Here is a 55,360-nt window from a genome sequence, read left to right on the forward strand (position 1 = left end):
CGCCGACCCCGCTCTGGGGGGGCGGTCAGTAGACGCTGACGCCGTACCTGGCGAGCGCCTCGTTGACCGGCTGGAAGAAGGTCGTGCCACCGCTGGTGCAGTCGCCGCTGCCGCCGGAGGTGATGCCGAGGGCCTTGGCGCCGTCGTACAGCGGGCCGCCGGAGTCGCCGGGTTCGGCGCAGACGTTGGTCTGGATCATGCCGCGGACGGTGCCGCCGTCGGAGTAGCGCACGGTGGCGTTGAGGCCGGTGACCGTACCGCCGTGCGTGCCGCTGGTCGATCCGGTGCGCTTGACCGACTCCCCGACGTACGCGTTCGGGGCGGAGGTGTAGCCGCCGGTGTGGCTCAGCGAGCCGTTGTCGTAGCGGACGAGCGCGTAGTCGTTGCCGGGGAAGCTGGAGTCGACGGTCGCCCCGATCAGCGTGGTGTGATCGGAGTTGGTGTACCAGGTGCTCGCGACGTTGCCGCAGTGCCCCGCGGTGAGGAAGTAGTACGTGCCGCCGCTCACCACGTTGAAGCCGAGTGAGCAGCGGTACTGGTCGCCGTAGACGGCGCTGCCCGCGCCGAGCAGCGGGCGGAAGGTGCCGGGGGAGCGCTCGATCCGCATGGCGGCGTCGGGGCCCGCGGCCTGCCTGAGCCTGGCGATCGCGGCCGGGGAGACGGTGCCGTCGGCGGTGACGACGACCCGGCCGGCCGACTGGTCGACGTACCAGGCGATGCCGTTGACGTCGGCCCGCTGCACGGCGTCGCTCACCGCCGTGAGCCGGGCCGCTCCGGTGGGGGCGGCGGGCGCGGCGACCGCACCCGGCGCGGCGACGGCGACGGCGGACAGCAGTCCGAGGGTGGCGGCGAGCAGTCGGGTGGTCCTCGCGGTGCCGCTGTGGGGGATGGTGCGCGTGGTCCTCACTGATCTCCTCCTGGGTGTGGGGGCCGTGAGGCGCGGTCAGGGAGTGCGCGGACACCCGACGGCGCCCATGGGGGTGCCACCGCGGTGATCTGCCCCTGACAGGCGCTGACGGGAAGTATGAGCAGGCCCGGCGGGTGCCACAAGGCCCCGGACGCGCCCTGCACACCATCTCGACAATCCGCCGGGCCGCAGCCGGGCCGGCGTCGGGCCGGCGTCGGCGGAGAATCGGGCGGCCCGCCCGCGCGACATTCCGCGGTCTCACGTAGTCATCAGGGGTATGCACGAAGATCACAGCATGAGGGAACGGGCGGGAACCGAGTGAAGTCAGCACAGGAGGCCGCGTACGTGGAGTTCGTGGCCGCGAGGGCGAAGGCGCTCTACCGCTCGGCGTACGTCCTCGCGGCCGGGGACACGCACCTCGCCGAGGACCTGGTCCAGGAGACGCTCGGCCGGGTGTATGTGCACTGGAAGCGCGTGTCCGGGGCGGACAGTCCGGAGGCCTACGCCCAGACGGTGCTGGTCCGCACCTTCCTCAGCCTGCGGCGGCGCCGCAGCTCGACGGAGCGCCCGACCGGGGACCTGCCCGACGGCGCGGCGAGCGGCCCGGACACGGCGCTGCGGCTCACCCTGCTCGACGCTCTCGGGCAACTCCCGCCCCGCGACCGGGCGGTGCTGCTGCTGCGCTACTGGGAGGACCGCAGCATCGAGGAGACCGCCGGGATGCTCAGACTGAGCAGCAGCGCGGTCCGCTCCCAGGGCACCCGGGCACTCGCCAAGGTGCGCGCGCTGCTCGGCGACAGCCTGTCCGACCTGGTACCGCGCTGAGCACCGTGCCCGCAGGTCGAGACCACCACGAAACCCCCGTCCGTGACAGCGAAGACAGAGAAGGTGACACCGGCATGCCGTTCGAAACGGACCTCGCACGCGCCTTGGACCGCACCACCGACCCCCTCGAACCCGACCTCACCGCGCTCCTGGCCGGAGCCGTCGACCGCGGGCGCAGCCGCCGGCGCCGGCGCACCGCGGGCCTCGTCGCCGGGGCCGGGGTCGGCGCCTGCGCCGTGCTCACGGCAGCCGGCCTGGTCCTCTCCGGCACGCTCCCCGGGTTCGGCTCCGGCGGATCCGACCTCGAACCGGCGGCGCAGTCGGCGCCCCGTTCCGTGATCACCGGCGCCCAGATGATCCAGACGCTGGAGGCGACGTTCCCCGGGGCCCGGTTCAGCCAGCAGACCGGGCAGGACAACAACCCCTCGGACCCGTCCAGCGGGGCGGTCGCCAACGGCGGACTGGTCGTCGACGACGGACAGGGCGCCGCCACGGTCGGCATCTCGGCCGTACGGCTCAGGCTGCCGCTCCGGGACGGCGACGGGCTGGGCTGCGACCTGAAGCACACGCGCGGCGGTGACACCTGCACGATGAGCGAGCTGCCGAGCAGCGCGGCGATCCCCGGCGGGGCCCTGGTGATGTCGGAGCAGAACGCCTCCCACCAGCCCGCCCAGGCCGACACCCCCCGCCGCTGGACGGTGACGGTGACCCTGAAGTCGACCGGCGCGCAGCTCCAGCTGGTGCAGTGGAACACCGCCCTCGGCACCGGCCCCGGCACGGTGAAGCCGACGCGTGCCGCTCCGCCGCTCTCCGAGCAGCAGGCGGTGGCCGTCCTCACCGGGCCGGTCTGGGCACCGATCCTCGCCGCCGTGGGCTGACCCGGGGACGGCACGGTGGCTCAGCCGGCTTCGGCTCCGGAGGTGTTCCCGGACGCAATTAAGTCATTCGACTGTTTCGGTGCCGCCGTTCCCGTTCGATCCTGGCCGGGTGCCCACACGTCGGTGCTGGGCGGTCATCACACCTGGAGGCCCCGCAGTGCCCGGAACACCCGTCGTGTTCGTCCATGGAGCGTGGTTCCACGCACTGTGCTGGGAGGCGTGGGCCCAGCGCTTCACGGCCCGGGGCTTCACCGTGGTGGCCCCGGGCTGGCCGGGCGAGCTCCCGACGGCCGACGAGGCGCGGCGCCGCCCGGACCGGCTCCCGGACCTCGGACTGGCGGCGCTCACCGAGCACTTCACCGGCGTGGTGGGGGAGTTCGACAACCCGCCGGTGCTCATCGGGCACTCGGTGGGCGGGCTGGTCGTGCAGCGGATGCTGGCGGACGGCCTGGGGCGCGCGGCGGTGGCCATCGCCTCCGCGCCGATCAACGGCGTGCCGCTGCCGAGCCCGCTCGCCGGGCCCGGGGCGCCGCCGGAGGAGAAGGCCGGCCGGGAGGGTGCGCAACTTCCGCTCTCCGCAGGTCAGTTCCGGCACTTCTTCGCGAACACCTCGGACGAGCGCGGCGCCGCCGAGCTCTACCAGCGCTACGCGGTCCCGGCCCCGCGCCGGCTGATCACCGAGGTGGGCGGCGGCCCGTCCGCGCTGACCACCGTGGACGTCGGCCGACGGGCCCGCGGGCCGCTGCTGCTGATCTCCGGCCAGGAGGACCTGCTGGTGCCCGACGCGGTGACCCGCGCCGTCTACAAGCAGTACGGCGACTCCACGGCGGTGACCGAGCTCAAGCAGTTCGCGGACCGCAGCCACTCCCTGGTGGTGGACAGCGGCTGGCGCCCGGTCGCGGACCACGTCCTGGACTGGCTGGCACGGCAGGACATCCGGGCCGTCGACTCCGGGGCGTAGGTCGAGCACACGTGTGCGCCTCACCCCGTGCCGGGGGCCGGGGCGCCGCCGAGCGCGTCGCGCAGGGCGGCCCGGGAGGTGATGCCGAGCTTGGGGAACACCCGGTACAGGTGGGAGCTGACCGTCCGGGGGGACAGGTGCATCCGCTCGCCGATCTCCTTGTTGGTCAGGCCCCCGGCGGCGAGGTCGGCGATCCGGTGCTCCTGCCAGGTGAGGGTGGCCAGGTGGGCCGAGGAGGCCCGGGCGGGCAGTCCGGAGGTGCGCAGTTCACCGCGGGCCCGCTCGGTCCAGGCGGTGGCGCCGAGCCGCTCGAAGGCCTCGGCCGACTGGGTCAGCGGCCGCCGGGCCGCCGCCGGGCCGCGGGCGAGCCGGGCCCGGTAGCCGTGGGCGAGCCGGATGCGGGCCAGCTCGAACGGGAAGCGGTCGGCGTCCGGCAGCGCCTCCACCCGCTCGAAGAGCCGGGCCGCCTCCTCGGCGTCCTCGGTCGTCATCGCCAGCGCGCCGTACGTCACCAGCGCCAGCCGGGGCGAGATGTCGGGCAGCCCGGCGTCGCGCGCGGCCAGCGCGTGCCGCCGGGCCTGCTCGGTGCGCCCGGTGTGCAGGGCCGCCTCGACCAGGTCGAGCAGCGTTCGGGACGCCTGGTGAGCGTACGGCGTGAACGAGCCCGGGGTGGTGATGCCGATCGCGTACAGGTAGGCGGTCTCGAAGTCGCCCTCGCTGAGCGCGGCGATCGTGCCCACCGAGTCCGTGATCTGGGTGAGGAACCCCACCCCGCGCGGCCGCGCCCAGGCGTCCACGGCGGCCTGCAGCTCGCGGGCCCGCTCCAGCCGGCCGCGCATGGCCGCCACGAGCGCGAGGTAGGCGCGGCTGTGGTGGGCGAAGAGGTCGTGGCCGTGGCCCGTCGCCAGCTCCAGGCCGCGCAGCCCGGTCCGCTCGGCCTCGTCCCACTCGCCGAGGGCCAGCTGGTCGAGCATGATCAGGTGCAGCATCGTCATCCCGGCCGACATCACGCCCGTCGCCACCTCGCGGTCGACGACCCGCTGCAGGTACGGCCGGTACGGGCCGAGGACGTCCAGGTGGTAGGCGGCGACACCGAGCCGGGTGACGTCCCAGAGCTCCAGGTCCCGGGGATCGGCGAACGCGGCCTCCAGCCGCTCCCGCACCCCGGCGCCGTGCCGCACCACATCGCCCCAGGCGTCGCGGTAGATCAGCGAGCGGGCCGGCACCAGGTCGCCCAGCCGCTCCAGGAACTCCCGGGTCTCCTGCCACGCGGCGCCGTCGCTGCCGTACTGACAGATCGCCAGCAGCAGGGTGATCAGCCGGGGCGCCGTCTCGTCGCCCTCCCGCGGGCCGTCCGCGTGCAGGGCCTCCAGCGCGGCCATGACCCGGCGGCGCGAGGACCGCACCTCCCCGTCCTGGTACAGCGCCAGGTAGGCGGCGGCGAGCACCGCGGCGGGTGATTCGCCGCCGCCCGGGACGAGGTCGGCGTGCGCCAGCCGCTGCGCCCGGTCGAGCAGCCCGGCCTGCCCGGCGAGGAACGCCGCGTCGCCCAGCCGCCGCGAGCGGTCCGCGTGGTTCTCGCTGAGCTCCGCGGCCCGGGTCAGCCAGGCCACGGCGGCCACCGCGCCGCCGCGCCGGGTCGCGGACTCGGCGGCCGCCTCCAGGTCGGCGGCGACCCGCTCGTCGGGGTCCAGCGTCGCGGCCGCCAGGTGGGTGGCGCGCCGTTCGAGGTCGTCGCGGTGGAAGCGGGCGAGCGTCGCGTGCGCCGCGCGGCGCTCGTTGGGGGTCGCCAGCTGGACGACGGTCGAGCGCACCAGGGGGTGGCGGAAGACGAAGTCGCCGCTGATCGGGTCGATGTCCAGCAGGCCGCGGACGGCCGCCTCGTCGGCGTCGGCCATCCGGTAGCGGGCGCCGCGGGCGTGCCCCGCGGCGGGCCCGGCCGTCACACCGTCCAGCGCCCCGCGCAGCAGTTCCGTGCGCACCGCCCCGTCCAGGGCCTCGATCCGGGTGCCGTAGACGTACTGGAGGCGGCGCGGCAGCGGGACGCCCGGGTAGTCCGGCCCCGCCTCGGCCCCGTGCGCCGGCCGGCCCCTCAGGTACGGCGGCAGCTCCAGCAGTGCCAGCGGGTTGCCCTGCGCCTCGTGCAGGACGACCCGGCGCAGCTGCGGGTCGAGGCCGGGGTGCCGCCGGTCCAGCAGCACACCGGCCTCCTCCTCCGACAGGGGGGCCACGGACAGTTCGGGCAGGGCCGCGGTGTCCAGCCGGGACGGGATGTCGGAGCGCAGCGCGACGAGCAGCTTCACCGAGCCGCCGCTGAGCCGGCGCCCGGCGAACCCGACCACCTCCGCGCTGGCGGTGTCGAACCACTGCCCGTCGTCGAGGACCAGCAACAGGGGCTGCTGCGAGGCGGCCAGGGACAGCAGGTCGAGCACCGCGATGGCGAGGGCCATCACCGACGGCGGCTTCTCCTGACTACGGCCGAACACGACGTCGAACACCCCGCGGTAGCCGTTGTCGAGCCGGCTGAGCTGGGGGAGCAGCGGGTGCAGCAGCTGGTGCAGGCCGGCGAACGGCAGGTCCGACTCGGCCTCGACACCGGTCGCCCGGATCACCCGGTGGCCCCGCTCGGCCGCCAGCCCGACGGTGTGGTCGAGGAGCGCGCTCTTGCCCACACCCGTCTCGCCCTTGAGTACCAGCGCCTGCCCCTGCGGTGATGTCACGAAGGACGACAGCACGTCCCCCTCGTACCGGCGGCCGACCATCGTGCGGACGGTCCTGACCGGCTGGTTCACGGGCTCTCCCTACGACTTCGGTTGCACACGGGAAGCCCAGCGGCTGCCGTGTCCTCCGGTCAGTTTCCCACGGGCGAGCAGGTGTTCCGATCACGTTTTCGGCCGAGGTGTGGGGCGGGATCTCGGTGGAGGTGTCGGTGGGGTGTCGGCGGAGGTGTCGGCCGGCCCGGCTCACACGTGGGTGTGACCGACGCGGGGCGCGGCGGCACACCCGTCATCTGACGGTTGCTCCCGCCGTCCGGGCCCGCCGAACGCCCCGGTCAGGCCGGCGGAGCGGAGGGTGACGTACGGAAACCGTGGGTCAAGTGACGGATGCCCCGGACCGGCCGGTGGCGGAAGAGTCGGGGGACGGCCGGAACGTCGGGGGACGGCCGGGACCAGGAGACCGGAACGAGGAAAGGGGAGCACCGCCATGAGCGGCGAAAGGCTCGGACACGGCGGCTGCCGCGAGGTGCCGAAGGGCGTCCACGCGCTCGCCCTGGACGTCCACCGGGTGCTGGGGCGGACGGCGCGCCAGCCGCTACGGGCGGAGTTCCGCTTCGACCCGGCCACCCCGGACCTCGTCACCCTCACCCTCACCCCGCCCCGCGGCCGCGCCGTCACCTGGCGCATCGGCCGCGGGCTGCTGCACCGCGGCCTCACCGAGCCCAGCGGCGAGGGCGACGTCCGGATCTGGCCGCTGCCCGGCGAGCGCGGCGCCCTGGCCTGGCTGCGCCTGGCCTCCCGGGAGACCGGCGCCGTCCTGGAACTGCCCGTCGGCGAACTGGCCGCGTGGTTCGAGGAGACCGACCGCCTCGTCCCGCCCGAGCGCGCCCGCGAGGCCGCCGAACGCGACTGGCAGGCCTTCCTCACGGAGCTGCGCACCGACCGGTGAGCCCGGCCGTGCGCGGCCCGGGGCGGACCCGGAAGCGGACTGTCGGTGCCGGGGCATAGCGTGTTCCACGTCGGCGGGCCGGAGCAGCCCCCGCGCCTCCATCTCCGTTGTCCGAAAGGGGCTTTCGCCGTGTCCGTCGCCGTGGAAGAGCAGGTCACCTACCTCGAACTGTCCGAGGACGAGGGGAGTGCGCACAAGTTCTACGAGGTGCGGCTCGCCGGGACGGTCGTGACGGTCCGGTACGGGCGGATCGGTGAGCCGGGGCAGAGCAAGGCCACCGGCTACCCGACCGCGGAGAAGGCGGCCTCGGCGGCGGCCAAGAAGGTCGGCGAGAAGGTCCGCAAGGGCTACGCGCCCGCCGTGCGGGGCGTGCGCCAGCGCCGCGCGGTGACCAGGCGCCAGATCGTCAGCAGCCGCTCCACCGCCCGTCAGGCGCCGCTGCTGTGGCGGTTCCGCTCCGGCTCGCCGGCCTTCGGGATCTTCGTCGGCGAGGAGCACGCCTGGGTCGGCAACGAGCGCGGCGACGTCTACACCCTCACCCACGACGGCGAGGTCACCGCCCGCTACGGCCTCCCGGACGGCGTCAAGTGCATCGTCGCCGACGACTGGTGGATCTACGCCGGCTGCGACGACGGCAAGGTGTACGACCTGGGCGGCAAGGTCCCGCGGGTCGCCTACGAGATAGCCCAGGACGTCGACATCTTCTGGCTCGACATCCACGACGGCGTGCTCGGCGTCGCCGACGAGCGCGGCGGACTGACCACGGTGGACCACGAGGACGAGTTCCAGTGGCGCCGCCAGGCCGACGGCCGCGACGGCTGGATGGTGCGCTGCGACGCCGACGGCGTCTACCACGGCCACTCGCGCGGCGTCGCCCGCTACGACAACCGCAGCGGCGACGCGCGCTGGCACACCCCCACCAAGGGCGAGGTGCTGTTCGGCTGGCAGGAGGCCGAGGAGGTGTTCGCCGGCACCGGGCGCGGCTGGGTGCACCGGCTGCGCAAGTCGGACGGCTCCGAGGTGGCCTCCTACCGCTGCGACGCCGCCGTCTTCTCCTGCGCGGCCTCCCCGGACGGCGAGTACGTGTTCGCCGGGGACAACCACTCCTCGGTGTACTGCTTCGCCGCCGACGGCACCCGGCTGTGGAAGCTCGCCACCGGCTGCGGCTCGGCGTACAGCATGCAGTACCGGGACGGCCGGCTCTACGTGGTCACCACCGACGGCTCGCTGGCCTGCCTGGACGCGAGCGAGCAGGCCGTCCGGGCCGCCGAGGACGGCACCCTGCCGAAGACCGCCGAGGTGAAGGGTGCCGGCTGGGAGCCCGTGCTGGCCGGTGCGGCGCTGGAGACGGTCGAGGTCACCGCGGTCGGGGCGGCCGGCGGCGGGATCGAGGTCGAGTGCGTCCAGGACGGCGCCCGGCTGCGGGTGCGGGTGGTCTCCCAGGGCTTCGACCCGACCTGGCGGGTGCAGTTCCCGAAGGACGTCCGGGTCGCCGGGGCGCGCTACCTGGTCGCCGAGGTGCGGGAGTCCGCCTCGGGCGGCTTCTACCGGGCCCACGGCGAGATCAAGCGCCTGCTCTGACCGGGTCCTCGGGCGGCCGCGGCCGGGGGGATCCGGCCGCCCGAGGATTCCTGTCCCGCCGAGGCGGGACCAGGTGAGGCGGGATCAGGCGAGGCGGAGCACCAGCTTGCCGGTGTTCTCGCCGCGGAACAGCATCTGGAAGGTCTCCGGGAAGTCGTCCACGGTGCCCTCCACCACCTGCTCCTTCACGGCGATCCGGCCGTCGCCGATCCAGCCCGCGATCTCGGCGGCGGCCTCCGCGTACCGGCGGGCGTAGTCGAACACCACGAAGCCCTCCATCCGGGCCCGGCGCACCAGCAGCGCCAGGTAGTTGGACGGGCCCTGGACGGCGCTCTCGTTGTTGTACTGGCTGATCGCGCCGCAGACCACCACCCGGGCGTGCAGGGCGAGCGAGGTCAGCGCGGCGTCCAGGACCGGACCGCCGACGTTGTCGAAGTAGACGTCGACGCCGTCGGGGGCGTGGGTGCGCAGCGCCTTGCGGACGTCCTCGGCGCGGTAGTCGATCGCCGCGTCGAAGCCCAGCTCCCCGGTGAGCAGCGCGCACTTCTCGGGGCCGCCGGCGATGCCGATCACCCGGCAGCCCTTCACCTTGGCGATCTGCCCGACCATGCTGCCGACCGCCCCGGCGGCGCCGGAGACGAGGACGGTCTCGCCCTCCTTGAGCGCCCCGACCTCCAGCAGCCCGAAGTACGCCGTCATGCCGGGCATCCCGAGGGCGCCGAGGTAGGTGGACAGCGGCGCGAGCGCGGGATCCACGGTGATCGCGCCCTTGCCGTCGGAGAGCGCGTACTCCTGCACCCCGAAGGCCCCGACCACGTGCTCCCCGACCGCGAACCGCGGGTGGTTCGACGCGACGACCTCGACCACCGAACCGGCCCGCATCACCTCGCCCAGCCCCACCGGCGGCAGGTACGAGGGCCGGTCGTCCAGCCACCCCCGCATCGCCGGGTCGAGCGACACGTACTTCGTCCGCCCCAGGAACTCCCCGTCCCCGGGCACCCCCACCGGCTCGCTCCCGTGCCCCCAGTCCTCCGCCCGGACCTCCCCGACCGGCCGACGGGCAAGGCGGATCTGACGGTTGACTGCGGTCATGACGTCTCCTGGTCACACATCGGGGCTCTGAAACCGAACGAGCCCCGATTCTAAGCAAGCGCTTATTCATCTGACCAGGGGCCTGCGCAGAGGAAAGAGCCGAGCGGAAGACCCGCGTATGCTGCGCTCCGTGGAGACGGAGATCATCGAGGGAGTGCCCACCCCGGTGGCGCACTCCTGGGCCCACCAGACCACGGTCGACCTGGTCCGGTTGCAGATCGGCCCGCGACAGCGCGAACTCGGTTTGCGCGCGGGCTCGGGAGACCTCGCCCTCCCGGGGACGGGGGACCGGTACGTGCCCGACCTGGCCGTCGTGCCGCGCGAACTGGCCAAGGCGAAGGGCGCCTTGCTGCCCGACCAGACGGTCCTCGTCGTCGAGGTCACCTCGCCCTCGAACGGCGACACCGACCGGACCGTGAAGCGCCGCCGGTACGCCCAGTTCGGTGCGCCGCTCTACCTGCTGGTGGACCGGCAGGAGCGGGCCTGCACGCTGTTCTCCCAACCCGGCACACTGGGTTACACCCGGGTCGAGGGGCCGCACCCGTTCGGGATCCCGGTGCGGCTTCCCGAGCCGTTCGAACTGGACCTGGACACCACCGAGTTCTGACGCCCCACGGGCCGTCCGGCTGCCGTGGTCGCGGTCAGCTCCCGTCGATCTCCCGGCTGTCGGACGCCCCGAGGGGGTGGCAGGTCCAGTCGATGCGGAGCGGGGTGTCACCGGCGAGGAGGACGGCGTCGACGGCGGAGTACTCCTCGCCCCACGAGCGCGCGTCGTGGCGCTGCCCGCCACGGGGCTCGGCCCGGACCTCCAGGGGCGGCCGGCTGTCGGCCGGCCGGTACGGGGACGGGTCCCAGCCCGGGGCGGTGAGCAGGCCGGGCCGGTCGGCGGTGGCCTCCAGCCGGGTGTAGAGCAGGCCGCCGACCCGCAGTGCCCCGCTGTGCCAGACCCGGATGCCGTCCTCCCCACCGCCCGGAGGCTCCAGCGGCGCGGGTTCGGCGACCAGCTCGGCCACCGTGGACGGGGTCACCGCGGCGTCGAGGAAGAGCCCCACCGACCGGGGCAGCAGGGAGTGGTGCACCACGAGCACCGGCCCGTTCCGCTGCGCCACCCGCCCGAACTGGCAGACCACGAACTGGACGCCGTACTCCGGGTCGTCGACGAGCCCGGGCAGCGCCAGCGTGCCGTACGGGCGCCCGGGCACGGTGAGGTAGACCAGCCACGGTGACACGGCCCCGCCGGCGGGCGGCACCGGGCGGTGTTCGAGGGCGAGCACGGTGAGCAGGCCGGCCGGGGTGTCCAGGAGGCCGCCGTGGCTGAGCCGGGTGCCGGGGGTGTCGACGAGTGTCTCGGGCGGGCGCAGCAGGGTGGGGCCGTCGGAGTGCATGGCCGCGAGGGTAGGCGACCTGTCGGCGCGGTCCCCGGCCGCCGCACCGACAGGTCAGCCGGTCAGCCCTCGCCGGGGGCCGCGGCGGGGTGGGCGTCGGCCGGCTGCCAGCCGAGCGCCGGTCCGAGGCGGGTGGCGAGGTCGGTGAGGATCTGGACGTAGTCCCGGTGCTCGAAGCTGAACGGCAGCGCGAAGGCGACCTCGTCGACCTCCCGGTACCCGGTGTGGGCGTGCAGCCGTTCGACGAGTTCCGGGGTGGTGCCGACCAGGTCCGGGGCGAACAGCAGCCGGGCCGGGCCCTGCGGCGCGAGGGTGCGCGGGGTGCGGGAGCGGGCGTACGCCTCGTACCTGGCGCGCTGTTCGGGGGTGGCGGTGTCGGTGGGGATGACCACCAGCCCCTGGGAGACCCGGGCCCGCTCGCCGTCGGGGTGGCGTTCGCGGTAGGCGCGGATCTGGGTGGCCTGGATCGCGCCGAAGTCCGGCTGCCCGTCCGGGGCCGAGGCCCCGTTCTCGCTCTCGTCCTTGACGACGCTGCTGGTGAGCAGGTTGAGCCCCTGCTCGCCGGCCCATCGGGCGGAGCGCAGGCTGCCGGCGCCGTACCAGAGCCGGTCGGCGAGGCCGGGGGAGTGCGGCTGGACGCGGCGGGAGTACACCTCGATGCCCTCGGTGCCGGCGAAGTCGGAGGCGTCCTCGCCGCGGACGAGGGCGAGCAGGCGTTCGGCGCGGCGGGGGCTGAAGTCCTCGGCCCCGGCGGTGTCGGGGTAGAGCGCGTCACGGACGTGCTCGTAGTGGGTGGGCGGGCCGACGCTGAAGCCGGGGTTGAGCCGGCCGCCGGACAGGACGTCCACGGTGGCGAGGTCCTCGGCGAGCCGCAGCGGGTTCTCCCAGCCGAGCGGGGTGACGGCGGTGCCGAGCTGGATGCGGCTGGTGCGCTGGGTGGCGGCGGCGAGGACGGCGACGGGGGAGGAGATCCCGTACTGGAGGTGGCGGTGGCGCAGCCAGGCGCTGTCGAAGCCGAGCTGCTCGCCGAGGGTGATGAGGTCGAGGGTGGACTCGTGGCCGCGGCGCGGGTCCGCCTCGTCGAAGAGCCCGATGGTGAGGAAGCCGAGCTTGCGCAGCGGGCGGGGGTGCGGCGACATGGTGGCGGCTCCGCGGGTGAGGCGGCCCCGGGGAGGGCCGGTCGACTGGTGCCCTCCGAACGTACGCACCGGTGCCCGGGGCCGACAAGATCGGCACGCGATCCGGCCACGGCGTCGCAACCGGCCGCAATCAGCCGCAACCGGCCGTAACGGGGCGCAACACGGCGCCACGGGTGCGGGGCCCGCCCACCCGGATGGACGCCCGGATGGACGCCCGGGCGGACGGTGCCCCGCGTCGGTCGGCCGTCAGCAGCTGCGCAGCTCCGGGCTTTGGTTGCGGATCTGGTTGTGCAGCGAGGTGAACTCGCGGTACGCCGCGCTGTCCTCGGCGCCGGGCCGGAAGGCGCCGACACGGTGGCAGTTGACGAAGGCGAGCTTCACGCCGAAGTGGTCCTCCAGGCTCCCCCGGATGGCGTTGCTGGCCAGCGCGCGCAGCAGCTGGGCCCGCTCCTCGTCGCTGGGCGTGGTGTTGTCGGTGGTGAACTCCTGGTCACCGGCGGCGAGTTCGGTGCTGAGCCCGGCGACGACCTGGTAGGCGTACGGGAGCGAGGCGCGGACGGTCTCGAGGAAGTCGGCCTCCTCGACGCGGCCCTCCCGGGCCTGGGCGAGGAGGGCGGGGGAGACGTCGAGCGACATGGGTGTCCTCTTTCGGGAGTGCAAAAGGGGGTACGGGGGTCCGGCTGCCGGTGGGCAGCGGTCAACGGCACGCAACGGCTATCGAAGATGAAAACCATTGCAAGAAAGACTCTCCCGGTCCCCATGACGCCCTGTCAAGCACCGCCCCCCGAAGGGCTGACGGCCGCCGGCTCCGGCAGCCGGCGCACCTTGATGACGAGCGCCGCGATGACGACGGCCAGCGCCGCGAAGACCAGGCCCAGCTGGAAGGCGCTGGAGATGCCGTGCACCAGCACCTGCGAGGAGTACGGCTGCGGGAGCTGTCCGGTCGCCTTGAAGCGCAGGGCCTCCTGCGGGGTGGCCTGCTGGAGGAACTTCCCGGCCTGCTGCCGGGCCTCGTCGCGGCTCGCCGTGCCGTACACCGTGACCAGGATCGACAGGCCCAGCGAACCGCCCACCTGCTGGGTGGTGTTGAGCATGCCGGTGGCGGCGCCCGTCTCGTGCGGGGCGACCTTGGAGACGGCGGTGAGCATCACCGGCACGAAGATCGAGCCCATGCCGAAGCCGAACAGCAGGGTCGGGCCTAGGATGCCGCCGACATAGCTGCTGTTGATGTCGATCCGGCTCGCCCAGGCGACTCCGGTGAGCACCAGGACCGAGCCGGTGACCAGGAACGGCTTGGGGCCCCACCGCAGTTGGTTGCGGGCGGCGAACTGGGCGGCGCCGATGATGGCCGCGCTGATCGGCAGGAAGGCGAACCCGGCCCGCAGTGGGCTGAAGCCGAGGATCTCCTGCACGAACAGGGTGATGAAGAAGAAGATGCTGAACATCGCCGCGGCCACGCAGAGCATCAGCCCGTACGCGCCGGAGCGGTTGCGGTCGCGGAACAGGTGCAGCGGGGTGATCGGCTGCGGCACGCGCCGCTCGTTGAGCAGGAAGGCGGCCAGCAGGACGACGGCGAGGCTGAACGCGGTCAGTGTCACCTGGTCCGTCCAGCCGTGCTCGGAGGCGCGGATGAAGCCGTACACCAGCGAGACCATGCCGGCCGTGGCGGTGAACGCGCCGGTCAGGTCGAAGCGGCCGGGGTGGCGTTCGGACTCGTTGATGTAGAGCGGTGCCAGCAGCGCGATCGCGATGCCGATCGGCACATTGACGAAGAACACCCAGCGCCAGGAGAGCCAGGACGTCAGCATGCCGCCGAGCAGCAGCCCGATCGCGCCGCCCGCGCCCGCGACGGCCGAGAACACGCCGAAGGCCCGGTTGCGGTCCGGTCCTTCCTTGAAGTTGGTGGCGATCAGCGCGAGCGCGGTCGGCGAGGCGATGGCGCCGCCCAGCCCCTGCAGGGCCCGCGCGGCCAGCAGCCAGGCGGAGGAGGTCGCGAACCCGCCGAGCAGCGAGGCCAGGCTGAAGACCAGGACGCCGACGACGAACACCCGCCGCCGGCCGAGGATGTCGCCGGCCCGGCCGCCGAGCAGCAGCAGCCCGCCGAAGGTCAGGGTGTAGGCGTTGATGACCCAGGACAGGTCGGTGGTGTTGAACTTCAGCGCCTGCTGGATGTGCGGCAGCGCGATGTTCACGATCGTGATGTCCAGGACGACCATCAGCTGGGTGGCCGCGATGACGGTGAGGGCTATCCCTGGGTGCTGGCCCCGACGTGCGGTCGCGGGCGGAGCCGTGGCCAGGGCACGCGAGGTGGCCATGGCAGGTTCCCCAATGGCTCGGGAGCGAACGACGGGAGGGGGACGGATTCGTTCACCTCCACCGACAGTAGCCCTGGGAGATAGGGAACACAACCGTTCATTACGGAAATGCCCGTGCTTTCCGGTCCCGGTGTTCCCGGGGTCAGCCGGATGCGGGCCGCAGGTTGTTGATGAGCTGGCCGAGGGCGAACTCGAAGCGGTCGGGTCCGGTGCCGGAGATCAGCTCGGCGGCGTGGCGTCGCGTCTGCGGGAATTCCTCGGCGGGCAGCGCGGTGAAGCGGTCCAGCAACTCCTCGTGGCTGAGCACCCATTCCTGGTCCTGGTGCCGGCGCCGTTGCCGGACCAGTGACTGCTCCAGTGCGTAGGCGCTGACGTAGAGGGACAGCGCGTCGCGGGCCCATCCGGCCGTCCTCGGTTCGACGCCGCCCGCGAGCAGGATCGCCAGGATCCCTTCGCCGACCCGCAGCGTTTCCAGGTGGGTCGGCACCATGGCCAGCGCGGCGCGTGAGACTCCGGGGTATTCCAGGTACAGGTCGCGGATCTGGGTGTACACCCCGACCAGCTGCTCGCGCCAGGCGGCCGGGTCCGGTGCGGGGAGGACGACCTCGGAGTAGAGCCTGCCGATCAGCAGGTCGTCGAGGTCGTCCTTGTTGACGATGTGCGCGTACAGCGACGACGGTCCGGTGCCGAGCACGGCGGCGACCCGGCGGATGGTCAGCGCGTCATAGCCCTCGGTGGCGACGACTTCCAGGGCGGCGTCGGTGATCCGTTCGACGGTGATCGGCTTCTTGCGCGGTGCCGGCGCGGCGACCTCCGCTGCGGGTCGGGCGTGGCGGGCTGCGCGGCGCTGGCGGGGATCGGCGGACATGCCGACCACCCTACCTTGACACGATCTAAGTTCGTTCCGTAGAACTTAGATCGTCAGAACGAACTAAGTTCGTATCGATCTCGCGGAGGTGTGTGATGCGGGTTTCCGTCGTCGGAGCCGGTCTGGGAGGTCTGGCTCTCGCGCAGGGTCTGCGTGGTGCCGGGATCGAGGCCGACGTGTTCGAGCGCGACCCGGGGATCGCCGCACGGTTCCAGGGCTACCGGCTCGTGCTGAACCGGACCGGCTTCCAGGCGGTGCGCGACTGCCTGCCGACGCGCTGGCACCCGCTGCTGGACGAGATCGTCATGGAGGCCTCCGCCGAGCAGCTGATCCTGGACCCGAGGCTGAACGAGATCGGCAGGCTCGGCGCGGGCCGGACCGGCCTCGTGGTCGACCGGCAGGTGCTGCGACACCTGTTGCTGACCGGCCTGACCGTGCACACCGACGCCGCGTTGACCGGCTACGAGGTGACGGCCGACGGCACGGTCCGAGCCCGGTTCGACCGCCGCGACCCGGCCACCGCCGACCTGCTCGTCGGCGCGGACGGCGTCACCTCCGCCGTCCGCGCGGTCCTCTCGCCGCAGACCACCCCGACCGACACCGGCGTCCGGTTCGTCATCGGCCGCACCCCGCTGACCGAGGAGTTCGCCGGCCTGTCCAAGGCCTACGGCTCGAAGATCACCGGCGACGGCGTCAGCCTGCTGCTCGGCGCGATGCGCTTCCGCACCCCGCCGAAGCAGGCCGCCGAACAGCTGGCCCCCGACGTCACGCTGCCCGACATCGGCGACTACGTACGCTGGGCCATGATCCTCCCGCCCAACGGCTCACCGGAGAACCTGACCGCGCAGGACGCCGTGCTGTCCAGGACGGAAGGCTGGCACCCGCAACTGCGCGCGCTGATCGAGCAGGCCGACCCGGACAACAGCACACTGCTGTCCATCCGGGTGGTCAAGCCCGGCCGGCGCTGGGCGCCCGGCCCGGTCACGCTCCTCGGCGACGCGATCCACGCCACCTCCCCGACCGGCGGCAACGGCGCCAACACCGCGCTGCGCGACGCCGACCTGCTGCGCCGCCGCCTGATCGAGGCCGACGAAGGCCGCCGGGATCTGCCCGGCGCGGTCGACGACTACGAGCGGCAGATGTTCGAGTACGGCGCCGAGGCCGTGCGCAGCAGCCTTGAGAAGCTGCCCGCCTTCGCCCCCGAAGCGAAGCTGTCCTGAGGCCGACACTCCGCGTGGGCGGCGGTGCGTCCACCAACCGGGGCCGTGGCCTCAGAGTTCGCGGATCTCACGCCTGGTCAGCGCGTACCCGAACGCGCCCAGCAGGCAGAGTCCGGTCGTCGCGAACACCCCCCGGCTCCCGAACGCGTCCACCGCCGCGCCGGCCGCGATCACCGAGAGCGGGAAGACACCCAGGCCGCAGAAGGTGATGGCCGCCATGACCCGGGCCAGCAGCGCGGGCGGGGTGCTCTTCTGCACGCCGGTGACGACCAGGACGTTGGTCACCGTGCTGGCGCCGCCGGCCACGGCGAGCAGCAGCACGGCGCCGACGAGACCGGTGAACGGCACCAGGCCGATCGCCGCCCCCATGACCAGGCCGGAGCGCATCGCCGTACGGCCCCGTGAGCGGACCTCGGTGAGACCGGCCGCGAACAGGCCGCCGACCAGCGCGCCGCCGGTGAACGCGGCCAGCAGCACGCCCAGGCCGACGGCGCCGGCGGCGAATCCCTGGGTGGCCAGGGTCGGCAGGGCGACCCGGGTGGCGCCGCCGACCGTCAGGTTCGCGATCACCGTCACCGTGAGTACCGCGCGCAGCAGCGGCGACTCCCGCAGCAGGCCGCGGAAGTTCCTGGGTACGGAGGCACGTTCGGAGACCGGGTTGGGCGGTGCGACGGGGCTGCCGCGCCCGATCAACAACAGCGTCGCCGTCGACACGGCGAAGGTCGCCGCGTCCAGGCCCAGTGCGGCGGCGGGGTCCAGCCAGGCGACCAGCGGGCCGGCCGCCGCCGGACCGAGCAAGCCCGCTCCGAAGGTGACCGTGCTGTTCAGCGCGTTGCCCGCGTGCAGGTCCTCGGCGGGCAGCAGGGTCGGGGTGATCGCCCAGGCGGCCGGCAGGAACACCCCCGCGCCGAGGCCGACCAGCAGGGCGAGCCCGCCGATCAGCCAGAAGTCGGCCGTCCCGCCGGCGGCGACCGCGCAGAGCCCGGCGGTGGCGAGCAGCCGGCCGAGGTCGGCGGCGAGCATCACCCGCCGGGCGCCGTACCGGTCGGCGAGGATCCCGCCGAGCGGGGTGGCGGCCAGCCGGCCCGCGCCGTAGGCGGCGATCACCAGGCTCAGCTGGCGGGCGCCTCCGCCGAGGGAGTAGACCAGCAGCGGCAGGGCGACCACCTGGAACGCGTTGCCGAACTCCGAGGTGGCCTGCCCGATCACCAGCAGCCGGTAGCCGCGCGAACGCAGCGGGGCGACGCCGATCCGGGGGCGGAACCGCAACAGCCCCGCCGCGCGGCCCGCCCGGGGGCTGTCCGTCCTCGCGTCGCCCGCGTCGCCCACCCCCGCGCCGCCCGATCCCGCGCCGCCCACCCCCGTGCTGCTAGCCATGGAGCGAGACCGGCAGCGACTCCAGGCCGCGCAGCATGATCGTGTTGCGCCAGGGCAGGGTCTCCTCGGCGGCGGCCAGTTCGATCCGCGAGAAGCGTTCCAGCAGGCCGGTCAGCGCGACCTCGCTCTCCAGCTTGCCGAGGAAGGAGCCGAGGCACCGGTGCAGGCCCTGCCCGAAGGCCAGGTGGCCCGGATCGCCGCGGTCCAGGATCAGGCGGTCGGGTTCGGTGAAGCGTGCCGGGTCCCGGTTGGCCGCGCCGAGCGAGAGCAGCACCAGTTCGTCCGCCGGGATCTCGACGTCGTCGACCATCACGTCGGCGTTGGTGAACCGCAGCGTGGCCATGCTCACCGGGGACTCGTAGCGCAGGAACTCGTCGATCGCGACCGGCATCGCCGCCGGGTTGGCGCGCAGCCAGGTGAGCTGGTCGGGGTGGTGGAGCAGGGCCAGGGTGGCGGTGCCGAGCAGGTTGACGGTGGTCTCGTGGCCGCCGATCAGCAGCAGGAAGACCATCGAGAACACCTCCTGCTCGGTGAGTTCACCGGCGTCGCAGGCCTGGACCAGGTCGGTGAGGATGTCCGTGCTCGGCGTCGCCCGCCGGGCCGTCATCAACTCCCTGAGGTAGTCGTTGAGTTCGGCGGTGGCCTGGCCGAAGGTCATCTCGCCGCCCTGGGTGAGGATCGCCGTCGACCAGGTGCGGAAGGCCCGCATGTCCTCCGGGGGGAAGCCCAGCAGCTCGCAGATGATCATGATCGGCAGCGGGAAGGCGAAGTCCGTCACCAGGTCGGCGCTCTCCCGTCCTCGCAGCCCGTCCAGCAGGCCGTCGGCGATGCGCTCGACCAGCGGCCGCATCAGGTCGACCCGTCGGCGGGTGAAGACGCCCTGGATCAGGCGGCGCAGCCGGGTGTGGTCCGGCGGGTCGCTGTTGAGCATGTGGACGACCTCCGAGCCGAGCGTCAGGCCGGCGCCCCGTCCGCTCGCGATGGCCTGGCTGCGGCGGACGTCCTGCCCGAAGCGCGGGTCCATCAGCGCGGCCCGGACGTCCTCGTAGCGCGTCACCAGGTAGACCGGCAGGCCCTCGCCGAACTCCACGGTGGAGACCGCGCCGGCCTCCCGGATCCGGGCGAGCGTGGGGTAGGGGTCGCGGATGAAGGCGGACATCCGCGCGGCGGCGTCGTCGACCGCGGTGCTCATGGTTCCCTCCTCGGGCTCGAAACTCTCACGGCTGCACGGCCACCCGACCGGGCGGCTACGCGGCCACGCGGCTACACCGTCAGCGACGGGAAGGGCCAGCGGCGCACCCGCATGGGCAGGAACCACGCGCGGCCGGCCTGTTCGGCGATCAGGCCGGCCTCGGCGAGGTCCCGGTGGACGGCGTCCGGCAGCAGGCCGACCTCGACGCCCTCGGCCAGCGCGTCCAGCTGCGCCAGGTGGCCCGGCTCGTCGACGGTGAACAGTTCCAGCGTCCCGAACCGGCGGTCGCGCACCTCGACGAAGTTGGGGCCGCGCCGGAAGACGCACTTGCTCGGGAAGTACGTGGCGCGCCAGTCGGCGAGGACGTCCTCCGTGCCGCCGCCGGTCAACCGCTCCGGCGGGTACAGGTGGTGGAACCGGCGCCGGGCCGCGCAGCCGTCCGTGCAGACCGCTCGCCAGAGCACGGCCAGCCCCTGCCCGGTCGCCTCGCGCAGCAGCATCAGCGCCCGCGCGGACGCCGCCGGCGCGTCCGCGCAGAGCCGCACCGGCTCGGTCAGCCGCAGGCAGCGGACCCCGGCGCGGTGCAGCTCGGTGACCTCCGTCTGCGCCGGGCCGGGCAGGGTGCGGCGACCGAGCGCGTAGTCCGGCAACTCCCGTGCCGCGGGGTCGTAGTCGAGCCAGAGCTCGACCTCGGGGCCGGCCGCGCGCCAGGCGGCGGCACCGGTCCGTTCAGCCGATCGGGACGGCATCGGGCACCTCCTCGGTGCGGGGACGGGCGGCGGCCGGGCCGTGCCGGTGCTGCATCCGCATCAGCACCTGGTTGTCGGACTCGACGGCGACCTGCAGGTAGCTGTCCCCGTCGTGGAACAGCAGGCCCAGCGCGGTGAAACGCTCCAGCACCGGCTCGACCGCCGCCGCGCCGCCGGGGACCTTGGCGGCCAGCGCGGCGGTCGAGCGGGGCTGGGCCAGCAGCCGGAAGGCGGCGAGCTCCGCCGGACCGGTCAGCTCGACCACCCGCCAGTCGTACCCGGGGCGGGTGTTGACGAGTACGATCCGTCCGCCCGCGTCCCGGTAGCTGAGCCGGCTGTCGGGGAACCGCGCGAGCCAGGTGTCCACGGCGGTGCTCAGCCGCTCCGCGAGGTCGCCGCCGATCCCGCGCGGTGGCGCGGTGAACACGTAGGCCAGTTCGTTCAGTTCGCTCTCCGGCAGGCGGTAGGTCGCGCGGTACTGGAAGGCAGGCCGGGTGATCGCGAAGCCCAGCTCGGGGCGGTCGAAGTACGGGCTGAACCGCTCGATCGCGATCCGGCCCGCTCCGGTCGGCGGGTCCAGGTGGTGCAGCACGGGCAGTTGGCGGATCACCGACTCGTAGTCGGCGGGCTGCTCGCCCGGGAAGCCGTAGAGGTAGTTCCACGTCACCGAGACCCCGGCGCTCTGGGCGTCCCGCAGCGCGCGGACGTTCTGGCAGCCGGTGACCCCCTTGTCCATGATCCGCAGCACCCGGGTGCTCAGACTCTCGATGCCGGGCTGCACCTGGGCCGCGCCCGAGTCGCCGAGGAGCTGGAACTGGTGGCGGCGCAGGTTGGCCTTGATCTCGAAGTGCAGCCGCAGATCGACCGGGAGCTCGGCCAGCGACTTCAGGACGGTGTCGAAGTAGCCCATGTCCAGGATGTTGTCGACCACGTAGACGTCCAGCAGCTGGTGGCGTTCGACGAGCGTGAGCACCTCGGCGAGGAAGTCCGCGGGCGGCTTGGAGCGGAACTCCATCGAGGAGCCGTTGAGCCCGCAGAAGGTGCAGTGGTGCTTCTCGCCCCACCAGCAGCCGCGGGAGCCTTCGAGGACGAGTTTGGGATCGACCCAGCCGGCCGCGACGGAGGCGTCGAGCCGCTCGAAGAAGCCGTCGTAGCGTGGCGCGAGGATCGCCGCTGGCGGCAGCGGACGTGTCGTCATAACGTTGGCCGTCGACGTGCCGGAGCCGTCGCGCCAGCACAGCCCGGGGACGGCGGAGAGGTCGCCGCCTTCCAGGAGGCCCGCCAGGAGCGCCGGGAAGGCGGCCTCGCCCTCGCCGCGCACCACGAAGTCCAGGAAGGGGAAGTTGCGGTGCAGCGCGGCGCCCTGCGGGCCGTCGCAGTTCGCGCCGCCGAACACCGTGCGCACCTGCGGGCACCGCTGCTTGAGCAGCCTGGCGGCGGCGAGGCTCGCGGTGTTCTGCTGGAAGGTGGTGGTGAAGCCGACCAGGTCCGGCGGGTCGGCGGCGAGCTCCTCGACCAGGCGGGCGATGAACACGGGGGCGAGCGCGCGGGTGGCCCGGGTCAGTGCGATCTCCTGCTCGCTCGCACCGCTGGTGGCCAGGTACGCGAAGTAGCCCGCGAACCCGGCGTCGGTGCCAGCGTCCGCGTCGCCCTCGCCGTCACTGCCGTCGCCGTCACTGCCTCCGTCGTCGCCGTACAGCGCACCGGCGAACGCCCAGTCGCCCGCGCCCTGGAAGTAGGACTTCTCGGAGAAGTACTGGTAGTCGTCCACGCCGAAGCCCGCGGTCTCGGCCGCCCAGTCCACGAAGTCCAGGTTGGCGTACCGCACGTCGACCTGATGGCCGGCGCGTTCGGCGGCGGTGTGCAGGATCCCGAGCGCCAGCGACGGCACGTCGATCGCGCCCCAGGGCATGTGCAGCAGGACGATACGCATGGTGGCCACTTCTGTCGTTCGCCGGCGGTCGGTTGGTGTTCGCGGTTCGGTCGGAGAGGTGTCGCTCCGGGGTGCCGAGGGCGCCCCGGAGCGACGGCGGGTCACTTCTTCGCTTCCGGCTTCGGCTTCGGCTGCCCCTTGAGGGCGGGCGCGACCGGTGCGGCCTTTGTGATGTCGAGCGCGAAGTTCTGGACGATCACGGCGCCCCGGTCACGCTCCGGGGTGCTGATCGGGTCGCTCTGAATGCTGCGTCGCTTCATGGCTGTTCACCTCCTTCCAGCGGATCGGCGGGTGCCTCGGGGCGGTCGCCCCGAGGTGTCCGGGGGAGCGGCGCCGGCCAGGCGTGTCCGGCGAACCGGACCATCGCGGCCAGCACCGATCGGTGGTCGGCGGTACGGCGGCTGTAGTGGCCGCCGTCCACCCAGAGCAGCTCGTGCGGCACCGCCAGCCGGCGCAGGTCGTCGGCGTAGCCGGCCACCTGCTCGGGCGGGCAGCGCTCGTCGGTCCGCGAGGCGACCAGCAGGACGGGCGAGCGGACCTGGCGCACGTACGCTCGCGGGTCGGCGGCGCGGTAGCGCTCGGGGACCTCGTCCGGGGTCCCGCCGAAGAGCTGCCGGTCGAGCTCGCGCAGTGCGGGGGTGGTGGTGCGGTAGACGGCGGGGTAGTCCGCGATCGGCTGGGCGGCCATGCCGAGTGACCACAAGTCCGGCTGTGCGCCCAGCGCCAGCAGGGTCAGGTAGCCGCCCCACGAGAACCCGCAGAGGCCGGTGCGCTCCGCGAGCGCCGTACCGTCGGCGACCAGCTCCGCGCGGACGGCGGCCAGGTCCTCGATCTGGGCCAGCCCGACCCGGTGGCCGTACTCGTGCTGCCAGCGGGCGCCGTAACCGGTGGAGCCGCGGTAGTTGGTGCGCACCACCGCGTAGCCCTGGTCCACCAGGGCGTTCACCCGGGGGTCGTAGGAGTCACGGTCGTGGGTGGCGGGGCCGCCGTGGACCAGGAAGAGGGTCGGCCACGGGCCCTGGCCGGCCGGGGTGCTGACGAAGCTGTGGATCGGCCCGTACGGTCGGGGCGTCCAGCGCCGGCTGCGGGAGATGTCGCCCCGGTCCGCTTCGAGGTCGGGCGCCACCGAGGTGCCGGGGCGCAGGACCAGCAGGCGGGGCGGTGTCGACTCCCGGCTCCAGACGCAGTGCAGGGTGCCGTCCGGGGCGCACGACAGGTCGTGGATCGTGCCACCGGGCGTGCTGATCTCCTGGGCGGGAGGACTCTGCTCCGACGGATCGTGCCCCGCCGGTCGTCGGCCGACCGTTCCCGGCCCCGCGGTCCCTTGCCTTTTCGGAGCCCGCCCCGCCGCCGGGTCGAGGTCGGCGAGGAGCAGCCGGCTCCGACCGGCCCGCTCGTGCTGGATCAGCACCCCGCGCGGCCCCTGGTACCAGCCGGCCGATATCTGCGAGTCGAAGGACAGCCCCGGGTACCCGGTCAGTCCCGCGCCCGCCCGCCAGGTCGCGACGGTGTACCGCTCGTCCTCCTCGACCACCACCAGCAGCTCCGGTTCGAGTGCGGCGAGCGGGTTGAACTCGATCGGCCAGAGCCGCCGTCGGCGGTGCCCGGCGAGCCGCAGTGGGCCCGCCGCCCGGGCGTCCGCGGGTAACAGGACCACCGCGTCGTCCCCGTCGGGCCGCCCGCCGAGGACGAGCAGCCGACCGTCCGGGGACAGGTCGGCCAGGCTCAGGTACCCGGGGGCCGAACCGATCAGCCGCGCCTCGCCCCCGGGCGGGCCGAGGTAGCAGTGCGAGCCGCCGTCGACCCCGACCACCACCGCGGCGAGCGCGCCCGTCCGGTCGAAGGCGACGCCGTACGCCCGCCCGCGCGGCACGCCGTGCAGCGCCTCACCGCCCGAGCCGCCCGAGCCGCCCGCGAACGGCTCGCGCCGCCACCGGCCCTCCCCGGCACCGTCGGCGTCGAACCACCAGATGGCGTCGCCGTCCGGCTCGATCTCGCTGAGGTGGACGCCCTCGGGCCGGTCGGTGACCACCCGGCGCCGCCCGGTCCCCAGGTCCCAGGCCACCGCCTGCCAGCGCTCGTCGACGAGCCGCGTCTCGACCGCGCGGTCGCCCGCCAGCGCGGCGAAACCGGGGGACTGGAACGCCTGCGTCACGGGCCCGGCCCTTCCGGCTCGATGGGGGGAACAGAGCGCGCTGAACGTCCCGAGACCGGCGAACCGGTGTGAAGAACCGGTGAACCGGCGTGAAGAAAAGGCCACTTGTGGAGGAGTGCGGCCACTCTAGGGGGGTGTCGTGGCCACGAACAGACCTTTCGCACGGTTGGCCGAAAAGGCTGCGTCCTACGGCCCGACGTCGGCCCGTGCGGGGAGCCGGGTCCGGAAGGTGGTTGCCCCGGGGGTGTCGAGGACGGTGAGGGTCCCGCCGTGGACGGTGGCGATGTCGCGGGCGATCGGGAGGCCGAGGCCGGTGCCGCCGTCGTCGCGGCTGCGGGCGTCGTCGAGGCGGGCGAAGCGCTCGAAGATCTTCTCCCGGTCGGCGGGGTCGATCGGGGGGCCGTCGTTGGCGACGTCGAGGAGGGCCTGCCCGGTGGCCCGGTCGAGGCGGAGGGTCACGGTGACGCGGTGTCCGGCGTGGCGTTGGGCGTTGTCGAGCAGGTTGGTCAGCAGGCGGCCCAGCCACAGGGGGTTCCCGTGGACGGCGACCGGCGCGGGTGCGTGGACGGTGACCGGGTGGGGCTCGTGGCCGCGGGCCGCGACGGTGGCGCGGACGAGGTCGGTGAGGTCGACGGGTTCGTGGGGCCAGTCGTGGCCCGTGGCGTCGAGGCGGGCGAGCAGCAGGAGGTCGGTGGCGAGGGTCTGGAGCCGTTCGGTGTCCTCCAGGGCGCCGGCCACCAGGCCGCCGCGGACGTCCGGGTCGGGGTGGGTGCGGGCGACTTCGAGCTGGGTGCGCAGGACGGTGAGGGGGCTGCGCAGTTCGTGGGAGGCGTCGGCGATGAAGCGGCGTTGGCGGGCCCCGGCGGCCTCCAGCCGTTCGAGCATGGCGTTCATGGTGCCCGCGAGGCGGGCGATCTCGTCGTCGCTGCGGGGTTCGGGGACGCGGCGGTCCAGGTCGCGGTCGCCGATGGCGGCCACCTCGGCGCGGATGGCTTCCACCGGGCGGAGGGCCCGGCCGGTCGCGCGCCAGGTGAGGGCGCCGACGGTGAGCAGCAGGACGGCGCTCAGGGCGGCGAGCGCGGCGGTGGTGAGGTCCTCGGCGGCGTCGACGGTGCGCAGCGACGCGCCGACGTGGATGGTGACGGGGCCGGTGGGGGTGGCGGCGGTGACCGTGGTGACGCGCTGGTGGTGCTCGTCGCCCAGGGCGCCGAGGTTGAAGGTGGTGTGGCCGTCCCGGCGGTGGGCGGGTGTGAGGGGGGAGTGGCCGGCGAGGTTCTGGCTGGCGGCGACGACCCGGCCGTTCGCGTCCACGACCTGGATGAAGTCGGTGCCGTGGTCGAGCGGGAGCGGGCTGGCGAGGTGTCCGTCGGTGGCGAGCCGGGCGACGGCCAGGGCCTGTTCGCGGGCGCCGGTTTCGACGGTGCGTTCCAGGTTGGCGCGCAGCAGGAGGACGACGGCGGCCGAGGCGACGGCGAGGACCACGGCGACGCTGAGGCAGGCGGCGAGGGTGGTGCGGGCGCGGACCGAGCGCGGGGTCAGCCGGTCGGCGAGGGCCGCGAGACGCGGGTGCCGGTCGAGGCGGCGGTGGGCGGCCGCGCGGACGCGGGCGGCGAGGCGGGCGAGGGGGCGGCCGGGGACGCTGGCGAGCGGGCGGCCGAGGGTACGGCCGGGGGTGCGGTCAGCCACCGTCGGCCGCCAGCCGGTAGCCGGCGCCGCGCACGGTCTGCACCGCCGCCCGCCCGTAGGGGGTGTCGATCTTGCGGCGCAGGGCGCTGACGTGGACCTCGACGGTGTTGGGGTCGCTGTCGAGGGCGCTGTCCCAGACCGCGTCGAGGATCTCGCGCTTGGAGACGGCTTCGCCGGCCCGGCGGGCGAGGTGGTCGAGGATGGCGAACTCGCGGGGTGTGAGGGCGATGGCGGTGCCCCCCCGGGTGCAGGTGCGGGCGGCGGAGTCGACGACGAGGTCGCCCAGGACGGTGCGCCTGGGCGCGCGGCTGCCGATGCGGCGGGCGAGCGCCTTGAGGCGGGCGACGAGGACGACGAAGGAGAACGGCTTGGACAGGTAGTCGTCGGCGCCGGTGTCCAGTGCCTCGGCCTCGTCCCATTCGCCGTCCTTGGCGGTGAGCATCAGGATGCCGACGTCGCTGCCCGAGGCCCGCAGGCGTGAGCACACCCGGTAGCCGTTCAGGCCGGGCAGCATGATGTCGAGGACGACCACGTCGTAGGCGTGGTCCGTGGCCTTCGCCAGGCCGGTCAGCCCGTCGTGGGCCAGGTCGACGGTGAAGCCCTCCGCGGCCAGCCCGAGCTGAAGGGCTTGGGCCAGCCGACGTTCGTCCTCCACCACCAGTACGCGCATACCCACCAGGGTGGCAGGTCCCGGCGGCGGGGAGCTGAAGACCCCTTCAGGTCTTCAGCCGATCTTCAGCAACGCCCGGACATGCTGAGGCCATCGCCCGGGAACGGTCCCGGGCCGTTCGAGGAGAGGGGTGGGTACCGTGAGCGAGCCCATGGAGGCCGGGGAGCCGCTGGAGCCGCAGAAGGCCTCGGGCCGGACGCGTACGGGGCTGGGGCGGGCCGGGCGCTGGGTGCGCCGGCGCTCCGGGCGCTGGGTCGCGGTCGGCGCGGCGGTGGTCGTGCTCGGGGGCGGCGCCGTGGCGGTGGCGGTTCACCATCACGAGGGCGAGGGCCACGGTGACCGCAAGCTCGCGGGTGAGCGCGAGCGGCCCGACGGCCGGGACGGCAGGGACGGCCATGAGCGTGGTGCACACCACCGAGGCGGCAACGGAGAGCACGGGCAGGGTACGCACGGCGCGCCGGCGCCGCTGCCGGCGACCGGTGCGGGCGACGCGGTGGCCAAGGCCTCCTCGGCGGTGCCCGGCGGCAAGGTGGAGTCGCTGTCCCCGGCCACCGAGCAGGGCGGCGGCCGCGCCTGGCAGGCCGTGGTCGTCGGTCCGGACGGTGTGCGACACCTGGTGACCGTCGACGGCACCGACGGCACGGTCACCGGCAACACCGTCCTGGGCGGTTGACCCACCCGTCCCGTCGGCGCGGCCCCGGGCCGCGCGTCATCGAAAGGAGCGCCGTCGTCTTGGGCGCCACGACAGTCCCCCAGCGGACGCATCCGGGTCAGGGCGCGTCCGCCGGGCCCGCCTGGAGCAAGGTCCCGCAGGTCACGGCGGTGTTCTGGGTGGTCAAGATCCTCACCACCGGGATGGGCGAGACCACCTCCGACTACCTGGCCCGGGTGCTGGGGCCGGTGCCGGCCGTCGGCTCGGCCGCCCTGCTGCTGGCGGCCGTGCTGTTCGTCCAGGCCCGTGCCCGCCGCTACGTCCCGGTCGTGTACTGGGCGGCGGTGGTCATGGTCAGCGTGTTCGGCACCATGGCGGCCGATGTCGCGCACGTCGCGCTCGGCGTGCCGTACGCCGTGTCCGCGGTGGCGTTCGCCGTAGCCCTCGCCCTGGTGTTCGTCCTGTGGCGGCGCACCGAGGGGACCCTCGCGGTGGAGACGGTCGCCGGCGGGCGCCGTGAGGTCTTCTACTGGTGCGCGGTGATGGCCACCTTCGCGCTCGGCACCGCCGTCGGTGACCTGACCGCGGCCACCCTGGGCTGGGGCTACCTGCCCTCCGGGCTGCTGTTCGCCGCGCTGATCGCGCTGCCGGCACTCGCCCACTGGCTGTCCGGCCTCTCGCCCGTCCTCACGTTCTGGTGGGCCTACGTCCTCACCCGGCCGCTGGGCGCCTGCTTCGCCGACTGGGCCGGGGTCAGCCACGAGCGCGGCGGCCTCGACCTCGGCACCGGCCCGGTCAGCCTCACGCTCGCCGTGGTCATCGTGGCGGCCGTGGTGTGGCTGACCACGGCCGAGCGCCGCGAACCCCGAGCATTGGCCTGAGGACCGCCCCTTCACCCGCCCGGCCAAGCCGCCCGGCCAACCGGCCCGGCCAACCCGCCACCCGTCCGACCCGCCACCCGTCCGACCCACCACCCGTCCGACCGATCCGCTCCCGCGAAAGGGCGCCGCACGCGATGAACCTGTCGTCGAGCCTTCTGGCCGTCAACCCGTTGGACGCGGGATCACTCCTCGGCGCGTTCGGCGCCCTCGGGATCGCCGTGGTGCTGTTCGCCGAGACCGGCCTGCTGGTCGGCTTCTTCCTGCCCGGCGACTCGCTGCTGTTCACGGCGGGCCTGCTGTGCACCACCGGCACCCACGGCGGCCCGCACCTGGACCTCGCCCAGGTCCTCGCCGCCTCGGCCGTCGGCGCCCTCGCCGGCGCCCAGGTCGGCTACCTGCTCGGCCGCCGCGGCGGCCGGGCCCTGCTCGCCCGCTCCCGCAACAAGCGCCTCCACGAGGGGGCGGCGCGGGCCGAGGAGATCCTGCACCGCTACGGGCACGCCAAGGCCGTCGTCCTGGCCCGCTTCGTCCCGGTGGTACGCACCGTCCTCAACCCGCTCGCGGGCGCGCTCGGCGTCAGCGCCCGCACCTTCACCCTCTGGCAGGTCGTCGGCGGCCTGGTCTGGACGTTCGGACTGGTCCTCGCCGGGTACGCGCTCGGCTCCTCCGTACCGAACGTCGACCACTACCTGCTGCCCATCGTCGCCGTCGTGGTCGTGGTGTCCCTGCTGCCGCTCGTCCTGGAACTGCTGCGCTCGCGCCGCCGGGACGGCAGGCGCTGACGGCCGGCGCCCTGGCACCCGCCCCCGAATACCCGCGTCGTCCACGCTCCGACCGTTACCAGCGTCCCTCACCTGCCGGTGGCCAGCCCTGCCCGGGGGCCTGCCGGCCGGGTGGAGTCGCCGCGGGCCGCAGGGGGGTGACCCGGGCGGTGTCCGAGGAGGTGCGGAGCGTCTGCGTCGCGGCGGGCAGTCGGGTGGCCGCGGGGGAGGGTACGGGGGCGTGGGCGGGGACCCGATCCAGGCGTAGGACGAAGTTCGGGTAGTCCAGCGGCTTGCCGGGGAAGTCCTGGTCGCTGCTGGTCAGCAACTGGCCGAGGACGCCGTCGCGTTCGAGGAGGGGACCGGGAATCACCCGCACGTTGGGTCGCCATCTGCGGTCCCACGGCAGGTACTCCAGCGACAGCGTCCAGCTCTCCTCGTCCACGGCCAGCGTGGCGCCCGGCCGGCCGGGGAGCACCCGGGTCCCGTAGGGGCCGCGGACGACCGCCCGTTGCTCGAAGTCGGAATTCCGCGTGAGCACGGTGATCCTCCACGGGCCGTGGAATGTGAGCATGGCCGCGTTCCTGACGTCGTCGCGCGCCGCCGACCGGCCCGCACCCGACCTGGTCCACGGCTCAGCACCGCAGGGGCGTTCACCCGGGCGGCGAGGAGGGCGGCGTGGACGGCCCGACGGCGGGCAGAGCCGGAGCCCGGGTGCGGGGGCGGCCCGGGGCGGATGCGAGGGTAGGCCTCGTGAACGAGACGATCATGGCAACCGCCCGCGAACGAGCCGCCCGGCACCGGCGCGCGTTCGACCTCCGCTTCGAGGCCTACTTCGCCGCCCTGCCCGAGCGCCTCGACACACCGCCGCTCAGCCGCTTCACCCCGCGCTGCCTGGAGCTGCTGCGGGACCTCTCGCTGCGCGGCGGCAAGCGGCTGCGGGTCGCCCTGCTGTACGAGGCCGCCCGGCTGGTGACCACCGACCCGGTGCCCGGCCTGGCGGAGGCCGCGCTGAGCATCGAACTGCTCCAGACGCACGGGCTCGTCCACGACGACATCATCGACGACGCGCCCGTACGCCGGGGCGGCCCCTCCACCTACTACGCCTACCGCGAGGAGTTCCCGGAGGCGGACCGCACCGCACTCGGCCTGGCCGTCCTGGCCGGGGACCTCGCCGCCTTCCTCGCGATGCGGGTCCTGCTGGAGGCGGACGTCCCGGCCGAGCTGCGCCAGGCGATGCTGGAGGTGCAGCTGAACGCCGGCGCCCAGACGGTCGCCGGCCAGATCGTCGACCTCGAACGCGACTTCCGTCCGCTCCCGGACGAGGAGTTCCTGCACACCGTCTGCGAGTACAAGTCCACCCGGTACTCCGTGCTCGCCCCGCTGCGGCTGGGGCTGCTGGCGGCCGGCGAGGACCTGGCCCGCCACGACGCACGGCTGCGCCGGTACGCGACGCTGGTCGGCATCGGCGGCCAGCTGCGCGACGACTACCTCGACCTGTTCGGGGACGAAGGCGCCACCGGGAAGTCCACCGGCGCCGACCTGCGTGCGGGGCGTCGCAGCTACGCCGTGACCGCTCTGCTGGCGGGCGCGGACGAGGCGCAGCGGGCCGTGGTGGAGTCCGCGCTCGGGGACCCGCACTGCCCCGCCGAGACGGTCGAGCGCGTCCGCGAGCTGGCCCGGCTGCTGGGCGTGGACGGGAAGCTCCGCTCGGACATGCGCCGCTGTGCCGAGGCGGCCCGTGCCGAAGCCGAGGGCTGGCGCCCGCACTGGCGCGCGGAGGCGGTGGCCTTCTTCGAGGGCCTGCCGCTGTCGAACGTGGTGCCGGGCGGGTGAGCGGGCGGGTGAGTGGGGGCCCGGGTTCCGAAGAGCCCTCGCGTCACCGAGGGGCCTTCGGCTTGCCCGGGCCGGGTCAGAGCTTGAACATCGCCGTGTACGGGTGGGCGATGCGTTCCTGTCGTGCGCCGAAGTCGACGAGTACCGCGATGTCGCCCTGACCCTCGACGCCGATGACCCGGCCGAGGCCGAATCCGTCATGGGTGACCCGGTCGCCGACGGCGAAGTGCTTGCGTGGTGGCTCCGCCGGTCTCTTGAAGGGGCTGGTGGGCAGGGGGCGGCGGCCTGCAGAATAATTTGTCATTCCCACCAGTATGCGCCCGGAAACGTCGGCGTGGGCCGCTCCGGCGCGGTCGAGACCGAGTCGGTACCGCATCACCCTTCCCGGGGATCCCGCGGCCCCCGAGGGTGCGGCGGCAGGCTCAAAGGGGCTGGTCCGCACGCGTGTTGACCGTCCTCCCGGACCGCTGCCGGCCGTCGCGGGGGGAGGCCCCGGAAAATCGGGGGTGAAGCGTCCCACCACGGCGGGCCGCGGCCTGCTACAGTCGACTTAGTTGCAGTAGTGGTTCCCATGAACTTTGTGTGCGCCTGCTGATGTATTGCAGGCGCATTTTTTGTTCCCCGGTTCTTCCGGTGGGCACTCCATGCGGTGACTCGAAGTTCGCACGGTGCGTGCTTCGGACAGCCTTGAAGGAGATATTTAATGGCTAATGGCACTGTGAAGTGGTTCAACTCGGAGAAGGGCTTCGGCTTCATCGAGCAGGAGGGTGGCGGCCCCGACGTCTTCGCCCACTACTCGAACATCAACGCCAACGGCTTCCGTGAGCTGCTCGAGGGCCAGAAGGTCGAGTTCGACGTCACGCAGGGCCAGAAGGGCCCGCAGGCGGAGAACATTCGCCCCCTGTAGTTCTGCTGTGAGGGCATCCGCCTGAGCAGTGAGGGGCCCGCACCGCGCATGCGCGGTGCGGGCCCTTCGGCATTCCCACGGCACCTCGCGATTTCCGCGACACCTCGCGGCCTGCGCCGACGCCCGGGCCGTGGGGCCTTTCTGCTGAACTAGACTCGGCACATGATCTTCATTGTCGTGAAATTCCAGGTCAAGCCCGAATACGCCGAGTCGTGGCCGGCCCTCGTGGAGGACTTCACGCGCGCGACCCGGGACGAGCCCGGCAACCTGTGGTTCGAGTGGTCGCGCAGCGTCGAGGACCCGCACACCTACGTCCTCACCGAGGCGTTCCAGGACGGTGCCGGTGAGGCGCACGTCACCTCGGACCACTTCCGGGCCGCGATGGAGACCATGCGTCCGCTGGTCGAGCGCGCGCCGCAGATCGTGAGCACCGTCATCGAGGGCGCCGACGGGTGGTCCAAGATGGGCGAGCTCGGTCTCGACTGAGCGCCGACGGCGCCGACGAGCGCCGACGAGGACCGGACGAACCGGCGTGACGGGGTTCCCGTCACGCCGGTTCGGCTTCTCCCGGCGCGCGGGCCTCAGCCCGTGATCGGCCTCAGCGCGGCGGTCATCGTCGCCGCCATGCCGGAGGCGCCGTTGTAGGAGCCGACGGTGGCGTCGTGGTAGGCGTTCACGATGTCGTCGCCGGCGACCTGGTTGCGGTCGCCGATGATGACGGTGCCGTAGTTGCCGCCGGTGGCCTGGGCGGCCTCCATGGCGGCACCGGCCACCCCGCTCCCGCCGTTGTGGGAGCCGACGGTGGCGTCGTTGCCGGCGTTGATGATGTCGTAGCCGGCGACCTGGTTGTCGTCGCCGATGATCACCGTCCCGTGGTTGCCGCCGGAGACGACCTCGGCGCTCGCGGCGGTCGGTACGGCGGCGAGGCCGGCGGCGGCGAGCAGGACGAGCGTCCGGGCGATGTGACGGTTCATGGGGGATTCTCCGCTTCTGTCAGTAGGTGTCCCTGGGCGGGCGAGAGGTGACAGTAGGCGGAGCCCTCCGGACGGCGGGTGATGGTCCGCCGCCCGTGGTGTGTCGGGCGGGGCCGCCGGGGGCCGGTCGGCTCAATCGCCCCGGTGCAGCGGCCTTCCGAGGGGAGCGCTCGCGACCCTGACGAGGGTTCACCCGTCCGGCTGGCCGACGGCGCGGCAGACGGGGGAGCCGCGGCGGAGCCGGGCTAGGGTCGGCGGGGCCGGTCCGCCCCACCACCGGGCGCACTCCGCCCACCACGGGAGAACGATGCCGAGGGTCCCCAGTCTCCGCTCGCGGTGGATGAGCGCCGCCGCCGGGCTGGCCGTGGTCGCCTCCGCCCTCGCGGGCTGCGGAAGCGGCGGGCAGGGCGGCCCCGTCACGCTGAACTGGTACAACTTCCCGGACGACTCCGGCGCCCTCCAGCAGGCGGCCGACCGCTGTGGGCAGCGGTCCGGCGGGCGCTACACCATCCGCTACAACAAACTGCCGCGCGGCGCGGACGGCCAGCGCCAGCAACTGGTGCGCCGGATGGCGGCGCACGACACCGGGGTCGACATCCTGGGCCTGGACGTCACCTGGCCCGCCGAGTTCGCCGAGGCCGGCTGGATCCGCGAATGGGCCGGCGAGGCGCGCGAGCGGGGCACCGCCGACACGCTCGACGCGGCGGTGCGCACCGCGACCTGGCGGGGCCGGCTGTACGCGGTCCCGTACAACTCCAACACCCAACTCCTCTGGTACCGCGACGACCTGGTGAAGACCCCGCCCAGGACCTGGGCCGAGATGCTGGCCGCCGCCGAGGACCTGGCCCGCGCGGGCAAGCCGCACCGGGTGGAGATCCAGGGCGCCCAGTACGAGGGGCTGACGGTCTGGTTCAACACGCTGGTCACCAGCGCCGGAGGGTCGATCCTCACCCCCGACGCGCAGGCGCCCTCGCTCGGCGCACCGGCTGTCGCGGCCGCCACGGTGATGCGGGACCTGGCGAGGTCCGTCGCCGCCGACCCCTCGCTGCCCAACCAGATGGAGGACCAGAACCGGCTCGCCATGGAGTCGGGCACGGCCGCCTTCGAACTCAACTACCCGTTCGTCTACCCCTCGATGAAGGCCAACCGGCCCGAGCTGTTCCCGCACTTCCGCTGGGCCCCGTACCCCGCCGTCACCCCCGACCGGCCCGCCAGCGTCACCATCGGCGGCATCGACCTCGCGGTGGGCGCCTACAGCCGGCACGCCGAGCTCGCCTTCGAGGCCACCCTGTGCCTGCGCGACCGGGACAACCAGCTCACCAACGCGCTGGAGGGCGGCCTCCCGCCCTCCCTGCGCAGCCTCTACCAGGCGGCGGAACTCACCCGCAGCTACCCCTTCGCGGCCGAGGTGCTCGCCGCCCTGGACTCCGCCGGCCTCCGCCCGCAGACCCCGGCCTACCAGAACGTCTCCATCGCCGTCTCCCACACCCTCTCCCCGCCCGCCGACATCCGCCCGGAGAACGACGTGGCCGACCTCCGGGGGCAGATCCAGGACGCCCTCGGCTCGAAGGGGCTGATCCCGTGACACCCGTGACACCCGCGACACCGACCGCCGGAGCCCGCGCCGACGCCCCCCGGAGACCGGCCGGTCCGTCCCGCGGCGCCCGCCAGGAACGCCGGCTCGGCCTGCTGCTCTGCGCCCCGGCCGTCCTGGTGATGCTCGCCGTCACCGCCTACCCGATCGGCTACGCCGTCTACCTCTCGCTCCAGCGCTACGACCTGCGCTTCCCCGCGCAGGCGCACTGGGTCGGGCTCGCCAACTACGGCGCCGTGCTGACCTCGACGTACTGGTGGCAGGCGCTCGGCGTCACCGTGCTGATCACCGCGGTGTCGGTCGCCGTCGAACTGGTCCTCGGACTGGCGCTCGCCCTGGTGATGCACCGCGCCGTCTTCGGCCGGGGCACCGTCCGCACCGCCGTCCTGGTCCCGTACGGGATCGTGACCGTCGTCGCCGCCTACTCCTGGCAGTACGCCTGGACACCGGGCACCGGTTACCTGGCCGCCCTGCTGCCGGAGGGCAGCGCCCCGCTGACCGAGCAGTGGCCCGCCGTCGCCCTGATCGTCCTCGCCGAAGTGTGGAAGACCACCCCGTTCATGGCCCTGCTCCTGCTCGCGGGCCTCGCGCTGGTGCCCGAGGAGACCGTCCGGGCGGCGATGGTGGACGGCGCGGGCTTCGGGCAGCGGCTGCGCCTGGTGATCCTGCCGCTGATGAAGCCGGCGATCCTGGTCGCCCTGCTCTTCCGCACCCTGGACGCCTTCCGGATCTTCGACAACATCTACGTGCTGACCGGCGGCTCCAACGACACCGGATCGGTGTCGATCCTCGGCTACGACAACCTCTTCACCGCGCTCAACCTCGGCATCGGCTCGGCCGTCTCGGTCCTGATCTTCGGCTGCGTCGCCCTGATCGCCCTGGTCTTCGTCAAGCTGTTCGGCGCGGCCGCCCCGGGCGCCGGACCGGAGCGCCGATGAGCGCCCGTCCGAGCACCCGCCTGAGCACCCGTCAAGCCCGCAGCCTCACCGGCTGGGGCATCGCCAACCTGGCCGTCGTGCTCTACGCGCTCTTCCCGGTCTGGTGGATCGTCGCGCTCTCCTTCAAGGACCCGGCCACCCTCTCCGACGGCGACTTCGTGCCGCGCACCTGGACCTGGGCCAACTACCGGGGCATCTTCCGGACCTCGGAGTTCACCCGGGCCCTGGTGAACTCGATCGGGATCGCGGTGATCGCCACCACCGTCGCCGTCGTCCTCGGCACCATGGCCGCCTACGCGGTGGCCCGGCTGCGCTTCCCCGGCAAGCGGCTGCTGATCGGGGTCTCCCTGCTGATCGCGATGTTCCCGCCGATCTCGCTGGTCTCGCCGCTGTTCGACATCGAGCGGGTGCTCGGCCTCTTCGACACCTGGGCCGGGCTGATCATCCCGTACATGACCTTCTCGCTGCCGCTGGCGATCTACACGCTCTCGGCGTTCTTCCGGGAGATCCCCTGGGACCTGGAGAAGGCCGCCAAGGTCGACGGCGCCACCCCCTGGCAGGCGTTCCGGCTGGTCATCGCGCCATTGGCGGCGCCTGGCGTGTTCACCACCGGCATCCTGGTCTTCATCTTCTGCTGGAACGACTTCCTGTTCGCGATCTCGCTGACCTCCACCACCTCGGCCCGGACCGTCCCGGCCGCCATCGCCTTCTTCACCGGGAGCTCCCAGTTCGAGCAGCCGACCGGCTCGATCGCGGCCGCCGCCGTGATCATCACGATCCCGATCGTCGTCTTCGTGCTGCTGTTCCAGCGCCGCATCGTCGCCGGGCTGACCGCCGGCGCAGTCAAGGGCTGAGGCCCGCAGGACCCACAGGACTCGCAGGACCCACAGGATGAGACCGCCCCACCCGGCGGACCAGGAAGGCGGACCGTGGCCGAGATCGTCCTCGACGGCATCACCAAGCGCTACCCGGACGGCGCCCTCGCCGTCCGCGGCGTCGACCTCACCATCGCCGACGGCGAGTTCGTGATCCTGGTCGGCCCGTCGGGCTGCGGCAAGTCCACCACGCTCAACATGATCGCCGGGCTGGAGGACATCACCGAGGGCACCCTGCGGATCGCCGGACAGGTCGTCAACGACCGCGCGCCCAAGGACCGGGACATCGCGATGGTCTTCCAGAGCTACGCCCTCTACCCGCACATGAGCGTGCGCGACAACATGGGCTTCGCGCTGCGCCTGGCCAAGGCCGACAAGGCGACCATCGCCGCCAAGGTGGAGGAGGCCGCGCGCATCCTGGACCTCACCCAGCACCTCGACCGAAAGCCCGCCAACCTCTCCGGCGGCCAGCGCCAGCGGGTCGCGATGGGGCGGGCGATCGTCCGCGACCCCAAGGCCTTCCTGATGGACGAGCCGCTCTCCAACCTCGACGCCAAGCTCCGGGTCCAGATGCGCACCCAGATCGCCGCGCTCCAGCGCCGCCTCGGCACCACCACCGTCTACGTCACCCACGACCAGGTGGAGGCGATGACGCTGGGCGACCGGGTGGTCGTCATGCGGGCCGGCGTCGTCCAGCAGGTCGGCTCGCCGCAGGAGCTGTACGACGAGCCGGTGAACCTGTTCGTGGCCGGGTTCATCGGCTCGCCCGGCATGAACTTCCTCGGCGCCGCGCTCGCGGAGAACACCCTGCGCACCTCGCTGGGCGCGCTGCCGCTGGACGACCGCACCCGGCGCGCGCTGGAACGCGCGGACGCGCCGCGCGACCTGATCGTCGGCATCCGCCCCGAGGACTTCGAGGACGCCGCCCTGGGCGAGCACACCGGCGGGGCCGTCTGCACCGTCACCGTCGAGGTCAGGGAGTCCGTGGGCTCGGACGTGTACGTCCACTTCGCGGAGGAGGGCGGGCCGGTGCCGACCGAGGAGCTCGCCGAGCTCGCGGCCGACTCGGGCCGGGCCGACACCGGCCTGCAGGAGCACCGCGTCGTCGCGCGGCTGAGCACCGCGACCCGCGCCGCCGAGGGCGGCCCGCTGGACCTGTGGGTCGACACCGCGCGGATCCACGTCTTCGACCCCCGCACCGGGGCCAACCTGACCCACCCGGAACGCGCGGCGGGGTAGCCGGTCACCCCGGCTCGGGAGCCGGGCCCTCGTCACGGAGGGCACCGCGGTGGTGTCAGGCTGCTCCGCCCTGCTGGCGGCTCATCCAGTCCGCGATGGCCTCCTCGGTGCGGGCGAGCTCGTCGGTGGGGCTGAACTGCAGCAGCTCGGTGCCGGCGTCGACGTACGGGCGGTGGCCCGGCGGCTGGTAGAAGGCGTCACCGGCCTCGTACACCTCCTCCTTGTCCCCGGAGACGAAGCGCAGGCGGCCGGCGATGACGTAGCCCCAGTGCGGGCACTGGCACGACCCGTCGGGCAGGGCCTGCAGCGGGCCGTCCAGGTCGGCGTCGGCGGCGAAGGAGACGAATTCGACGGTGTACCCGTCCATCTCCTCGCGGCGGTCGGTCACCGGCCCGAACTCCTGGACCCGCGTCGCGGATTGCTTGGAAACCTTCGGCATCGGTACGGCTCCTCTCGGTGACGACCCCCGAGACTTCCCGTCATGTCGAGTCGACCACCCCGGACGGCCGGGCGCATCCGGGGTGGGGAGGGCCGGGGGTGTCAGGCGCTTGGCGCCGGGGAAGGCCGGCCTTCCTGAGGTGAGCCGTCCCTTACTCTCTGCGATTCGTTGTTCCACGGTCATCAGCTGGTGCTTTCCCCGGCCGGGCGGACGGCCACGAGCAGGGCCAGGGCCGCTGCCTGGACGAGCGCCACCGTCGCGACCAGGGCCGGCACCGACACCTCGTACAGCGTGCCGGTCAGGGCGCCGCCCGCGAGGGTCGCGACGCCGACGACGGCGGCGAACACGCCGTAGGCGGTGGCGCGGTGACCGGTCGGCACCAGGTCGGCGACGGTGGCGCGCAGCGTCGACTCCTGCACGCCCATCACCGCTCCCCACAGCAGGACGCCGGCGACCACGGCGGCCCGGGTGCCGCTGAAGGCGAGCGCGGTCATCGCGGCGACCAGCACCGGCAGCACCGCGAGGACCCGCGGGCCCACCCGGTCGTACAGCCAGCCGGTGGCGAGCGCGACGACGGCGTCGGCGAGCATCGCCGCCGCGTACAGCACCGGCACCAGCGACGCGGACACCAGGTGACGGTGGACCAGGTGGAAGGAGACCACGCCGAAAGTCGCGAAGCCGGTGGTCGTCGCCGCGGTGAAGGCCGCGTACACCCAGAACGCCCGGGGCAGCCGGGCGCGCCGGCCCGCTTCGCCGTCCGCCGGGCGGGTGGCGGCGGGCTCGTAGCGGGCGGGCTCGGGCACCCGGGCGCGCAGCCACAGCAGCAGGGCGAGCGCCGCGACGCCCGGGACGGCGAGGACGCCCAGCGCGGGCCCGTAGCCTCCGGTCACCGCCAGCACCCCGGCCACGGTCAGCGGGCCGATCACCGCCCCGAACTGGTCGAGCGCCTCGTGCACCGCGAACCCCCGGCCCCGGCCGGTGGCGGCGGTGGCGTGCGAGAGCAGGGTGTCCTTGGCGGGGGACCGTACGGCCTTGCCGACCCGCTCGGCCACCACCAGCACGCACGCCGCGGTGAGCGTCCCGGCCACGCCCAGCAGCGGCACGGCGGCGACGGTCAGCGCGTACCCGGCGACGGTCAGCGCCCAGAACCGGCCGGTACGGTCCGCCAGCGGCCCGGACAGCAGCCGGAGTCCGAGGGCCGCGGCCTCCCCGGCGCCGGTGACCACGCCGACCACCAGCGCCGACGCGCCCAGGGAGGCCAGCAGCGGGCCGGTGACGGACCGGGCGCCCTCGTAGACGAAGTCCGCGAGGAGGCTCACCACACCGAACCAGACGACGAACCGCCACGGCCGCAGGCCCGGCGACCGCTCCGCCGGGGCGGCGGGCCGGTCCGGCCCCGAGGGGTCCGTGCCGGGGTCCCTGCCGGGGTCCGTTCCGGGGTTCGTCCCCACGATGCCTCCGCGATCGCCGAGCCGGTGAACGACGGCTCCCGGCCCGGGCCGTTGCGTGCGGGTGCGGGTGCGAGACCGGCGCGGGATCGGGATCGGCCTCACGATAGCGGAGCCCGCGGGCCGTTCCCGGTACCGGCCGAGGTGCGTACGGGCGGGAGCGGGAGTTGGCTGGAACCACGGGGTTCCGGACCGCGACGCAGCGGCCGGGAGTGAAGGGAGCGGTGTCATGGCTGTGGTGATGTCGATGCGCTGGGCCGGGGTCACCCCCGGGCAGTACGACACCGTGCGGGACGCGGTGCGGTGGGAGGAACTCGCGCCGGCCGGCGCGCACCTGCACGTCGCCTGGTTCGACGCGCAGAGCCTGCACGTGACCGACGTGTGGGAGTCCCAGCAGGCCTTCGAGGCGTTCTTCGCCGAACGGCTGGCGCCCGCGGTCGAGAAGGCCGGCATCGCCGGCGAGCCCGAGGTGGCGTTCAGCTCGCTCCACCGGCGGTTCATCGTCGAGGGCGTCACCGGCGCCGCGTGAGCGCGGACCGCGGGTGCTCCCCGTGGGCACCCGCGCCGCCGTGACGCGGCACGTCAGCAGCCGCCGGGAGCCCGTCGGGACCACGGGCGGGCCCGTTCCAGCTGCCCGGCGAGGCGCAGCAGGGTGGCCTCCCCACCGGGTCGGCCGAGGACGTGCACACCGATGGGCAGGCCCGTCGCGGAGCGGTACAGCGGGACGGACATCGCGGGCGCCCCGGTGAGGTTGGCGACGACGGCCGGGAAGGCGACGAACGGCGCGGCGGCGCGCGCGGTGCGCCAGGGGTCGTCCTCGGTGGAGGTCATCTCGCCGAGCGGGAGCGGGGGTCGGGCCAGCGTCGGGGTGAGCCAGAGGTCGTACCGGGTGAGGAACCCGGCGACGGTCCGGGCGAAGGACTGCAGGGTGGTGACGGCCAGCAGGTAGTCGCCCGCGGAGACCCGGCGGCCGTGCTCCCAGGAGGCCCGGGTGTACGGCTCCAGCTCCTCGGGCCGTGGCGGGCGGCCGAGTTCGCGGGTCCAGTAGGCGACGATCCAGGCCATGGCGGCGCCGAAGACGGTACCGATGGCGTCGCTCACCTCGTCGGTGAGGCCGGGCAGGTGCGCCTCGGCCGGTTCGTGTCCGAGGCCCGCGCACAGCCGGACTGCGTCGTCGAGCGCGGCGGCGCAGTCCGGGTGGACGGGGTGGCCGCCGGCGGTGCGCAGGCTGTACGCGATCCGCAGCCGTCCGGGCTCCCGGTCCACCTCGGCGCGGAACGGACCGGCCGCCGGGGGAGCGGGGTACGGGTCGCCCGGCTCGGGCCCGGCGACGGCGTCCAGCAGGGCGGCGGAGTCGCGCACGGTGCGGGTGAGGGCGTGCTCGGCCGCCCAGCCGCCGAAGGCGTCGCCGTACGCGGGGCCCAGCGGCACCCGGGCGCGGCCGGGCTTGAGGCCGAACAGGCCGCAGCAGGAGGCGGGGAAGCGCAGCGAGCCGCCCGCGTCGTTGCCGTGGGCGGCCGGGACGAGCCGGGCGGCGACGGCCGCCGCGGATCCCCCGGAGGAGCCGCCGGTGGTGCGGGTCCGGTCCCAGGGGTTGCGGGTGGGGCCGTGCAGCAGCGGCTCGCAGGTCGGGCTCATGCCGAACTCGGGGGTGTTGGTCTTGCCGAGGAGGACCAGCCCGGCGGCGCGCAGCCGCCGGACGAGTTCCTGGTCGCGGCGGGACACGTGGTCGCGAAGGAAGGCCGAGCCCTCGGTGAAGCGCACCCCGGCCTGCTCGGTCGCGAGGTCCTTGAGCAGGTACGGGACACCGCGGAACGGGCCGTCGGGCAGCCCGGCGCGGACCTGGTCCAGGGCGCGGTCGAAGGCGGGCGTGATCACCGCGTTGAGGCCCGGGTCGAGCCGCTCGATCCGGGCGATCGCCGCGGTGACCAGCTCCTCGGCGCTCACCGTCCCCGCGCGCACCAGGGCCGCCTGGTCGGTGGCGTCGAGCGCGGTCAGGGCGTCGGCGTCGGAGGCGGTGAGCGTGGTCACGGCCGGGCCTCCAGGAGGATGTTGAGCGGTGCGCTGTCCTCGGCGACCCGCCGGACCCGGGTGAACCCGCCCGCCGCGAGCACCTCGCGCAGCCGGGCCTCGCCGGCCATCGTGCCGAGCGCCGCGGCGCCGGTCTGGGCGAGCGAGGACGGGGTGCAGACCAGGGTGGAGATCGCGTAGCCGACGCGGGCGTACGGGTTGGCGAAGTCGTCGGCGAAGCGGTCGGCGGCCAGCGGCTCGACGACCAGGACGGCGCCGCCCGGTGCGAGCGCGGCCCGGGCGTGCGCGGCGGCGGCGACCGGGTCGCCCATGTCGTGCAGCGAGTCGGTGAAGGTGACCAGGTCGTAACCGTGGCCGGGGAAGCCGGCGGCGTCGGCGACCTCGAACGCGGCCCGTCCGTCGAGCCCGGCCTCGGCGGCGGCCGCGCGGGCGTGGGCGACGGCGGAGTCGTCGGGGTCGAAGCCGGTGACGGTGGTGCGCGGCCACCGCTGAGCGATCAGGATCGAGGACAGGCCGTGGCCGCAGCCGATGTCGGCGACCTCGGCGCCCGCTTCGAGCCTGGGCACGATGCCCTCGACGGCGGGGATCCAGGCGGCGATCAGACCGTGCACGTAGGCGGGGCGGGTGAAGCGCTCCTGGGCCAGCCCGAGCGCCGGGTGGTGCTCGCCCCAGCCCATGCCGCCGCCGGTGCGGAAGAAGCCCTCGATCCGGTCGAGGTCCGCCCAGAGCGCCGTGAGGCCGGGGAAGACGCCGATCAGCGCGGTCGGGGACTCGTCGTCGGCGAGGACGGCGGCGTACGCGTCGGTGAGGGTGAAGGTGTCCGCCGCGGGGTCGTAGTCCAGGTAGCCGGCGACAGCGACGCCGCGCAGCCACTCCCGGACGTACCGCTCGACCAGGCCGGTGCGGTCGGCGAGCGCGACGGGGGTGAGGGGGCCGGCCCCGGCCAGGGCGCGGAACAGGCCGAGCCGGTCGCCGAGCACGACCAGCGGTGCGGTGCAGTTGACGCCGAGCTCGCCGAAGACGTGGCCCACGGCGGCTTCCAGTCGCTCGGGGTCCACCGTCGTCCCGGACGGGGTCGGGGTTTCGGTCGATGTGGCCATCTCGATCACCTCTTGGGAAGTCCTGGTGACCGGGAGGCGTGAGGAACCGCCTCACACCCCGTGAGGCGGACGGTGGTCGGGAGGGCGGCCGGTCGTCGGGAGGGCGGACGGTCAGAGTCGCCAGCGCACCGGTTGCTCCGGGCGGTAGGCGCAGGACCGTCCGGTGGTCACGGAGGCGGCGAGGTGCCGGCCGAGCTCGGGGTGCTCGCGTTCGATGTGCCGCAGGGCGTCCCGGATCCGGGCGGTGACGGTGGTGCGGGCGCGTTCCCCGGCGTCGCCGAGGCGGCGGGGGCGCCCGCCGAGGCCGTAGGCGCCGCGCAGCTCGGCGACCAGCGCGTCGCGCTCCCGCTCGGCCCGGTCCAGCCCGGGCAGGTCGTCGCGGTCGCGGGCCTCGGCGATCTCCTCGTCGAGGCGCTCCAGCCGGGCCCGGTAGGCGACGCGGGCCCGTTCGTCGGCGCGTTCGTCGCTGCCGGTGGGCGGGAGGTCCTCGCCGCCCAGCAGCCGGGTGGCGGGGAGCTCCCGGCCGGGGGAGGAGAGCAGCAGCGCCAGGTCGTGCAAGCCCTTGGCGTCCTTGAGGACCACCGTGCGGCCGCGGTACCCGAGCGTCCACAGCTGCCCGTCCCGGTGGAAGACGTGGTCGTCGTCCGTCCGGGCCAGCGCGGCGCGGGCCCCCTCGCGCAGCCAGTCCAGGCCCAGCTCGGCGGCGGTGGCCTGAGCCTGGCCGAGCAGCAGCCGGCCGCGTTCGCCCGAGGGCTCGTGGGCGCACAGTGCCCGGCCGAGTTCCAGCCGGGCCCGGACCGCGAACGGCCGGGCGCCGAGCCGGTCGGCGGCGTCCAGGGCGTCCGTCAGGTGCCGGACGGCCTCCGGCCCGTCGGCGGCCAGGCCCAGGTAGAGCGCCACCGGGCCCAGCACGGCGACCCCGCCGCCGACCACGATGGTCTCCTCCGCGTACGGGAGCAGCCGCCGGTAGCGGTCCGCGCGCACCTCCGGCACGTCGGCCGCGACGGCGATCTCCACGTCGAAGGCCAGACCGGCCAGCGCCCGCCAGCGGAAGCGGGACAGGTCCTCGGCCGGGGGCAGGGCCCGCAGGACGGCGGCGGCCGCCTCGGTCTCGCCGGCCGCCAGGTGGTCGAGGCAGCGCCAGTGCGGCAGGAACTCGGGCGGCAGCCCGGCCTCGCCGTACTCGGCCAGGGTCGCCGAGACACCGGTCGGCCCCGCCCGGGCCAGCGCACCGGCGATCCGCTGGGTGGCGGCCACCCCGGCGCCGTCCGGTTCGCCGATCGCCTCGGCGAACTCGGCGGCCTCGTCGGACAGTTGCTCGGCCTCCCGGAAACGGCCGCGGAGCAGGGCCCAGGCGGCCTCGCGCGAGCGGACCAGGTATCGGGCGCGCGGCAGCCGGCACCGCCCGGCCGCGTCCGCCGCCCGGTGCAGCGCCTCCGCCGCACCCGGGTCGGCGAGTTCCAGCAGGGCCACGAAGCGGCACAGGGCGCCCTCGAACTCCAGCGCCGCGTCCCGCGCGTCCACCGCCGCCGCCACCAGGCCGTCCGCGAGGGCCAGCCGGCGGTGTGCGGTGCCCGGCGCCCACTCGACGTCGTGCCGCGCGAACAGCGCGGTGGCCAGCGCGTGCGGATCACCGGCGGCGCGCGCCCGGTCGGCCGCCCGCCGGGCGAGTTCCCGGGCCAGGTCGGGCTCCCGCTCCGGGCCGTCGGCCAGCTCCCTGGCCAGGGCGGCCAGCACCTCGGCGTGCACGGCCGGGTGCGGCCCGCCGGCCAGGGCCGCCTCGGCGCGCTCCAGCCAGCCGACCACCACACGCGGCGAGTCACCGCTGCGCACGCCCGCCTGGTGCAGCCCCAGCGCGGCCGCCGCCAGCAGCTCGGGCCGGTTCCCGGCTCGGGCGGCCGCCTCGGCGAGCCCGGCGAACCGGCGGGCGGCCGAGTCCCGCGCCCCGGCGCGCAGCTCCGCCCCCGCCAGGGCGGCGCGCAGCCGCAGCGCCGCGGGATCGTCCGGGGCGGTGAGCCGGACGGCCTGGTGCCACCAGCGGGCGGCCTCCTCGTACGCCAGCAGGCCCATGGCCTCCTCGGCGGCCAGGACGGCGTGACGGACCGCGGGCTCCACCGGGCCGAACGGCAGCGCCTGCCCGTGGTGCCAGGCCAGCTCGGCCGGTCCGGCGGTGCCGGCCAGGGCCCGCGCGGCGGCCAGGTGGGCCTCGGCGCGGCGGGCCGGATCGAGCCGGGCGACGAGCTCCTCGCGGAAGAGGTCGTGGACGAAGCGGTAGCCGTCGGGGCCGTCCCGGGCGACGATCCGGGCGAGCAGGGCGGGCTCCAGCAGGCCGGGGACCTCGGCGGCGGGCCGCGCGGTGACGGCGGCCAGCCCGGCGACGGTGAAGGTGCGGCCGAGCACCGCGGCGCCGCCCAAGGCGCGGGCCGTGCGGTCCGGCAGCCGGGCCAGGCGCCGGGCCACCGTCTGGCCGACGGCGGTGGGCACGGTCGGGTTGTCGCTGCCCGCCGGGTTGCCGCTGCCGGCGGCGCGCAGCCGGGCGACCTGCTGGACGAAGAAGGGGTTGCCGCCGGTCCGCCGGTGCACCAGGGAGGCGGTCTCGGCCGTCGCAGGTGGTCCGCAGCGGTTCAGCAGCGTTCCGACCCCCGTCGCGTCCAGGCCGCCGAGCAGCACCACCTCGGCGCCGGGCAGCGCTGGCAGCGGGTGCCCGGCGGGCAGTTCGACGTCCCGGTAGGTGCCGATCAGCAGCAGCGGCTCGTGCCGGGCGCGCCGGCCCAGGTGGCCGAGCAGCAGGACCGAGGCGGTGTCCGCCCACTGCAGGTCGTCCAGGACCACGACCAGCGGGCGGCCGTCCCGCAGCAGCAGACCGGCGATCCGGTCGAACAGGGCCAGCCGGGAGTCCTCGGCGGCGGCCGTGGCCGGCTCCCGGGGCGTGGTCGGCTCCGGGACGGTGGTCGGCTCCGGGACTGCGCCCGGCTCCCGGGCCGTGGCCGGATCCCGCACTGTGACCGGCGCCCGGACGAACGGCTCCGCCCGCCCGGTGACGGCGCGCACGACCTGCTGCCAGGGCCAGAGCCCGGGCGCGGCGCCGCCGTCCTCGCAGCCTCCCCACACCGCCGTCAGCCCGGCACCGCGGGCGTAGCGCACGACCTCGGCGGCGAGCGCGGTCTTCCCGATCCCGGGCTCCCCGGCCAGCAGCACCAGGGCGCCGCGGCCGGCGGCGGCGTCGTCCACCGCACGGCACAGGGAGGTCAGCAGCGCCGCCCGGCCGACGAGGTCCGACTCAACCGGCGAGCCCACACCGGCATTCTCCCACCGGGGCGGCCGGGTGCGCCGGGCGCGTCAGGCGCGCCGGGTGGACGGCGGGCGTCGGGCGGGTCGGCGTCGGGTGGGTCGAGGGCGTCGGGCGGGTCGGCTCCGTCACGCGGAGCCGGTCTCCGGGCGGACGATGACCACCGGGCAGGCGGCGTGCTGCGCGCAGCGGGTGCTCACCGAGCCGAGCAGGGCGCGGGTGAAACCGCTGTGGCCGTGGCTGCCGACGACCAGGATCTCCGCGCCCCGCGAGGCGTTCAGCAGGACGTCCGAGGGGTCGCCCAGCACCATCGTCGTGCGGACCTCCACCGGGCGGTCCGCGCCGAGCACCGTCCGGAGCTCGTCGGTGAACCGCCGCTCGGCGAGGTCCCGGTCGAAGGACATGTCGACCACCGGCGCCGACCAGCCGACGCGGCTCGGCGGCTCCCACGCGCCCACCGCGTCCACGACGCCGCCGATCAGCGTGGCGTGCCGGAGCGCCCAGCGCAGCGCGGCGTGCGACGACGGCGAGCCGTCGACGCCGACCACCACGCGGGGAGCGGAGTCGTGCGCGTCCATGTGCCACCGTCCTGTCGGTCGTCGCCCCTGCCACCACGGTGCGGGCCGTCCGGAGCCGCCGCCAGCACGGGTCCGGCACCCGGGTGACGGTCGCGGCGGCCCCGGGTGCGGGCTCAGCCGGCCAGGCCGGATAGCACCTCGGCGCCCGGCAGCCGCGCCAGTGCCCAGCCGGGGAGGATCAGCTTGCCCCGGCGCCGACCGCTGCCGACCAGGACGTACGGGGCCGCGGCCACCGCCTCGTCGATGAGCAGCGGCCAGCCGGCGGGGAGGCCGACGGGGGTGATGCCGCCGTACTCCATGCCGGTCAGCTCGACCGCGGTGTCCATCGGGGCGAAGGAGGCCTTGCGCGCGCCCAGGTGGGTGCGGACCGTCCGGTTGACGTCGACGCGGGTGGTGGCCAGGGCCAGGCACGCGGCGTGGGTGATCTCGCCGGCCCGCTTGGCGGCGACCACCACGCAGTTCGCGGACAGCTCCGGCGGGGTGTCGTAGGCCTCGCAGAACACCGCGGTGTCGGCCTTCCCGGGGTCGGTGTCCACGTAGAGCACGGAGGTGGCGGCCTCCCGGGCGTCCCAGTTCTTCAGGGCGTCGGCCACCGGGCCGGCGAGGTCGTCGCCGACCTCCAGTGCCGCGAAGGCGGCCGGGAAGGATCCGAAGGGCGGGGGTACGGGCTCACTCATGCCCGGACTGTAGCGCGGCCGCCCGGTGGTGCGGGCGGCCACCGGGGTTCCGCCGTCCGGACCACCTACCCCCAGTACCCGGTGTGCGGGGCGGCGGCCTCCTCGTACAGGTGCGGCCCCGACGCCTCCACGGTGTTGCCGCCGGCCGCGAAGACCTGGCGGCACGGCAGGTCGAGCACCGGCTCGTCCGGGTCGACCCCCGCGATGGCGTTCAGCTCGGTGGCGGAGAGCGCGTAGACGACCCGTCGGATGCCGCTCCAGTAGATCGCGCCGGCGCACATCGCGCAGGGCTCGGTGCTGCTGTAGAGGACGGCCCCGGTCAGCTGGGCCGGGGCGAGCGTGCGGGTCGCCGCCCGCACCAGGTTGGTCTCCGCGTGGGCGGTGACGTCGCGGTCGGACAGCACGGAGTTCTCGGCGGTGAGCAGGACCTTCCCGGCGGGGTCGGTGAGCAGCGCGCCGAAGGGGTGGTTGCCGTGCGCCCGCGCGCTGTGCGCGAGCTCGATGGTGGCGAGCAGGTGGGCGCGGGTGAGTTCGTCCATGGCGTGTTCCTCCGGGATGCGCGGGTGGTGGCGTTAAACGTATAACGAAGGGCGTTGCCCGGAAACGGCCCGGCCGTGGCCCCGTACGAGGCAGGATGCCCGGGTGAACGCGATCATGCATGCCGCCGAACGGCTGCTGGCCACCCGGCTCTCCGACCCCGTCGACCTGGGTGGCAGCCGGCGCACCACCGTGCTGCGCTGCCGGACGGCCGACGGACGGAGCGTCGTCCTCAAGGCCTACACCGGCGGGTCCGACGCGCTGCGCGGCTTCACCGCGGAGGCGGCCGGGCTCGCGCTCGGACTGGCCGGCCCGGAGGTGCTCGGGGTGGACCCGGAGGTGCCGCTGCTGGTCCTGGCGGACCTCGGCGACGCGCCGACCCTCGCCGACGTGCTGCTGGGGGACGACCCGAAGGCCGCCGAGGAGGGGCTGCTGGCCTGGGCCCGCGGGCTCGGCCGGCTGGCCGCCCGCTCGGTGGACCGGCGCGCGGAGCTCACCCGGCTGTGGGCGCGCTACGACCGGGGCATGCCGAGCTGGGACGACGAGCCGTGGATCCCGCGGGTCGTCGCCGCCCTCCCCGGCAGGCTCGAAGCGGCCGGGGTCACCGCGCCGCCCGGCCTCGCCGACGAGCTCGCCCGGATCGGGACGGCGGGCGGGGAGGAGTACCCGGCGTTCAGCCCGGGGGACACCTGCCCGGACAACAACCTGCTCACCCCGGACGGCCTGCGGCTGATCGACTTCGAGGCGGCCTCCTTCCAGTCGGTGTTCCTGACCGCGGCGTACTGCCGGATGCCGTTCTCCACCTGCTGGTGCGTCTTCGCCCTCCCGGCCGGGCTCGCCCGGCGGATCGAGGAGGCGTACCGGGCCGAGGTCGTCCCGGTCTACCCGGCGCTGGCCGAGGACGCGGTGTGGGAGGCCGGGATACGCGAGGCCGTCGTGGTGTGGACGGTGAGCGCGACCGCGAGCCTGCTGCCGCGGACGGTCGAGGACGGCCCGATGCACCGCACCCGGCGGCCGGTGGCGACCAGGCGCCAGGTGCTGAGGCACCGCTGGGAGACGGCGGCGGCGCTGGAAGGGTTCGCCGCGTCCCCCGGGTTGCCAGCGTTCGCCGCGTCCCCCGCGTTCACCGAGACGATGCGCCGGCTGCTGCGGGACGTCGCCGGCGGCTGGCGGGTCGACCCGCTGCCGGGCTACCCCTGCTTCGCGCACCGGGAACCGTCGGACACGCCCTGAGCGCCCGGTCAGTCGTACGGGACGACGGCGACCGGGCAGTGGACGTGGTGGATCGCGGCGTGGGCCACCGGGCCGAGGTGGTGACGCCGTGGCATGCGGTGGTGGCGGCGGCCCAGGACGAGCAGCCGGGCCGTCGCCGCCGCGGTCACGAGCTCGACGGCGGGCTTGCCCCGGACGAGGTCGGTCGTCACGGCCACCTCGGGGTGGCGGGCCCGCCAGGACTCCAGGGCCTCGGCGAGATCCGCCCGTTCGCCGGCCGACACCTCGCCCTCCAGCCCGCCGATCGCGCCGTAGGACATGTGCTCGCTGCCGGCCGGCGGCGCCCAGACGTGCACCACGCGCAGCGGCGCCGAACGGAGCGCGGCGGCCTCGAAGGCGAAGGCCAGCACCGGCTCCGCCGGGCGCGCCAGGTCCAGGCCGACCGTCACCGGGCCGCTCGCCTCCTCCTCGCCGGCCCGGACCAGCACCACCGGGCAGTCGGCGCGGCGCAGCACCTCCTGGCTGACCGAGCCGACCAGGAAACCGCGGAGGGTGCCCAGGCCGCGCGAGCCGAGGACCAGCACGGCCGCGCGCCGGGCGGCCTCCTCCAGCGCCTCGGCGGGGTCGGTGGTCACCGACGAGGAGGAGACCGCCACCCCGGGCGCCAGGGCGCCGAGCTCGGCCTCGCGCTCGGCGAGCCGGGCCAGCGCCCGCTGGTAGCTCTGGTCGCTGCCGACCACGTCGTGCTTCGGCCAGGGCCAGGCCTGGAGGAGCTCGACGGGCAGGCCGCGGCGGTGCGCCTCGCGGGCGCCCCACTCGGTGGCGGTCAGGCTCTCGGGCGAGCCGTCGAAGCCGACGACCACGGATCCGGTCATGGCGTCCTCCTCGGTTCCGCCTCGATTCCGCGGCGGTCGCGGGCGGCGCCGCCCGGCGCCACGGGTGCGGCCCCAGTATCGGCAGTGGGCGCGATCGGCGCCTCCCGGGGCGGGCACGGAACGGCGTGACCCCGGGGCGGGTGCGGAACGGCGTGGCCCCGGGGCCGGCGCGGGCCCCGGGGTCACGCCTCTTTCCGGCTCTGCCTCAGGTGCGGATCCGGCGGAAGACGACCACCAGGATGACGGCGGTGAGCGCCAGCAGGATCCCGGCCTCGACGAGCTGGATCGGCACCAGGTGGTCGACCGGGTGGTAGCGGAGCCAGGCGGCGGTGGCGTTGTCGCAGCGGTCCGAGAACAGACAGGTGTCGGAGGAGACCCTGCTGCCGTCGGCCAGCACGGCACCGCGGTCGATCAGCCAGGCGTTGGGGGGCTGCGCGGCGCCCAGCCCCGTCGCCCGGTCGGGCAGTGCGGTCACCTCGTCCACGACGGGCCGGAAGTACGGGCGGCCCCAGCGGATGATCCCGTGCATGGCAGCGACCAGCGCGCCGGTCAGGAACATCGCCGGCAGCGTACGGCGCACCAGCCGGCCGACCAGCACACCCAGCGCCAGCGCGAACAGCGACCAGGCGACCGGTGCCAACCCGAGGGCCGGGTAGGTGAAGAACTGGAACGGCGGGTCGAAGGCGCCCTGACCGTGCACGACGTCCGTCCACCACACCCAGGTCATCAGGGAGGCGACGGTGCCGCTGAAGACCAGGACGGCGAGACCGGGCACCGCGAGGCGGGCGGCCAGCCAGCGCACCGGGCTGACGGACTGCGCGCGGATCAGCCGGATAGTGCCGCGCTCGTACTCCTGGGCCAGCAGCGGCGCGCCGATGAACACGCCGATCAGCAGCGGCACGGCGGTGACCGCGGGCTGGAGGACGGAGACGAACCAGAAGTTCGGCCGGTTGATCGGTGAGAGCAGGGTCCAGCACCGGGCGTCGGACCAGGTCTCGGGCTCGTAGCAGCCGGTGCGCTTCAGGACGCCCACGGTGTGCCGGATGACGACGTGTATCCAGACCAGGTCGGCCGCCACCACGACCAGCAGCGCGGCCAGGGTCCACAGCACCGCCCTGTTCTGACGAAGTGTCAGCCAGAGCAGGCCGCGCAGCCCGGGCGCGGCGGGGCGTCGGGCACCGGAGATGGGTGCGGGGGCGGTGGCGCGGTCGGGCAGGACGTCGGTGTTCATGCGGCGGCCTCGTGGTCGGTGTGGTGGTCGTCGGCCGGGGTGGTGCCCGGTCGCGGGTCGGCCGGTGCGCGGAGGTAGCCCAGCAGCAGCTCCTCCAGGCTGGGCCGCTCGCTCTCCCAACGGCCGTCCGGCTCCCAACGGCCTTCCAGGGGCTCAGCGGTGCGCACCAGCGCGGTGGCCTGACGGCCCCCGACGCGCCGCTCGACCACCAGGTCGGCCGGGAGCTCGGCGTCCTCGGCGGGCCCGGTCAGCAGTCGGTGCCCGTCCAGGACCTCGTCCAGGTCGCCGGCCAGCCGGATCCCCCCGCGCTGGACGAGCAGCACGTGGTCGATGACGCCGTCCAGTTCGGGCAGGATGTGGGAGGAGACCACGATGGTGGTACCGCGCTCGGCGGCGGCCGACATCAGGGTGCCCATCAGCTGGTGCCGGGCGAGCGGGTCCAGGTCGGCCATCGGTTCGTCGAGCAGCAGCAGATCGGGGACCTTGCCGAGCGCGAGCGCCAGCGAGACCCGGGTGCGCTGGCCGCCGGAGAGCGATCCGATCCGCGCCTTGGGCCGCAACTCGCCCTGGTCGACGACGCGCTGGGCCGCCTCCTGGTCCCAGCCCGGGTTGAGCTCGCGCCCCATCCGCAGGGTCTCGGTGACGGTCAGGCCCGGATAGAGCGGCTTGTCCTGTGCCACGTACGCCACCCGGGCGCGTTGCCCCGGGCTGCCGGCAGCTTCGCCGAAGACCCGCAACTCACCCTCGGTCGGAGTCAGTTGGCGGGCAGCGAGGGCGAGCAGGGTGCTCTTGCCGGCGCCGTTGGGGCCCACCACGCCGCAGATCCGCCCGGTCGGGACGGTGAAGTCGCAGCCCCGCAGGGCCCAGCCGCCCCGGTAGCGCCGGCCGAGGCCGACGGCCTCCAACGCGGGCGTCATGGTCGTCGGGTCGTCCACCCGGTCCCCCCACAGTTCTCAGTTCGGTGTTGCCGGGGAGACCCCGGTGTCGAAACGCTGCTCCAGGACGGAGGCCATCAGCGCGGAGATGTCCTCGCGTTCCAGCCCGGCCTCGCGGGCCCGGTCCACCCAGCCGACCAGGTCCGCGCGCAGCGGCCCGTCGGCGGCCGCCTCCGGCCGGGCGAGCGAACGCCGGACGAAGGTGCCGAGCCCCGGGCGGGGCTCGACCAGCCCCTCGCGTTCGAGTTCGCGGTAGGCCTTCAGCACGGTGTTGGGGTTGATCGCGGTCAGCTCGACCACCTCGCGGGCGGTCGGCAGTTTGTCCCCGGGCTGCAGCAGTCCGAGCCGCAGCGCCTGCTTGGTCTGCTGCACGATCTGCTGGTACGTCGAGACGCCGCTGCGCCGCTCGATGCGGTACTCGATCACCGGCGTTCCGACCTTTCACTAGTTCAATAGTGGAATGGTGGACCACCGCGGCGCGGTGGTCAAGCCGAACCCGGGGGAGGGGGCGGCGGATCGGGCTCAGGGAAGCCTGAGCAGCAGCAGGCCGTCCTGGTCGACCAGCCGCCGGTAGCCGTAGCTCTGGTAGAGCGTCAGCATCCGGGCGGTGTCGGCGGTGGCGCACGGGGCCCGGACGCTCGGATCGCGCAGGTCGACGACCACCCAGTCCGGGCCCGGCCAGACCGGCTGCCGGCACACCAGGGAGACCTCCGCCCGGTCGGTCAGCTGGGCGGCCAGCCGGTTGGAGGCGGCCACCGTGGCGTCGTCCGGTATCAGGCGGAGCATCGCCCGGGTCTCGGCGAGCCGGGGCGAGGTGCTCCAGGCCTCGGGCATCACCACCTCGTGCAGCGGGTAGAGCGGCAGCGTCACGGCCGTCACCAGGGCGCTGACGGCGAGCGCGCGCCGGGCCGGACGCGCCAGCGGGGCGCGCGGGGCGCACGGGGCGCCGGTGGGGCTGGGGCCCGGGCGGGCGCCGGAGCGGCGCAGCGCGTCGACCAGGGCGGCGACCGCGATCGGCATCAGCACCGCGCTGTAGTGGTAACTGACGCCCCAGTAGTGCGGGTTGGCCGAGGACAGCCGCCAGGCCAGGGTGGGCACGCAGAGCAGGAGGAGCGGCGAGCGCAGACCGAGGAAGCCGGTCGTGGCGGCCAGCAGGAACAGCAGCAGCCACTTGACGGGCGGCCAGCCGAACCGCAGCGGCAGCGCCCAGAGCGAGGGCCGCCCGCCGCCGTCCAACTGCTGCCAGTAGTCGAAGCCTCCGCTCGGGTTGAAGGCCGGGAGGACGACGAGCACGGTGAGCGCGGTCGCGGCGAGGCCGAGGGCGGCGAGGGCGAGCCCGGGCAGCGGGGCGCGCCGGTCCTGCCGGGCCTGCCAGGCGATCAGCAGGCCGACGGCGGCCACCGTCAGGCCCAGGTCCTCCTTGACCAGCAGCAGCGGCAGCGACCAGAGCGCGGCTGCGAGCGGTCGGCGCCGGCCGAGCGCGGTGGCGGCGAAGGCCAGCAGCGGGACGGCGAAGGCGATCTCGTGGAAGTCGTCGGCCGCCGCCCTGACGATCCCCCAGGAGGCCCCGGTGACACAGCCGACGAGCAGTGCCACCCGGGGCCCGGCCACCTCGTGGGCCCAGCGGGTGAGCGGGACGACCGCCAGCGCCATGAGCAGGGCCTGGGCGACCACGAGCGTGAGCGGCGTGGGGAAGACCCGGTAGGCGGGGGCGAGGGTGGCGATCAGCGGGTGGAAGTGGTCCCCGAGCAGGTGGTACCCGGGCCCCTTGAGCGGCACGACCGGCGCCCGGAGGTGCGCGTACGCCCGGACGGCCTGCTCGAAGATTCCCAGGTCGTAGGCCTTGGTGAGGCCTCGGCGGTGCCGGTTGGCGCCGACGCAGACGTAGAGCGCGGCGAAGACCGCCGCCAGGCCCCAGGCCAGTGCGGCGGGGTGGCGGACGAGCCGGGCGGTGCGTCGGGGTGGGGGTGCGGCCGGCCGGGGGCGGGGCCGGCTGTGCGGGGCGAGGGCCAGGGGCATCGGCAAAGAACCCTTTCACTATTTGATTAGTGGAAGGGTGGTGGAAGTCCCCGGCCGGCGTCAACTCCGGTCCGGCGGGGCCGACTGGACCACCCTTCAAGTGTGCGTCACTGGCTTGACTGGTGATGTGAGCGACTGCCATCATTTCATCACCGCCCCAACCAGTGACGAGAAGCGCGAGAAACGTATCTCGACCTCGGTGGGGCGGACGGAAACCTACGACCCGGATCGGGAGCGCACCATGGCAGTCAGCTACACCGCCGTCGTCAACGTCGACGGAGAGGGCCGCAACGGCGGCCGGGTCCACTCCTCCGACGGCCTGCTGGAGACCGGCCTCGCCATCCCGAAGGAACTGGGCGGCGCCGGCACGGCGACCAACCCGGAGCAGCTGCTGGCGGCCGGCTGGGCCGCCTGCTTCCTCGGGGCGCTGCGCCGCGCCGCCGCTGACCGCAGGATCCGGCTGACCAGCACCACCATCACCGCCGAGATCACGCTGACCCACGGCGACGACAACGAGTTCACGCTCTCCGCGGTCCTCAACCCGGTGCTCGGCGGCGTGGACCGGGCCACCGCCGAGGAGCTCGCCCGGGCCGCCCACGGCATCTGCCCGTACTCCAAGGCCACCCGCGACAACATCCCGGTCACCATCAACGCCGGCGTCGCCGCCTGACCCACCCCCGGACGGCGGGCCCCGTGCCTGTACCCCCGTCCCGCACGGGGCCCGCTCCCACTCCGCACACCCGTGACCGCCGACCCGCACACCTGAACCGCTGCACCCGCACCGCCGCACCCGTACCGCCGACCGGAGAGCGAGGGCCCGCGATGGCCGCCACGACGCACATGTTTCCCCGCGCGGCCGGACGTGCCCGTCACGCCCCGGACCGGTGCTCCACCGGTCCGGCCGAACGGCGGCGCCGTGGCCCGGAGCGTGTCGGGCGCGTCGGGGAGGAGCGGTGGCCGGACGGCGCCCAGGTGTGGAACTGGGCGGAGACCGCGGTGCTGCTGGGCTACGGCCCCGGGGCGTGGTACTTCGTGTGACGCGCCGAGGGTGACGTATCGCCGTGGGCCGTGGGCCCGGTGGGTCAGCCGGCCGGGTCCGTCCCGACGAGGGTGTACAGGACCGAGCGCTCCTGCTTGTGGCGCCGGACGCGCCCCTTGGCGACGAGCGATTCCAGGGTGTTCCGGACGACCTGGGGCGTGGGGTCGCGCTTCGGGTGCTTCGCCATGAGCTCCTCCCGCAGGTCCTTCGCCGGGCAGGGTTCGGCGTGGCGGCCCAGCAGCTCCACCAGCAGGTCACTCAGCAGGGGCCGGCGCGAGTTCTCCTTCGCGCCGGCCTTCGCCGTGCGGGCGACCGGCCGCGCCGTCGCGGGGACGGGCTCCTCCTGCGTCTGCTCGGGCAGGCGCGACGGGTCGGCGAAGCCCTCGTACCGCTCGGCGAGGGAGAGGAGCTCGACCAGCAGGGACTCCTCCTGCTTCAGCACCTTGAGCGCGTTCTCCAGCTCCTGCTGTCGCCGGTGGTTCTCCTCCAGGTCCGACGCGACCTGTTCCACGTACCGGGACCGGAGTGTGGGGGCTGGCTGGCGGGTCACGACCGCTCACTCCCTCGAGATGGATGGTGTTGCATGGTACCCGTGCCGAGGGCCCGGGTGTGGCCCGGGCGGAACATGCCGGTCGTGCGTCAGTGCACACCCATGGCGGGCGAGGTCTTCTTCCGCGCCCGGTAGGCGGCGGCC

General features: G+C 74.4%; 55 protein-coding genes (1 of these 55 cut by a window edge). 21 read left to right on the plus strand and 34 right to left on the minus strand.

Annotated elements, in window-relative coordinates:
- Window positions 1-25: 25 nt before the first annotated feature.
- Window positions 26-907, minus strand: a complete 882-nt coding sequence (locus IE332_RS30030) for a S1 family peptidase (RefSeq protein WP_189922477.1) — start codon at window positions 905-907, stop codon at window positions 26-28.
- Between the two features lie 318 nt (window positions 908-1,225).
- Here IE332_RS30030 and IE332_RS30035 point away from each other — a divergent pair, with 318 nt between their 5' ends.
- The 3 genes from IE332_RS30035 (at window position 1,226) to IE332_RS30045 (ending at window position 3,571) form a co-directional block, all read left to right on the plus strand.
- A complete protein-coding gene (locus tag IE332_RS30035) occupies window positions 1,226-1,732 on the plus strand; it encodes a SigE family RNA polymerase sigma factor (RefSeq protein WP_189922479.1) in 507 nt (168 codons plus the stop codon).
- A 74-nt stretch (window positions 1,733-1,806) separates the two neighbouring features.
- Window positions 1,807-2,610 carry a hypothetical protein gene (locus IE332_RS30040; RefSeq protein WP_189922481.1) on the plus strand — a complete coding sequence of 268 codons (804 nt, stop codon included), beginning with the start codon at window positions 1,807-1,809 and terminating at the stop codon, window positions 2,608-2,610.
- A gap of 157 nt (window positions 2,611-2,767) precedes the next feature.
- Window positions 2,768-3,571 carry an alpha/beta hydrolase gene (locus IE332_RS30045; RefSeq protein WP_189922483.1) on the plus strand — a complete coding sequence of 268 codons (804 nt, stop codon included), beginning with the start codon at window positions 2,768-2,770 and terminating at the stop codon, window positions 3,569-3,571.
- 20 nt (window positions 3,572-3,591) lie between these two features.
- Here the strand turns inward: IE332_RS30045 and IE332_RS30050 are convergent, their stop codons facing one another.
- Window positions 3,592-6,333, minus strand: a complete 2,742-nt coding sequence (locus IE332_RS30050) for a helix-turn-helix transcriptional regulator (protein WP_189922713.1) — start codon at window positions 6,331-6,333, stop codon at window positions 3,592-3,594.
- A 442-nt stretch (window positions 6,334-6,775) separates the two neighbouring features.
- Here IE332_RS30050 and IE332_RS30055 point away from each other — a divergent pair, with 442 nt between their 5' ends.
- Together IE332_RS30055 and IE332_RS30060 are read left to right on the plus strand one after the other, a co-directional pair.
- Window positions 6,776-7,237 (plus strand): SsgA family sporulation/cell division regulator, encoded by a 462-nt coding sequence (locus tag IE332_RS30055; protein ID WP_189922485.1) that lies wholly within the window; start codon window positions 6,776-6,778, stop codon window positions 7,235-7,237.
- A 129-nt stretch (window positions 7,238-7,366) separates the two neighbouring features.
- A complete protein-coding gene (locus IE332_RS30060; protein ID WP_229929035.1) occupies window positions 7,367-8,818 on the plus strand; it encodes a WGR domain-containing protein in 1,452 nt (483 codons plus the stop codon).
- A gap of 84 nt (window positions 8,819-8,902) precedes the next feature.
- Here IE332_RS30060 and IE332_RS30065 read toward each other — a convergent pair whose 3' ends face one another.
- Complete coding sequence (locus tag IE332_RS30065) at window positions 8,903-9,910, minus strand: NADP-dependent oxidoreductase (protein WP_189922487.1); 1,008 nt, start codon at window positions 9,908-9,910, stop codon at window positions 8,903-8,905.
- A gap of 82 nt (window positions 9,911-9,992) precedes the next feature.
- Between IE332_RS30065 and IE332_RS30070 the strand changes: the two genes are divergently transcribed.
- Window positions 9,993-10,517 carry a Uma2 family endonuclease gene (locus IE332_RS30070; RefSeq protein WP_373313884.1) on the plus strand — a complete coding sequence of 175 codons (525 nt, stop codon included), beginning with the start codon at window positions 9,993-9,995 and terminating at the stop codon, window positions 10,515-10,517.
- 34 nt (window positions 10,518-10,551) lie between these two features.
- On the opposite strand, the gene IE332_RS30075 is transcribed toward IE332_RS30070, so the two are convergent.
- From IE332_RS30075 to IE332_RS30095, 5 genes are all read right to left on the minus strand, one after another.
- Window positions 10,552-11,295, minus strand: a complete 744-nt coding sequence (locus IE332_RS30075) for a hypothetical protein (protein ID WP_189922491.1) — start codon at window positions 11,293-11,295, stop codon at window positions 10,552-10,554.
- A gap of 62 nt (window positions 11,296-11,357) precedes the next feature.
- Entirely contained in the window at window positions 11,358-12,434 is a 1,077-nt protein-coding gene (locus tag IE332_RS30080) for an LLM class flavin-dependent oxidoreductase (RefSeq protein ID WP_189922493.1), read from the minus strand.
- Window positions 12,435-12,680: 246 nt separating this feature from the next.
- Entirely contained in the window at window positions 12,681-13,070 is a 390-nt protein-coding gene (locus tag IE332_RS30085) for an SCO5389 family protein (RefSeq protein WP_189922495.1), read from the minus strand.
- Between the two features lie 134 nt (window positions 13,071-13,204).
- On the minus strand, window positions 13,205-14,749 hold the full coding sequence (locus IE332_RS30090; RefSeq protein ID WP_189922497.1) for an MFS transporter: 1,545 nt from the start codon (window positions 14,747-14,749) through the stop codon (window positions 13,205-13,207).
- Between the two features lie 142 nt (window positions 14,750-14,891).
- Entirely contained in the window at window positions 14,892-15,617 is a 726-nt protein-coding gene (locus IE332_RS30095) for a TetR/AcrR family transcriptional regulator (RefSeq protein WP_189922499.1), read from the minus strand.
- Window positions 15,618-15,712: 95 nt separating this feature from the next.
- Here IE332_RS30095 and IE332_RS30100 point away from each other — a divergent pair, with 95 nt between their 5' ends.
- A complete protein-coding gene (locus tag IE332_RS30100; RefSeq protein WP_189922501.1) occupies window positions 15,713-16,837 on the plus strand; it encodes an FAD-dependent oxidoreductase in 1,125 nt (374 codons plus the stop codon).
- Window positions 16,838-16,888: 51 nt separating this feature from the next.
- Here IE332_RS30100 and IE332_RS30105 read toward each other — a convergent pair whose 3' ends face one another.
- From IE332_RS30105 to IE332_RS30140, 8 genes are all read right to left on the minus strand, one after another.
- Complete coding sequence (locus IE332_RS30105) at window positions 16,889-18,214, minus strand: MFS transporter (RefSeq protein WP_189922503.1); 1,326 nt, start codon at window positions 18,212-18,214, stop codon at window positions 16,889-16,891.
- Window positions 18,207-19,406: a cytochrome P450 family protein gene (locus tag IE332_RS30110; RefSeq protein WP_189922505.1), complete on the minus strand. Its 1,200-nt coding sequence runs from the start codon at window positions 19,404-19,406 to the stop codon at window positions 18,207-18,209. Before IE332_RS30110 ends, IE332_RS30105 begins: the two co-directional genes overlap by 8 nt.
- A gap of 71 nt (window positions 19,407-19,477) precedes the next feature.
- Entirely contained in the window at window positions 19,478-20,155 is a 678-nt protein-coding gene (locus IE332_RS30115) for a DUF5825 family protein (RefSeq protein ID WP_189922507.1), read from the minus strand.
- Complete coding sequence (locus tag IE332_RS30120) at window positions 20,136-22,088, minus strand: RiPP maturation radical SAM C-methyltransferase (protein WP_189922509.1); 1,953 nt, start codon at window positions 22,086-22,088, stop codon at window positions 20,136-20,138. The genes IE332_RS30115 and IE332_RS30120 overlap by 20 nt, the downstream gene beginning before the upstream one ends.
- Window positions 22,089-22,189: 101 nt before the next feature.
- Entirely contained in the window at window positions 22,190-22,348 is a 159-nt protein-coding gene (locus tag IE332_RS30125) for a hypothetical protein (protein WP_189922511.1), read from the minus strand.
- Complete coding sequence (locus tag IE332_RS30130; protein ID WP_189922513.1) at window positions 22,345-24,243, minus strand: alpha/beta hydrolase family protein; 1,899 nt, start codon at window positions 24,241-24,243, stop codon at window positions 22,345-22,347. The genes IE332_RS30125 and IE332_RS30130 overlap by 4 nt, the downstream gene beginning before the upstream one ends.
- 186 nt (window positions 24,244-24,429) lie before the next feature.
- Complete coding sequence (locus IE332_RS30135) at window positions 24,430-25,929, minus strand: sensor histidine kinase (protein ID WP_229929037.1); 1,500 nt, start codon at window positions 25,927-25,929, stop codon at window positions 24,430-24,432.
- Window positions 25,922-26,599 (minus strand): response regulator transcription factor, encoded by a 678-nt coding sequence (locus tag IE332_RS30140; RefSeq protein ID WP_189922515.1) that lies wholly within the window; start codon window positions 26,597-26,599, stop codon window positions 25,922-25,924. The genes IE332_RS30135 and IE332_RS30140 overlap by 8 nt, the downstream gene beginning before the upstream one ends.
- 139 nt (window positions 26,600-26,738) lie before the next feature.
- On the opposite strand from IE332_RS30140, the gene IE332_RS30145 reads away from it, so the two are divergent.
- The 3 genes from IE332_RS30145 to IE332_RS30155 all read left to right on the plus strand — a co-directional run bounded on the left by IE332_RS30145 (window position 26,739) and on the right by IE332_RS30155 (window position 28,914).
- Complete coding sequence (locus IE332_RS30145; protein WP_189922517.1) at window positions 26,739-27,272, plus strand: PepSY domain-containing protein; 534 nt, start codon at window positions 26,739-26,741, stop codon at window positions 27,270-27,272.
- 59 nt (window positions 27,273-27,331) lie between these two features.
- Window positions 27,332-28,132, plus strand: a complete 801-nt coding sequence (locus IE332_RS30150) for a COG4705 family protein (protein ID WP_229929038.1) — start codon at window positions 27,332-27,334, stop codon at window positions 28,130-28,132.
- Between the two features lie 134 nt (window positions 28,133-28,266).
- A complete protein-coding gene (locus IE332_RS30155; protein WP_189922520.1) occupies window positions 28,267-28,914 on the plus strand; it encodes a DedA family protein in 648 nt (215 codons plus the stop codon).
- Between the two features lie 55 nt (window positions 28,915-28,969).
- Here the strand turns inward: IE332_RS30155 and IE332_RS30160 are convergent, their stop codons facing one another.
- Window positions 28,970-29,434 carry a hypothetical protein gene (locus IE332_RS30160; RefSeq protein WP_189922522.1) on the minus strand — a complete coding sequence of 155 codons (465 nt, stop codon included), beginning with the start codon at window positions 29,432-29,434 and terminating at the stop codon, window positions 28,970-28,972.
- Between the two features lie 227 nt (window positions 29,435-29,661).
- On the opposite strand from IE332_RS30160, the gene IE332_RS30165 reads away from it, so the two are divergent.
- Entirely contained in the window at window positions 29,662-30,729 is a 1,068-nt protein-coding gene (locus IE332_RS30165) for a polyprenyl synthetase family protein (RefSeq protein WP_189922721.1), read from the plus strand.
- 76 nt (window positions 30,730-30,805) lie between these two features.
- Here the strand turns inward: IE332_RS30165 and IE332_RS30170 are convergent, their stop codons facing one another.
- Complete coding sequence (locus tag IE332_RS30170; RefSeq protein ID WP_189922524.1) at window positions 30,806-31,033, minus strand: hypothetical protein; 228 nt, start codon at window positions 31,031-31,033, stop codon at window positions 30,806-30,808.
- A gap of 399 nt (window positions 31,034-31,432) precedes the next feature.
- Here IE332_RS30170 and IE332_RS30175 point away from each other — a divergent pair, with 399 nt between their 5' ends.
- The gene (locus IE332_RS30175) at window positions 31,433-31,636 is read left to right on the plus strand and encodes a cold-shock protein (protein WP_045694210.1); all 204 of its coding nucleotides are present in this window, start codon (window positions 31,433-31,435) and stop codon (window positions 31,634-31,636) included.
- 162 nt (window positions 31,637-31,798) lie between these two features.
- Window positions 31,799-32,122: a putative quinol monooxygenase gene (locus IE332_RS30180; protein WP_189922526.1), complete on the plus strand. Its 324-nt coding sequence runs from the start codon at window positions 31,799-31,801 to the stop codon at window positions 32,120-32,122.
- Between the two features lie 95 nt (window positions 32,123-32,217).
- Here IE332_RS30180 and IE332_RS30185 read toward each other — a convergent pair whose 3' ends face one another.
- On the minus strand, window positions 32,218-32,610 hold the full coding sequence (locus IE332_RS30185; protein WP_189922527.1) for a hypothetical protein: 393 nt from the start codon (window positions 32,608-32,610) through the stop codon (window positions 32,218-32,220).
- Between the two features lie 340 nt (window positions 32,611-32,950).
- Here IE332_RS30185 and IE332_RS30190 point away from each other — a divergent pair, with 340 nt between their 5' ends.
- The 4 genes from IE332_RS30190 to IE332_RS30205 all read left to right on the plus strand — a co-directional run bounded on the left by IE332_RS30190 (window position 32,951) and on the right by IE332_RS30205 (window position 37,256).
- Window positions 32,951-34,195, plus strand: coding sequence for an ABC transporter substrate-binding protein (locus IE332_RS30190; RefSeq protein ID WP_189922529.1), 1,245 nt, complete (start codon window positions 32,951-32,953; stop codon window positions 34,193-34,195).
- A complete protein-coding gene (locus IE332_RS30195) occupies window positions 34,192-35,142 on the plus strand; it encodes a carbohydrate ABC transporter permease (protein ID WP_444542947.1) in 951 nt (316 codons plus the stop codon). The genes IE332_RS30190 and IE332_RS30195 overlap by 4 nt, the downstream gene beginning before the upstream one ends.
- A complete protein-coding gene (locus IE332_RS30200; RefSeq protein ID WP_189922531.1) occupies window positions 35,139-35,996 on the plus strand; it encodes a carbohydrate ABC transporter permease in 858 nt (285 codons plus the stop codon). The genes IE332_RS30195 and IE332_RS30200 overlap by 4 nt, the downstream gene beginning before the upstream one ends.
- A gap of 75 nt (window positions 35,997-36,071) precedes the next feature.
- Window positions 36,072-37,256 (plus strand): ABC transporter ATP-binding protein, encoded by a 1,185-nt coding sequence (locus IE332_RS30205; RefSeq protein WP_189922533.1) that lies wholly within the window; start codon window positions 36,072-36,074, stop codon window positions 37,254-37,256.
- Window positions 37,257-37,311: 55 nt separating this feature from the next.
- Here the strand turns inward: IE332_RS30205 and IE332_RS30210 are convergent, their stop codons facing one another.
- Window positions 37,312-37,695 (minus strand): cupin domain-containing protein, encoded by a 384-nt coding sequence (locus tag IE332_RS30210; protein ID WP_189922535.1) that lies wholly within the window; start codon window positions 37,693-37,695, stop codon window positions 37,312-37,314.
- Window positions 37,696-37,877: 182 nt separating this feature from the next.
- Window positions 37,878-39,146 (minus strand): MFS transporter, encoded by a 1,269-nt coding sequence (locus IE332_RS30215; RefSeq protein ID WP_229929039.1) that lies wholly within the window; start codon window positions 39,144-39,146, stop codon window positions 37,878-37,880.
- A gap of 226 nt (window positions 39,147-39,372) precedes the next feature.
- On the opposite strand from IE332_RS30215, the gene IE332_RS30220 reads away from it, so the two are divergent.
- Window positions 39,373-39,672, plus strand: a complete 300-nt coding sequence (locus IE332_RS30220) for a hypothetical protein (RefSeq protein WP_189922539.1) — start codon at window positions 39,373-39,375, stop codon at window positions 39,670-39,672.
- A gap of 53 nt (window positions 39,673-39,725) precedes the next feature.
- Here IE332_RS30220 and IE332_RS30225 read toward each other — a convergent pair whose 3' ends face one another.
- The 6 genes from IE332_RS30225 to IE332_RS30250 all read right to left on the minus strand — a co-directional run bounded on the left by IE332_RS30225 (window position 39,726) and on the right by IE332_RS30250 (window position 47,357).
- Window positions 39,726-41,174 carry an amidase gene (locus IE332_RS30225; protein WP_229929040.1) on the minus strand — a complete coding sequence of 483 codons (1,449 nt, stop codon included), beginning with the start codon at window positions 41,172-41,174 and terminating at the stop codon, window positions 39,726-39,728.
- On the minus strand, window positions 41,171-42,274 hold the full coding sequence (locus IE332_RS30230; protein WP_189922541.1) for a methyltransferase domain-containing protein: 1,104 nt from the start codon (window positions 42,272-42,274) through the stop codon (window positions 41,171-41,173). The genes IE332_RS30225 and IE332_RS30230 overlap by 4 nt, the downstream gene beginning before the upstream one ends.
- Window positions 42,275-42,385: 111 nt before the next feature.
- Window positions 42,386-45,571: an ATP-binding protein gene (locus IE332_RS30235; RefSeq protein WP_189922543.1), complete on the minus strand. Its 3,186-nt coding sequence runs from the start codon at window positions 45,569-45,571 to the stop codon at window positions 42,386-42,388.
- Between the two features lie 120 nt (window positions 45,572-45,691).
- Entirely contained in the window at window positions 45,692-46,141 is a 450-nt protein-coding gene (locus IE332_RS30240) for a universal stress protein (protein WP_189922545.1), read from the minus strand.
- A gap of 113 nt (window positions 46,142-46,254) precedes the next feature.
- Entirely contained in the window at window positions 46,255-46,818 is a 564-nt protein-coding gene (locus IE332_RS30245) for a YbaK/EbsC family protein (RefSeq protein WP_189922547.1), read from the minus strand.
- 65 nt (window positions 46,819-46,883) lie between these two features.
- Window positions 46,884-47,357 (minus strand): nucleoside deaminase, encoded by a 474-nt coding sequence (locus tag IE332_RS30250; protein ID WP_189922549.1) that lies wholly within the window; start codon window positions 47,355-47,357, stop codon window positions 46,884-46,886.
- 103 nt (window positions 47,358-47,460) lie between these two features.
- Here IE332_RS30250 and IE332_RS30255 point away from each other — a divergent pair, with 103 nt between their 5' ends.
- A complete protein-coding gene (locus IE332_RS30255; RefSeq protein WP_189922551.1) occupies window positions 47,461-48,588 on the plus strand; it encodes a hypothetical protein in 1,128 nt (375 codons plus the stop codon).
- Between the two features lie 8 nt (window positions 48,589-48,596).
- Here IE332_RS30255 and IE332_RS30260 read toward each other — a convergent pair whose 3' ends face one another.
- The 5 genes from IE332_RS30260 to IE332_RS30280 all read right to left on the minus strand — a co-directional run bounded on the left by IE332_RS30260 (window position 48,597) and on the right by IE332_RS30280 (window position 53,627).
- The gene (locus IE332_RS30260) at window positions 48,597-49,442 is read right to left on the minus strand and encodes a universal stress protein (protein WP_189922553.1); all 846 of its coding nucleotides are present in this window, start codon (window positions 49,440-49,442) and stop codon (window positions 48,597-48,599) included.
- Between the two features lie 205 nt (window positions 49,443-49,647).
- The gene (locus IE332_RS30265) at window positions 49,648-50,673 is read right to left on the minus strand and encodes an ABC-2 membrane transporter-related protein (protein ID WP_189922555.1); all 1,026 of its coding nucleotides are present in this window, start codon (window positions 50,671-50,673) and stop codon (window positions 49,648-49,650) included.
- Complete coding sequence (locus IE332_RS30270) at window positions 50,670-51,590, minus strand: ABC transporter ATP-binding protein (protein WP_189922727.1); 921 nt, start codon at window positions 51,588-51,590, stop codon at window positions 50,670-50,672. The genes IE332_RS30265 and IE332_RS30270 overlap by 4 nt, the downstream gene beginning before the upstream one ends.
- 36 nt (window positions 51,591-51,626) lie before the next feature.
- Entirely contained in the window at window positions 51,627-52,034 is a 408-nt protein-coding gene (locus IE332_RS30275) for a GntR family transcriptional regulator (protein ID WP_189922557.1), read from the minus strand.
- A gap of 96 nt (window positions 52,035-52,130) precedes the next feature.
- Entirely contained in the window at window positions 52,131-53,627 is a 1,497-nt protein-coding gene (locus tag IE332_RS30280; protein WP_189922559.1) for a DUF2079 domain-containing protein, read from the minus strand.
- 241 nt (window positions 53,628-53,868) lie between these two features.
- Here IE332_RS30280 and IE332_RS30285 point away from each other — a divergent pair, with 241 nt between their 5' ends.
- Window positions 53,869-54,297, plus strand: a complete 429-nt coding sequence (locus IE332_RS30285; RefSeq protein ID WP_189922561.1) for an Ohr family peroxiredoxin — start codon at window positions 53,869-53,871, stop codon at window positions 54,295-54,297.
- Between the two features lie 152 nt (window positions 54,298-54,449).
- Window positions 54,450-54,665, plus strand: coding sequence for a hypothetical protein (locus IE332_RS30290; RefSeq protein ID WP_189922563.1), 216 nt, complete (start codon window positions 54,450-54,452; stop codon window positions 54,663-54,665).
- 44 nt (window positions 54,666-54,709) lie between these two features.
- On the opposite strand, the gene IE332_RS30295 is transcribed toward IE332_RS30290, so the two are convergent.
- Window positions 54,710-55,177, minus strand: coding sequence for a hypothetical protein (locus tag IE332_RS30295; protein ID WP_373313879.1), 468 nt, complete (start codon window positions 55,175-55,177; stop codon window positions 54,710-54,712).
- Window positions 55,178-55,305: 128 nt separating this feature from the next.
- A protein-coding gene (locus tag IE332_RS30300) for a CGNR zinc finger domain-containing protein (protein WP_189922573.1) crosses the window boundary here: on the minus strand, window positions 55,306-55,360 show its 3' end. The gene runs 509 nt beyond the window's last position; 55 of the gene's 564 nt are visible here — the last part of the coding sequence; its start codon lies off the right edge, out of view; its stop codon occupies window positions 55,306-55,308.

Origin of the sequence: Kitasatospora xanthocidica, assembly GCF_014656195.1 — a bacterium.
GTDB classification, from domain to species: domain Bacteria; phylum Actinomycetota; class Actinomycetes; order Streptomycetales; family Streptomycetaceae; genus Kitasatospora; species Kitasatospora xanthocidica.

What these genes read in the sequence shown, in the direction of transcription:
- IE332_RS30040 (WP_189922481.1), top strand. Translation starts at nt 1,807, where the DNA reads ATGCCGTTCGAAACGGACCTCGCACGCGCCTTGGACCGCACCACCGAC.
- IE332_RS30050 (WP_189922713.1), bottom strand. Translation starts at nt 6,333, where the DNA reads ATGGTCGGCCGCCGGTACGAGGGGGACGTGCTGTCGTCCTTCGTGACA.
- IE332_RS30055 (WP_189922485.1), top strand. Translation starts at nt 6,776, where the DNA reads ATGAGCGGCGAAAGGCTCGGACACGGCGGCTGCCGCGAGGTGCCGAAG.
- IE332_RS30065 (WP_189922487.1), bottom strand. Translation starts at nt 9,910, where the DNA reads ATGACCGCAGTCAACCGTCAGATCCGCCTTGCCCGTCGGCCGGTCGGG.
- IE332_RS30075 (WP_189922491.1), bottom strand. Translation starts at nt 11,295, where the DNA reads ATGCACTCCGACGGCCCCACCCTGCTGCGCCCGCCCGAGACACTCGTC.
- IE332_RS30080 (WP_189922493.1), bottom strand. Translation starts at nt 12,434, where the DNA reads ATGTCGCCGCACCCCCGCCCGCTGCGCAAGCTCGGCTTCCTCACCATC.
- IE332_RS30085 (WP_189922495.1), bottom strand. Translation starts at nt 13,070, where the DNA reads ATGTCGCTCGACGTCTCCCCCGCCCTCCTCGCCCAGGCCCGGGAGGGC.
- IE332_RS30090 (WP_189922497.1), bottom strand. Translation starts at nt 14,749, where the DNA reads ATGGCCACCTCGCGTGCCCTGGCCACGGCTCCGCCCGCGACCGCACGT.
- IE332_RS30095 (WP_189922499.1), bottom strand. Translation starts at nt 15,617, where the DNA reads ATGTCCGCCGATCCCCGCCAGCGCCGCGCAGCCCGCCACGCCCGACCC.
- IE332_RS30100 (WP_189922501.1), top strand. Translation starts at nt 15,713, where the DNA reads ATGCGGGTTTCCGTCGTCGGAGCCGGTCTGGGAGGTCTGGCTCTCGCG.
- IE332_RS30105 (WP_189922503.1), bottom strand. Translation starts at nt 18,214, where the DNA reads ATGGCTAGCAGCACGGGGGTGGGCGGCGCGGGATCGGGCGGCGCGGGG.
- IE332_RS30110 (WP_189922505.1), bottom strand. Translation starts at nt 19,406, where the DNA reads ATGAGCACCGCGGTCGACGACGCCGCCGCGCGGATGTCCGCCTTCATC.
- IE332_RS30115 (WP_189922507.1), bottom strand. Translation starts at nt 20,155, where the DNA reads ATGCCGTCCCGATCGGCTGAACGGACCGGTGCCGCCGCCTGGCGCGCG.
- IE332_RS30120 (WP_189922509.1), bottom strand. Translation starts at nt 22,088, where the DNA reads ATGCGTATCGTCCTGCTGCACATGCCCTGGGGCGCGATCGACGTGCCG.
- IE332_RS30125 (WP_189922511.1), bottom strand. Translation starts at nt 22,348, where the DNA reads ATGAAGCGACGCAGCATTCAGAGCGACCCGATCAGCACCCCGGAGCGT.
- IE332_RS30140 (WP_189922515.1), bottom strand. Translation starts at nt 26,599, where the DNA reads ATGCGCGTACTGGTGGTGGAGGACGAACGTCGGCTGGCCCAAGCCCTT.
- IE332_RS30155 (WP_189922520.1), top strand. Translation starts at nt 28,267, where the DNA reads ATGAACCTGTCGTCGAGCCTTCTGGCCGTCAACCCGTTGGACGCGGGA.
- IE332_RS30165 (WP_189922721.1), top strand. Translation starts at nt 29,662, where the DNA reads ATGGCAACCGCCCGCGAACGAGCCGCCCGGCACCGGCGCGCGTTCGAC.
- IE332_RS30170 (WP_189922524.1), bottom strand. Translation starts at nt 31,033, where the DNA reads ATGACAAATTATTCTGCAGGCCGCCGCCCCCTGCCCACCAGCCCCTTC.
- IE332_RS30175 (WP_045694210.1), top strand. Translation starts at nt 31,433, where the DNA reads ATGGCTAATGGCACTGTGAAGTGGTTCAACTCGGAGAAGGGCTTCGGC.
- IE332_RS30180 (WP_189922526.1), top strand. Translation starts at nt 31,799, where the DNA reads ATGATCTTCATTGTCGTGAAATTCCAGGTCAAGCCCGAATACGCCGAG.
- IE332_RS30185 (WP_189922527.1), bottom strand. Translation starts at nt 32,610, where the DNA reads ATGAACCGTCACATCGCCCGGACGCTCGTCCTGCTCGCCGCCGCCGGC.
- IE332_RS30190 (WP_189922529.1), top strand. Translation starts at nt 32,951, where the DNA reads ATGAGCGCCGCCGCCGGGCTGGCCGTGGTCGCCTCCGCCCTCGCGGGC.
- IE332_RS30200 (WP_189922531.1), top strand. Translation starts at nt 35,139, where the DNA reads ATGAGCGCCCGTCCGAGCACCCGCCTGAGCACCCGTCAAGCCCGCAGC.
- IE332_RS30210 (WP_189922535.1), bottom strand. Translation starts at nt 37,695, where the DNA reads ATGCCGAAGGTTTCCAAGCAATCCGCGACGCGGGTCCAGGAGTTCGGG.
- IE332_RS30220 (WP_189922539.1), top strand. Translation starts at nt 39,373, where the DNA reads ATGGCTGTGGTGATGTCGATGCGCTGGGCCGGGGTCACCCCCGGGCAG.
- IE332_RS30230 (WP_189922541.1), bottom strand. Translation starts at nt 42,274, where the DNA reads ATGGCCACATCGACCGAAACCCCGACCCCGTCCGGGACGACGGTGGAC.
- IE332_RS30240 (WP_189922545.1), bottom strand. Translation starts at nt 46,141, where the DNA reads ATGGACGCGCACGACTCCGCTCCCCGCGTGGTGGTCGGCGTCGACGGC.
- IE332_RS30245 (WP_189922547.1), bottom strand. Translation starts at nt 46,818, where the DNA reads ATGAGTGAGCCCGTACCCCCGCCCTTCGGATCCTTCCCGGCCGCCTTC.
- IE332_RS30250 (WP_189922549.1), bottom strand. Translation starts at nt 47,357, where the DNA reads ATGGACGAACTCACCCGCGCCCACCTGCTCGCCACCATCGAGCTCGCG.
- IE332_RS30260 (WP_189922553.1), bottom strand. Translation starts at nt 49,442, where the DNA reads ATGACCGGATCCGTGGTCGTCGGCTTCGACGGCTCGCCCGAGAGCCTG.
- IE332_RS30265 (WP_189922555.1), bottom strand. Translation starts at nt 50,673, where the DNA reads ATGAACACCGACGTCCTGCCCGACCGCGCCACCGCCCCCGCACCCATC.
- IE332_RS30270 (WP_189922727.1), bottom strand. Translation starts at nt 51,590, where the DNA reads ATGACGCCCGCGTTGGAGGCCGTCGGCCTCGGCCGGCGCTACCGGGGC.
- IE332_RS30280 (WP_189922559.1), bottom strand. Translation starts at nt 53,627, where the DNA reads ATGCCCCTGGCCCTCGCCCCGCACAGCCGGCCCCGCCCCCGGCCGGCC.
- IE332_RS30285 (WP_189922561.1), top strand. Translation starts at nt 53,869, where the DNA reads ATGGCAGTCAGCTACACCGCCGTCGTCAACGTCGACGGAGAGGGCCGC.
- IE332_RS30290 (WP_189922563.1), top strand. Translation starts at nt 54,450, where the DNA reads ATGGCCGCCACGACGCACATGTTTCCCCGCGCGGCCGGACGTGCCCGT.